The 57,671-nt window shown below is 46.1% G+C and carries 52 protein-coding genes (2 of these 52 cut by a window edge); 21 read left to right on the forward strand and 31 right to left on the reverse strand.

The features are described 5' to 3' along the window. The 3 genes from cgtA to rplU form a co-directional block, all read right to left on the reverse strand. Positions 1-322 carry the beginning of an Obg family GTPase CgtA gene (cgtA, locus tag L5M29_RS12435; RefSeq protein ID WP_105250000.1) on the reverse strand. Its footprint begins 848 nt before the window's first position, so 322 of the gene's 1,170 nt are visible here — the first part of the coding sequence; it begins with the start codon at positions 320-322; its stop codon lies beyond the left edge, outside the window. A 214-nt stretch (positions 323-536) separates the two neighbouring features. Continuing rightward, positions 537-791 (reverse strand): 50S ribosomal protein L27, encoded by a 255-nt coding sequence (rpmA, locus tag L5M29_RS12440; RefSeq protein WP_006080527.1) that lies wholly within the window; start codon positions 789-791, stop codon positions 537-539. A 14-nt stretch (positions 792-805) separates the two neighbouring features. Beyond that, complete coding sequence (rplU, locus tag L5M29_RS12445; RefSeq protein WP_006080526.1) at positions 806-1,117, reverse strand: 50S ribosomal protein L21; 312 nt, start codon at positions 1,115-1,117, stop codon at positions 806-808. Between the two features lie 272 nt (positions 1,118-1,389). On the opposite strand from rplU, the gene ispB reads away from it, so the two are divergent. Then, a complete protein-coding gene (gene ispB / locus L5M29_RS12450) occupies positions 1,390-2,361 on the forward strand; it encodes an octaprenyl diphosphate synthase (RefSeq protein ID WP_049821790.1) in 972 nt (323 codons plus the stop codon). 84 nt (positions 2,362-2,445) lie between these two features. Here the strand turns inward: ispB and ung are convergent, their stop codons facing one another. Beyond that, positions 2,446-3,111, reverse strand: a complete 666-nt coding sequence (gene ung / locus L5M29_RS12455) for a uracil-DNA glycosylase (RefSeq protein ID WP_168825006.1) — start codon at positions 3,109-3,111, stop codon at positions 2,446-2,448. Positions 3,112-3,298: 187 nt separating this feature from the next. Between ung and L5M29_RS12460 the strand changes: the two genes are divergently transcribed. Both L5M29_RS12460 and L5M29_RS12465 read left to right on the forward strand, forming a co-directional pair. Further along, positions 3,299-3,862, forward strand: a complete 564-nt coding sequence (locus L5M29_RS12460) for a Tfp pilus assembly protein FimT/FimU (protein ID WP_198572984.1) — start codon at positions 3,299-3,301, stop codon at positions 3,860-3,862. Between the two features lie 74 nt (positions 3,863-3,936). Then, on the forward strand, positions 3,937-4,257 hold the full coding sequence (locus L5M29_RS12465; RefSeq protein ID WP_105250001.1) for a DUF3144 domain-containing protein: 321 nt from the start codon (positions 3,937-3,939) through the stop codon (positions 4,255-4,257). Positions 4,258-4,349: 92 nt separating this feature from the next. Here L5M29_RS12465 and L5M29_RS12470 read toward each other — a convergent pair whose 3' ends face one another. Continuing rightward, entirely contained in the window at positions 4,350-4,964 is a 615-nt protein-coding gene (locus tag L5M29_RS12470; RefSeq protein ID WP_105250002.1) for a LysE family translocator, read from the reverse strand. Between the two features lie 276 nt (positions 4,965-5,240). Here L5M29_RS12470 and L5M29_RS12475 point away from each other — a divergent pair, with 276 nt between their 5' ends. After that, the gene (locus L5M29_RS12475; protein WP_113939891.1) at positions 5,241-5,792 is read left to right on the forward strand and encodes a thioredoxin family protein; all 552 of its coding nucleotides are present in this window, start codon (positions 5,241-5,243) and stop codon (positions 5,790-5,792) included. A 141-nt stretch (positions 5,793-5,933) separates the two neighbouring features. Here L5M29_RS12475 and L5M29_RS12480 read toward each other — a convergent pair whose 3' ends face one another. Further along, on the reverse strand, positions 5,934-8,510 hold the full coding sequence (locus L5M29_RS12480) for a TonB-dependent receptor plug domain-containing protein (RefSeq protein ID WP_263168120.1): 2,577 nt from the start codon (positions 8,508-8,510) through the stop codon (positions 5,934-5,936). Between the two features lie 369 nt (positions 8,511-8,879). Here L5M29_RS12480 and L5M29_RS12485 point away from each other — a divergent pair, with 369 nt between their 5' ends. The 3 genes from L5M29_RS12485 (at position 8,880) to L5M29_RS12495 (ending at position 14,106) form a co-directional block, all read left to right on the forward strand. Further along, entirely contained in the window at positions 8,880-10,340 is a 1,461-nt protein-coding gene (locus tag L5M29_RS12485; RefSeq protein WP_105250005.1) for a sigma-54 interaction domain-containing protein, read from the forward strand. Positions 10,341-10,512: 172 nt separating this feature from the next. Then, complete coding sequence (ccoG, locus tag L5M29_RS12490; RefSeq protein ID WP_263168060.1) at positions 10,513-11,985, forward strand: cytochrome c oxidase accessory protein CcoG; 1,473 nt, start codon at positions 10,513-10,515, stop codon at positions 11,983-11,985. 519 nt (positions 11,986-12,504) lie between these two features. Beyond that, positions 12,505-14,106 carry an AMP-binding protein gene (locus L5M29_RS12495; protein WP_263168061.1) on the forward strand — a complete coding sequence of 534 codons (1,602 nt, stop codon included), beginning with the start codon at positions 12,505-12,507 and terminating at the stop codon, positions 14,104-14,106. Positions 14,107-14,180: 74 nt separating this feature from the next. Here the strand turns inward: L5M29_RS12495 and L5M29_RS12500 are convergent, their stop codons facing one another. From L5M29_RS12500 to L5M29_RS12515, 4 genes are all read right to left on the reverse strand, one after another. After that, complete coding sequence (locus L5M29_RS12500) at positions 14,181-16,085, reverse strand: ABC transporter transmembrane domain-containing protein (RefSeq protein WP_263168063.1); 1,905 nt, start codon at positions 16,083-16,085, stop codon at positions 14,181-14,183. 218 nt (positions 16,086-16,303) lie between these two features. After that, on the reverse strand, positions 16,304-16,861 hold the full coding sequence (hutZ, locus tag L5M29_RS12505; RefSeq protein ID WP_028761546.1) for a heme utilization protein HutZ: 558 nt from the start codon (positions 16,859-16,861) through the stop codon (positions 16,304-16,306). A 37-nt stretch (positions 16,862-16,898) separates the two neighbouring features. Next, a complete protein-coding gene (hutX, locus tag L5M29_RS12510) occupies positions 16,899-17,480 on the reverse strand; it encodes a heme utilization cystosolic carrier protein HutX (RefSeq protein WP_263168064.1) in 582 nt (193 codons plus the stop codon). A 35-nt stretch (positions 17,481-17,515) separates the two neighbouring features. Then, on the reverse strand, positions 17,516-19,606 hold the full coding sequence (locus L5M29_RS12515) for a TonB-dependent hemoglobin/transferrin/lactoferrin family receptor (protein WP_263168066.1): 2,091 nt from the start codon (positions 19,604-19,606) through the stop codon (positions 17,516-17,518). Between the two features lie 349 nt (positions 19,607-19,955). On the opposite strand from L5M29_RS12515, the gene L5M29_RS12520 reads away from it, so the two are divergent. The 7 genes from L5M29_RS12520 to L5M29_RS12550 all read left to right on the forward strand — a co-directional run bounded on the left by L5M29_RS12520 (position 19,956) and on the right by L5M29_RS12550 (position 25,600). Next, positions 19,956-20,813 carry an energy transducer TonB gene (locus L5M29_RS12520; protein ID WP_263168067.1) on the forward strand — a complete coding sequence of 286 codons (858 nt, stop codon included), beginning with the start codon at positions 19,956-19,958 and terminating at the stop codon, positions 20,811-20,813. Positions 20,814-20,949: 136 nt separating this feature from the next. Next, positions 20,950-21,705 carry a MotA/TolQ/ExbB proton channel family protein gene (locus L5M29_RS12525; RefSeq protein ID WP_263168068.1) on the forward strand — a complete coding sequence of 252 codons (756 nt, stop codon included), beginning with the start codon at positions 20,950-20,952 and terminating at the stop codon, positions 21,703-21,705. After that, a complete protein-coding gene (locus tag L5M29_RS12530) occupies positions 21,702-22,139 on the forward strand; it encodes an ExbD/TolR family protein (protein ID WP_028761550.1) in 438 nt (145 codons plus the stop codon). The genes L5M29_RS12525 and L5M29_RS12530 overlap by 4 nt, the downstream gene beginning before the upstream one ends. A 97-nt stretch (positions 22,140-22,236) precedes the next feature. Next, positions 22,237-23,208, forward strand: a complete 972-nt coding sequence (locus L5M29_RS12535; protein WP_263168071.1) for a hemin ABC transporter substrate-binding protein — start codon at positions 22,237-22,239, stop codon at positions 23,206-23,208. A 65-nt stretch (positions 23,209-23,273) separates the two neighbouring features. Then, complete coding sequence (locus tag L5M29_RS12540) at positions 23,274-24,290, forward strand: FecCD family ABC transporter permease (protein ID WP_263168072.1); 1,017 nt, start codon at positions 23,274-23,276, stop codon at positions 24,288-24,290. A gap of 10 nt (positions 24,291-24,300) precedes the next feature. After that, complete coding sequence (locus tag L5M29_RS12545) at positions 24,301-25,140, forward strand: heme ABC transporter ATP-binding protein (RefSeq protein ID WP_263168073.1); 840 nt, start codon at positions 24,301-24,303, stop codon at positions 25,138-25,140. A gap of 115 nt (positions 25,141-25,255) precedes the next feature. After that, a complete protein-coding gene (locus L5M29_RS12550; RefSeq protein WP_173246420.1) occupies positions 25,256-25,600 on the forward strand; it encodes a DUF2956 domain-containing protein in 345 nt (114 codons plus the stop codon). A 47-nt stretch (positions 25,601-25,647) separates the two neighbouring features. Here L5M29_RS12550 and L5M29_RS12555 read toward each other — a convergent pair whose 3' ends face one another. After that, positions 25,648-26,067 carry a hypothetical protein gene (locus L5M29_RS12555; RefSeq protein WP_263168074.1) on the reverse strand — a complete coding sequence of 140 codons (420 nt, stop codon included), beginning with the start codon at positions 26,065-26,067 and terminating at the stop codon, positions 25,648-25,650. 977 nt (positions 26,068-27,044) lie between these two features. Further along, complete coding sequence (locus tag L5M29_RS12560) at positions 27,045-28,583, reverse strand: leucyl aminopeptidase family protein (RefSeq protein ID WP_263168075.1); 1,539 nt, start codon at positions 28,581-28,583, stop codon at positions 27,045-27,047. On the opposite strand from L5M29_RS12560, the gene L5M29_RS12565 reads away from it, so the two are divergent. The 4 genes from L5M29_RS12565 (at position 28,575) to L5M29_RS12580 (ending at position 32,804) form a co-directional block, all read left to right on the forward strand. Continuing rightward, complete coding sequence (locus L5M29_RS12565) at positions 28,575-28,751, forward strand: hypothetical protein (protein WP_219250307.1); 177 nt, start codon at positions 28,575-28,577, stop codon at positions 28,749-28,751. The two genes, L5M29_RS12560 and L5M29_RS12565, sit on opposite strands and share 9 nt — an antisense overlap. A gap of 51 nt (positions 28,752-28,802) precedes the next feature. Further along, positions 28,803-30,263 carry an aminoacyl-histidine dipeptidase gene (locus L5M29_RS12570; protein ID WP_263168076.1) on the forward strand — a complete coding sequence of 487 codons (1,461 nt, stop codon included), beginning with the start codon at positions 28,803-28,805 and terminating at the stop codon, positions 30,261-30,263. Positions 30,264-30,507: 244 nt separating this feature from the next. Then, complete coding sequence (locus L5M29_RS12575) at positions 30,508-31,062, forward strand: cache domain-containing protein (protein ID WP_263168077.1); 555 nt, start codon at positions 30,508-30,510, stop codon at positions 31,060-31,062. A 95-nt stretch (positions 31,063-31,157) separates the two neighbouring features. After that, the gene (locus tag L5M29_RS12580) at positions 31,158-32,804 is read left to right on the forward strand and encodes a methyl-accepting chemotaxis protein (RefSeq protein ID WP_263141647.1); all 1,647 of its coding nucleotides are present in this window, start codon (positions 31,158-31,160) and stop codon (positions 32,802-32,804) included. A gap of 153 nt (positions 32,805-32,957) precedes the next feature. Here the strand turns inward: L5M29_RS12580 and L5M29_RS12585 are convergent, their stop codons facing one another. Then, a complete protein-coding gene (locus tag L5M29_RS12585) occupies positions 32,958-33,890 on the reverse strand; it encodes a DMT family transporter (protein ID WP_263168078.1) in 933 nt (310 codons plus the stop codon). 92 nt (positions 33,891-33,982) lie between these two features. Between L5M29_RS12585 and L5M29_RS12590 the strand changes: the two genes are divergently transcribed. Beyond that, positions 33,983-34,882, forward strand: coding sequence for a LysR family transcriptional regulator (locus tag L5M29_RS12590; protein ID WP_263168079.1), 900 nt, complete (start codon positions 33,983-33,985; stop codon positions 34,880-34,882). A 44-nt stretch (positions 34,883-34,926) separates the two neighbouring features. Here L5M29_RS12590 and dinB read toward each other — a convergent pair whose 3' ends face one another. The 16 genes from dinB to L5M29_RS12670 form a co-directional block, all read right to left on the reverse strand. Beyond that, entirely contained in the window at positions 34,927-36,003 is a 1,077-nt protein-coding gene (dinB, locus tag L5M29_RS12595) for a DNA polymerase IV (protein ID WP_198572969.1), read from the reverse strand. Positions 36,004-36,205: 202 nt separating this feature from the next. After that, complete coding sequence (gene bfr / locus L5M29_RS12600) at positions 36,206-36,673, reverse strand: bacterioferritin (protein WP_263168080.1); 468 nt, start codon at positions 36,671-36,673, stop codon at positions 36,206-36,208. A 9-nt stretch (positions 36,674-36,682) separates the two neighbouring features. Next, positions 36,683-37,156 carry a bacterioferritin gene (bfr, locus tag L5M29_RS12605; RefSeq protein ID WP_006080475.1) on the reverse strand — a complete coding sequence of 158 codons (474 nt, stop codon included), beginning with the start codon at positions 37,154-37,156 and terminating at the stop codon, positions 36,683-36,685. Between the two features lie 253 nt (positions 37,157-37,409). Next, positions 37,410-37,634, reverse strand: coding sequence for a (Na+)-NQR maturation NqrM (gene nqrM / locus L5M29_RS12610; RefSeq protein WP_105250019.1), 225 nt, complete (start codon positions 37,632-37,634; stop codon positions 37,410-37,412). 15 nt (positions 37,635-37,649) lie between these two features. After that, the gene (locus L5M29_RS12615) at positions 37,650-38,696 is read right to left on the reverse strand and encodes an FAD:protein FMN transferase (protein WP_263168081.1); all 1,047 of its coding nucleotides are present in this window, start codon (positions 38,694-38,696) and stop codon (positions 37,650-37,652) included. Between the two features lie 98 nt (positions 38,697-38,794). Further along, positions 38,795-40,051, reverse strand: a complete 1,257-nt coding sequence (gene nqrF, locus L5M29_RS12620) for an NADH:ubiquinone reductase (Na(+)-transporting) subunit F (RefSeq protein ID WP_028761565.1) — start codon at positions 40,049-40,051, stop codon at positions 38,795-38,797. Positions 40,052-40,097: 46 nt separating this feature from the next. After that, on the reverse strand, positions 40,098-40,706 hold the full coding sequence (gene nqrE / locus L5M29_RS12625) for an NADH:ubiquinone reductase (Na(+)-transporting) subunit E (RefSeq protein ID WP_006080469.1): 609 nt from the start codon (positions 40,704-40,706) through the stop codon (positions 40,098-40,100). Positions 40,707-40,711: 5 nt separating this feature from the next. Continuing rightward, complete coding sequence (locus L5M29_RS12630; protein ID WP_006080467.1) at positions 40,712-41,344, reverse strand: NADH:ubiquinone reductase (Na(+)-transporting) subunit D; 633 nt, start codon at positions 41,342-41,344, stop codon at positions 40,712-40,714. Next, positions 41,344-42,132, reverse strand: a complete 789-nt coding sequence (locus tag L5M29_RS12635; RefSeq protein ID WP_028761566.1) for a Na(+)-translocating NADH-quinone reductase subunit C — start codon at positions 42,130-42,132, stop codon at positions 41,344-41,346. Before L5M29_RS12635 ends, L5M29_RS12630 begins: the two co-directional genes overlap by 1 nt. Continuing rightward, positions 42,125-43,324 (reverse strand): NADH:ubiquinone reductase (Na(+)-transporting) subunit B, encoded by a 1,200-nt coding sequence (locus L5M29_RS12640; RefSeq protein WP_105250021.1) that lies wholly within the window; start codon positions 43,322-43,324, stop codon positions 42,125-42,127. The genes L5M29_RS12635 and L5M29_RS12640 overlap by 8 nt, the downstream gene beginning before the upstream one ends. Then, positions 43,324-44,658 carry a Na(+)-translocating NADH-quinone reductase subunit A gene (locus L5M29_RS12645; protein ID WP_028761568.1) on the reverse strand — a complete coding sequence of 445 codons (1,335 nt, stop codon included), beginning with the start codon at positions 44,656-44,658 and terminating at the stop codon, positions 43,324-43,326. Before L5M29_RS12645 ends, L5M29_RS12640 begins: the two co-directional genes overlap by 1 nt. 401 nt (positions 44,659-45,059) lie before the next feature. Beyond that, entirely contained in the window at positions 45,060-47,114 is a 2,055-nt protein-coding gene (locus tag L5M29_RS12650; protein WP_263168082.1) for a TonB-dependent receptor domain-containing protein, read from the reverse strand. Between the two features lie 164 nt (positions 47,115-47,278). After that, entirely contained in the window at positions 47,279-47,788 is a 510-nt protein-coding gene (gene luxS / locus L5M29_RS12655; RefSeq protein ID WP_028761570.1) for an S-ribosylhomocysteine lyase, read from the reverse strand. A gap of 168 nt (positions 47,789-47,956) precedes the next feature. Continuing rightward, positions 47,957-49,075, reverse strand: coding sequence for a TRAP transporter substrate-binding protein (locus L5M29_RS12660; protein ID WP_263168083.1), 1,119 nt, complete (start codon positions 49,073-49,075; stop codon positions 47,957-47,959). A gap of 253 nt (positions 49,076-49,328) precedes the next feature. After that, on the reverse strand, positions 49,329-49,649 hold the full coding sequence (locus L5M29_RS12665) for a BolA family protein (RefSeq protein WP_028761572.1): 321 nt from the start codon (positions 49,647-49,649) through the stop codon (positions 49,329-49,331). Between the two features lie 152 nt (positions 49,650-49,801). Continuing rightward, positions 49,802-50,416 carry an alpha-ketoglutarate-dependent dioxygenase AlkB family protein gene (locus L5M29_RS12670; RefSeq protein ID WP_263168084.1) on the reverse strand — a complete coding sequence of 205 codons (615 nt, stop codon included), beginning with the start codon at positions 50,414-50,416 and terminating at the stop codon, positions 49,802-49,804. An 83-nt stretch (positions 50,417-50,499) separates the two neighbouring features. Between L5M29_RS12670 and L5M29_RS12675 the strand changes: the two genes are divergently transcribed. Together L5M29_RS12675 and L5M29_RS12680 are read left to right on the forward strand one after the other, a co-directional pair. After that, on the forward strand, positions 50,500-51,636 hold the full coding sequence (locus tag L5M29_RS12675) for a methyltransferase (RefSeq protein ID WP_263168122.1): 1,137 nt from the start codon (positions 50,500-50,502) through the stop codon (positions 51,634-51,636). A gap of 212 nt (positions 51,637-51,848) precedes the next feature. Further along, positions 51,849-55,079 (forward strand): DUF2339 domain-containing protein, encoded by a 3,231-nt coding sequence (locus L5M29_RS12680; protein WP_263168085.1) that lies wholly within the window; start codon positions 51,849-51,851, stop codon positions 55,077-55,079. 120 nt (positions 55,080-55,199) lie between these two features. Here the strand turns inward: L5M29_RS12680 and L5M29_RS12685 are convergent, their stop codons facing one another. Then, entirely contained in the window at positions 55,200-56,498 is a 1,299-nt protein-coding gene (locus L5M29_RS12685) for an O-acetylhomoserine aminocarboxypropyltransferase/cysteine synthase family protein (RefSeq protein ID WP_263168086.1), read from the reverse strand. A 123-nt stretch (positions 56,499-56,621) separates the two neighbouring features. Next, positions 56,622-57,671 carry the 3' portion of a PLP-dependent aminotransferase family protein gene (locus tag L5M29_RS12690; protein ID WP_263168087.1) on the reverse strand. It continues 390 nt past the right edge of the window, so 1,050 of the gene's 1,440 nt are visible here — the last part of the coding sequence; its start codon lies off the right edge, out of view; it ends in the stop codon at positions 56,622-56,624.

The following is a 57,671-nucleotide window of genomic DNA, read 5'->3' on the forward strand; positions in this document are numbered from 1 at the left end:
AATCCCCAAGGACTTCTTCAGTATCATGATCGACCGCGCGAGTACCAACAGGAACTTTTAAGATCAAATCTTTACCGCTATGACCAGTACAATCACGGCCACGACCATTTTCGCCACGTTCAGCCATGTGAAAACGTTCAAAACGGAACTCGATCAAAGTGTTGAAGTTTTCGTCAGCCTGCAGAAAAACACTGCCACCATCACCACCATCACCACCATCAGGACCACCATCAGGTACATACTTTTCGCGCCTAAAGCTAACGCAACCGCTACCGCCGTCGCCTGCTTCGACCCTAATTACTGCCTCATCGACAAACTTCATACTTACTCCTGGCACCACTGAATGAAGCAATTATACCGTCTAACTTCATTGGTCGCCAAAAAACTCGAGATACTTTGCTCCCAATCTTACCTGTCAATGCTCATTCTTGGTAATCATTTACCAACTCAAGCATCTACACGGCGTAAATAGAAGCACAAAAAACAGAAAGCCCCACCAATGGCGGGGCTTTAACAGTATAAGCTAGGTTCGAAAGTTAAGCTTCGATGCTAATAAACTTACGGTTATTAGCGCCTTTAACTTCGAATTTAACTTTACCGTCAGTCAGAGCAAACAGAGTATGGTCACGACCAATACCTACGTTTACACCAGCGTGGAATTTAGTACCACGTTGACGAACAATAATGTTACCAGCTAGAACTGATTCACCGCCAAAGCGCTTAACACCTAGACGTTTACTTTCTGAATCGCGGCCGTTACGAGTAGAACCGCCAGCTTTTTTATGTGCCATGAGTTAGACTCCTATTATGCGTTGATAGCAGTAATTTTAACTTCAGTGAACCACTGACGGTGGCCCATTTTCTTGTCGTGGTGCTTACGACGACGGAACTTAACGATAGTAACTTTATCGCCACGACCGTGACTTACAACTTCAGCAACGACTTTACCGCCAGCTACTAAAGGAGCACCAACATGCACTGTTTCGCCATCAGCGATCAAAAGAACTTGATCGAACTCGATAGTTTCGCCAGTTGCAACTTCTAACTTTTCTAAACGTACTGTGTGGCCTTCAGCTACACGGTGTTGTTTACCACCACTTTGAAAAACAGCGTACATAGCTATTTTACTCCAATTCCTAACACGCGGGCTCATTCTTGGATGAGGCAGGGTGCTACAAAAACTTTATTGACAATGGGCGCGGAGTTTACGCGAAGAATCTAACTCTGGCAAGCCCTAATTAGGAAAGAATAAAAAAAGACCGGATTAACTCTCACATTAGTTGAGCTAGTGCTGTCATATGTCAGAATTTTAGGTAAAATTCATTTCATTATAACACGTGAGCCTAAACAGGGGCCGGGTACGTAATGACCCCACAACCAGAGTCTATTATGGATTTAAACGCTATTCGTCAACTGGCTGACACTGATATGCAAGCAGTCAATCAGCTGATATATAAACAGCTTGAATCAGATGTCGCCCTAATTAATCAATTAGGTTTTTACATTATTAATGGTGGTGGTAAACGTCTTCGTCCTCTGCTGTCGGTTTTAGCCGCACGTGCAGTGAGCTACGAAGGCGAAGCACATCTTAAGCTAGCGGCGATTATTGAGTTTATCCATACAGCCTCATTGCTCCACGATGATGTAGTTGATGAATCGACGTTACGCCGCGGACGAGAAACCGCCAATGCACTGTTTGGCAATAGTGCCAGTGTGCTAGTCGGGGATTTCCTTTATACCCGCTCATTCCAGATGATGACCGAACTTGACAACATGAAAGTGCTCAGAGTGTTAGCTGATACGACTAACGTGTTGGCCGAGGGGGAAGTCTTACAGCTGATGAATTGCAATGACCCAGACACCACTGAAGAAAGCTATATGCGGGTCATTTATTGCAAAACAGCCAAGTTATTTGAAGCCGCTACGCTACTCGCGGGCGTGCTAGCAGGTGCAACGCCCGAGCAAGAAACCGCCTTAGGCAACTATGGTAAGTATCTCGGCACCGCCTTTCAGCTTACCGACGACTTACTCGACTATACCGCCGACAGTGACGAGCTAGGTAAGAATATCGGTGATGACCTTGCCGAAGGTAAACCGACTCTGCCACTCATCTATGCCATTGCACATGGCACAGACGAAGAGAAACAGCTCATACGTCAAGCAATTGAGCAAGGTGATGGTACTCAGGCCATAGATAAAATCGTAGCAGCACTGCACCATTGCGGCGCGTTAAACTACACCCAACAAAAAGCAATTGAAGAATCAGAGAAAGCCATCGCGGCATTATCTGCTTTACCCGATAGCGACTATAAGCAAGCCTTAGTAACGCTAGCTAAGATTTCGGTCGACAGAAACCACTGATTGCTAACTAATGTAGTTTCGCCCCAAAAAATAAAGGTCTTACTCAGTAAGACCTTTTTTATTGCTTTAACCGCAATCCTAAAATCAAACCTGCCAAAGGATCGGCGTTTCGCCCCGCTCAAGCAATAATTGATTCACTTGAGAGAAATGCCCACAACCAAAAAAACCGCGATAAGCCGATAAAGGTGAAGGATGTGGTCCTGTGAGCACTTGATGTTGCGGTGCGTTAACGACTTGACCCTTTTTAATGGCATGACTGCCCCAAAGCACGAAAATAATCGGCTGAGTCTGCCGATTTAATAATTCCAGCACCGCAGTCGTAAAGACTTCCCACCCGGCTTTGGCATGGGAATGCGCCTTGCCTTGCTCAACTGTCAGCACAGTATTGAGCATCAGTATCCCCTGCTCCGCCCATGCAGATAAATCACCATGGGATGGCACAACAAAACCTTCAATATCCGTCGCTAATTCTTTGTACATATTGGCTAAAGATGGCGGTGGTTTTATCCCGCGTTTAACCGAAAAACATAAACCATGGGCTTGATCTGGGCCGTGATAGGGATCTTGGCCAATCAAAACCACTCTGACTTGTTCAAGGGGCGTCATACTAAAAGCATTGAAAACATCAACTTCGGGGGGATAAACCACTTTCCCAGCCCTGCGTTCATTATCAACAAATGCGCTTAGTTGCTGAAAATAAGGCAAAGCTCTTTGCTCATCGATAAATGTTTGCCATGTCGCCTGAGTCACTATTTTACTTCCTCAATTCTATAGTCAGGTTAGCTTAAAAGTCCTGTAGTGGTATGGCAAGTTTGCAAACCTTACCTGCCGCTAAGTAATACCACTAAACCTGCTAGGTCTCACGTTAAGACTTTCAATTTAAAACATTCGAAATTAAGTGATATAGTGCGCCCATTCTCGCACACTCTGATACGTAATGATGATCCAACATTCTGATAAATCAATTCAAAGACATCAAACGGGTTTCACCTTAATTGAACTTGTGGTGGTCATCATAGTGCTCGGTATTTTAGCCGTTGTGGCCCTGCCAAAATTTATCAATGTGCAACAAGATGCGCAAATTGCAACAGTTAAAGCGGCAGGTGGAGGCTTTAAATCAGCCATCAATCTGGCACGTTCCGTATGGGCTGTAAAAGTGGGCTCAGGTCCAAAAGAGGATTTACCCGTATTTGGTACGGCACAATCCGAACAAATAGATTTCAACGCCTTCGGTTGGCCAGCACAACACTATATCCATGGCAATGAGGCCTCTCCGGCACTCGATAATGTCGAAGACTGTATATCGGTATGGGAAGTATTATTTCAAAATACCCAGCCGAGTGTCTCGCGCTTGAATATTGATGCGACTGAAACCGACTATAAAGCCAGTTATACCGATCCTGGCCAGTGCACTTATTTGTATCGAACAAACGATAAACTGTCGATTAATTATGACTCCCATACAGGAGTCGTCATTACCGACACAGATCCCAATAGTTAATGCCTGACGATTCCTTCTTACACCAATTAAGTTAGAATCGAACTTTAATCTGTTACTTTTTTAGAGTGAACGCCATGACCGACACGAGCAGCACCACCATTTACGAACTTGCCGATCAGTTTATTGCCTTAGCCAATCAGCTAAGCCAACAAGAAGCAGATGTAGGTAAAGTTGGCACAGCACTCCGTTTTGCCGCAGCACGTTTTAATGCCTTCGAAGCCGCGATTAAATCAGCGGATCTCGGTGCAGAAAAAGAGAGCGCATTAGAATGGTTTAGCAGTGAATTCAAAGAAATGCTGAGTGACAACTTAGACGACCACATTGCCAATCCACCCATTATCCAAGAAAGTGTGGCAGAAGAAGCTGATAATTCTGTGCAAATGTTTAAAGGCTAATCACGCCTTGATTTAAATGCATAGCCATAAACAAACACGCCATCGATTGATGGCGTGTTTGTTATTTAAAACCAATGATTTTAGATAGATCGCTAAAGCGTGTACACCACACGGATCGCCAGCAATATCAATACTACGCCGGACAACTTATCAATTAACCCCGCCTTTTCTCTCAACTTAGGCAACACACTCGAGTGGGATAGCAATAAGGCTATCAAGGTGTACCAAAGACCATCGACCACTAACGGTGTAAAAACAATTAATGCTTTAGCCGTCATGCTATCAGCGACCATCACAAATTGGCTGAATAACGCAAGAAAAAATAGCATTATCTTAGGGTTGAATAAAGAAATAGCGATACCATCACGGGCTGCAGTTAAGGTATCTGTCGCCTCCCCTGCAGCCAATTTAGCTTGCATACCGCCATTGGAACGCAGCGCTTGAACTCCCATCCAAGCAAGGTATAAGGCACCGAGAATCGCAATGCCATTAAAGACTAAGGGCGCCTTTTTAAGGACTACGGCTAAGCCCAGTAACGTCACCAGCGCATAGATCCCAATCCCTATCGAGTGTGCCCAAGCACAAACGATACCCTTTCCCCGCCCACCACCTAAAGTATGACGTACTACCATAGTCAAACTTGGGCCCGGCGACATAGCCCCCAAACAACAAATAGCCAATAAACCTAACCAAGTACTCCAACTCATTGATGACACCTTTCGCCGAATAAAAAAGCCCACTGCAGGGCCTTAAACTTGCTTGCCATTCTAGCATCGCGCCATCAAGGCGTTAACGCTAATAAATCCATTTTCAATAAATGAACAGTCATTTAAGAGAACCCCAAACGCGATAATCCCATAAATTCACACTGATTTAAGCCGTTAACCGCTAAGATTAGCGCTAACCTAGTCTTTATAGCCAAACCTTAATACCTAAGTCTTCATCGCTATTATCACAAAGGCGATTCTCAATCAGGAAATTTTATGAACACTATAACGCTGATCAGTATTTTTATTCTTTGCCTATTAATAGGTGCGATCTTATTACTGCTTTGGCAAAGACAAAAAGGTAAAACCATACCGCTGACGGTGATTTTTGTGCTGGGATTTTTCGCCTTAGGACTCAGTGCTATTATTGGATTTGTGCACAAAAGCGAGGATTACCAAGCCTATCAAAAACTACAATGGCACACCTTAGCCCCAGAGAAAATCGCGCCTCTGGTCGCCCAAGGCTATACCGTCTTTGTCGATATAACCTCTGATTGGTGCACCATCTGCCAAACGAATAAAGCGGAAGTCACCCACAGGGAGCAAATTGTAAATGCCTTGATGGCCGACAATATCATCCTGATGCAAGGTAACTGGAGTGAGGCGAATAAAACGATTGAAACCTATATGCGCCATGAAGGAGTGCCCGGCACGCCCTACAATAAAATTTATGGTCCAAGCGCCCCTAATGGGATTCTCTTGCCGTCAAAACTCAGTATGAGTGATGTGTTAAATGGTTTAGTTGCCGCGCAAACGAATCGTAACTAAGCCCTAAACCATATTTAGGACGAGTCAAATACGAATAAAAAAGGCTGCATTGCAGCCTTTTTGCTTACTTCACTTCTATTTATAAAAGCCAAATTTCTTGAAAGGTGGGTTAGAAATCGCTTCTATAAATTGGCTTACTCATTAAAAACGGTAATTCACTCGACCATAGTAGAAACCGCCGTTGTAATCGAATGGCCCACTTTCATAATAAACGCCACCGAGTTCACCCAAGGTCCCTTCTTTCAGCTTTTGCGCTTCTTGATCAAATAGATTATTAGCCCCCACCGCCAGGGTTAAGCCATCAAGTAATTGATAGCTCATTTCAAGATCGACGGTCACTGCAGCATCAGCCATTTCAGAGCCCCAGTCAGAGGTATCATCAGCGTGAGTCGCATAGTACTCACCAAAATAGTTACCACGTAGTGACAGGGTTACCTTGTCCCATGACTGTGCCCAAGTTAAGGTGGCACGGTGCGCTGGGATACCATCTTCTAATCGACGAACTTTACCCGCATCGGTCGTTTTAAGATCAAACTTATCAACGCTGGTATCGGTCCAACCATAGGCAAGACTGAATTTAGCATTACCCGATAGGATTTCCGCATCATAGGAGGCGACGATGTCGATACCTTGAGTGGTAGTATCAAAGTCGTTGGTGTAATAACTCACGCCTTGGATCAACTCAGGGAACTCAACGCCCGCAGCCCGCAGCGCATCATAGTCTTTAGCTTCAACATCAATCTTACTCGACTGCGCAATACGGCCCTCTACGCCAATGTTGTAATAATCGACCGTTAAGAAAAAGCTTTCGTATTCATATACAGCACCTAACGCATAGCTTATTGACTCTTCAGGCTTTAGCACTTCTCCGCCATAGAATGCCGCAAGCGGATCGGTTGGGGGGGCAATAAAGGTCTGGATCAGTTCACCTTCGATAATCGATGTCTGGGTATTCACCACGTTTTCTTGGCCCACGGTTGGTGCACGAAAGCCGGTGCTGTGTGAGGCGCGGAACGACAATTCATCCGTTGCAGAATACTGCAACGTCAATTTGTAATTTAACGTATCACCAAAGGTTGAAAAGTCTTCGTAGCGCAGTGCTAAACCGAGTAACCAGTCATCACTTAAATAAGCTTCTAAATCAGTATAAATACCTATGTTATGACGTGAGTTTTTACCCGCAGACTCTGGGCCAAAGCCTTTAAAACCATGCGCACCAATGTTGAAACCTTGACTAGCATAAGGGCCAGCAATCCACGAGGCTTCATCACCTTGAGAAATCTCAAACGACTCATTTCGCCATTCAAAACCAGAAGCAAAACTAATGTCTTCAATGCCTCCTAAGGTTATGAAGCGCGAGAAATCGAGGTTAACGGTAGTTTCAACTTGCTCATAAGCTCCCGTATCGAAATCCGTCGGGGTATCTAATCCCAGTGATGGATTCAACGAATTTTTAAGACCAAAACTGGCTTTGTTCGCCCCAGTACCAGCACTAAAATCATAATTCCATTCACCGATATCGCCTTTTACACCTGCGAAGAAAGACATATCTTCAATGGTGCCAGTGAACTGTGGCGTATAGCCACCTGGAAATATCTGGTTCATAGCAAAGCAATTTGGGTCGGCAATCATCGCCTTGTATGCATCAGTGTCGAGTACGTTGCCGTCACTTCCATCAGCATTTTTAGGGATAGGTACGAGTCCACATGTTGATGGATCACCATTTACAGCACCCACAAGTAAATTCTGGCCACCATCATTGGAATACACGTTGCTACGATTTTGTGGATAACGATAGTAGAAGCCCCCCACAGCATCGCGGGAAGACAGATTACCAAAGGCATAAGCATGCATGTTGGCATTAATGTCTAAGCCTGAGTTGATGAACACTGAATAGTCATCATTAATCTCAGGATTACCCCACACTTGAGCGGGGTCATTGATCGCGGTATTACCCTGCTCGGCTAAGTTAGCCGCATCAGGACGCTGCACACTACGGCTAGTGGAGTCAGCATTTTTATACTGGAAGCTTAAATTGACGAAGCCATTTTCAGTCACAGGTAAACCGACATCACCTTCAACCGTAGTCGTAGCACCATCACCCTCGTAATATTCTCCTTGGGTCACAGTGATGGAACCACCCTCGGAATTATCTTTTAAAACAAAGTTCATGACTCCGGCAATCGCATCCGACCCATACTGCGCCGCAGCGCCGTCGCGCAACACTTCAACTTGCTTTAATGCAGAACCAGGAATAACTGAGATATCAGGACCTTGAGCGCCATCGTTAATACCACCACCTTGGAACGCAATCACAGATGCACGGTGACGACGCTTACCGTTGACTAGCACTAGCGTACTGTCTGATGGCAAACCCCGTAAATTAACGGGACGAACTAAGGTTGCTGCATCACTAATGGGTTGAGCGCGTGAGTTAAACGATGGCACCGAAGTCACTAACATATCAATCATGTCAGTCGAACCATTCTTTTTAAGGTCGTCACTACTAATAATATCAATAGGAACGGGGGAATCGCCGATTGAGCGTGGCGCAGCACGGGACCCTACAACTGCAATTTTTTCAACGTTCTCATTTTTAACAGCCGTCTCATCTTCTTCTGCTATTGCCTGCGGACTGATTAAACTACCAGACAAGGCTAGAGTAATCGCCAAACTCACTGCACTTAATCCAAACTTCTGCTTCTTTGAGGTCATCATATTCATCCCAACTGCTTATTATTTTTAGAATACCTGACCTGCTTTGTGCGATTCTCTTCCCTAAACCTTGCTACCACGGTCAACGCAAAATCACATTACAAAAACATTTTTATAACATAAATTAAACAATATCCAATATTAAATCAGACTTTTGAATGAATATTAGTCATTTATCTTTTATATCAATTTCTTAGATGAAAATATTTTTTAGAGGATGGCATCAAGTAAAATGTACTCGAACGGCAAAAAGTGTGAGCAGAAAAATTACCAAAGAAAAAATGCTTAAAGGGCATAATCAAAAACACGATATATCGCGTCACAGGACTTAAGGTATACTCAGAAAATACCGCCAAAACCAGAGTAAGACAGATGACCAATAAGATTTCAGTCAATAATGAAAAATCGATAGATAAGCATTTCTTACCGGAAAACCAGTTACTGCTCAACGCTGTCGGCGAAGGTATTTATGGATTTGATTTAAGCGGTAATGCGGTGTTTATCAATCCGGCAGCCGAACGCATGACAGGTTGGAAGAATGAAGAGCTACTCGGTAAAAACATCCATAACTGCCATCATCACAGCCATGCAGATGGCAGTCATTATCCCCAAGAGGATTGTCCAATTTACAACACCTTAAAGGATGGTATCACCCGAGAAATTACCCACGATGTATTTTGGCGTAAAGATGGCAGTAGCTTCCCCGTTCATTACAGTTCCACCCCTGTTTACCGTGACAATCAACTGATTGGCGTAGTCGCGATATTTCGCGACATTAGTATTCAAAAACAAACAGAGCAGTCATTACGCCAAGCCCTAGCCCAAGTACAAGCGCTCTCGGAGCGACTCGCCTCTGAAAATCATTATCTACAGGCAGAGCTGGCAGATAAAACGGGTGATGTGGATATTTCGGGTGCTAGTACAGTGATCCGCCATATGATCCAGCAATTGCACATGGTGGCCAATACCGACAGTACTGTGCTCATTTGTGGTGAAAATGGCACAGGAAAAGAACTCGTTGCCCGTAACTTACATCAGCTCAGTCGCCGCAAAGATAAACCCATGATCAGTGTCAACTGTGCCGCGTTTTCGGCATCTTTACTAGAAAGTGAACTCTTTGGTCACGAGAAGGGGGCATTTACTGGCGCCACGAGCCGCCGTAAAGGTCGCTTCGAACTTGCTCATCAAGGCACACTGTTCCTCGACGAAGTCGCTGAACTCAGTTTAGAAGCCCAATCAAAACTACTGCGAGTCATCCAAGAACAATCCTTTGAACGTCTCGGTGGCAGCGAAACCATTCAAGTGGATATTCGCTTAGTCGCCGCCAGTCACCACGATTTACTCAAGCGAGTCGAACAGGGATTATTTAGGATGGATCTCTATTACCGTTTGAATGTATTCCCTATTCAAGTACCACCACTGCGCGCAAGAATCGAAGATATTCCCGAACTCGTCAGCCATATTCTGCACAACTTGAATCGTAAGCTAGGTAAAAAAATCCGTGGAGTGAGCCAAAAAGGGCTACAAAAACTCATGGCTTATACTTGGCCGGGCAATGTGCGCGAACTGCAAAATATCCTCGAACGCGAAGCCATTCTATCCCAAGGAGATATTCTGCAGATCCACGCTATGCCGAGCAATAATCCCTTAGCTCAAACCCAAGGGCAAACCTTAGCGGAAGCGGAAGCGCTGCATATAGAACAAACCCTTAAGCGCTTAAACTGGCGCATATCCGGCCCACTCGGCGCAGCAAATGTCCTCGGTGTGCCCGCAAGTACACTGAGATCGCGAATGAAAAAACTGGGGATCCAGCGTCAATCGAGTGAAATCTAATTCAAAACGAGTACACTAAAAACGTGATATATCGCCAATGTGTGATATATCGTGTCCTCCATCTAGTTCCAATCACAAAATAATTATAAATATCAATATGTTGAGCCAATTAAAACTTGGCCTAGCGCTTGCTATAGGGAGGCGAATCTTATTTAAGCCGTTAGGACCCTTTATGCCAAAGAGCGAAGTTACCCCAAATTCTCCAAGTGTAAATAAGAGTGTGGGCGCGAAACCTGCCTCAGTGGAGCTACACATTCCGGTTAAAAATCTCTCTACTGAAACCGCAGCAAAGAGTCGTCTCCCCTCTGGCAATATCCATTTCCGTGAGCAAAAAGGTGATTTTCAGCGCCTGCGAACCATGATGAATAGCCTATTGATCGTGATGTTTTTCGCCCTGCCGTTTATCTCTATTGATGGCCGCCAAGCAATACTGTTAGATATCAGCCAACAACAGTTTTTTTTCTTTGGTATCACGCTCTGGCCACAGGACTTTACCTTGCTGGCATGGATTTTTATCGCCGCCGCCTTCGGTCTGTTTTTCATTACCGTATTTTGGGGCCGTGTTTGGTGCGGTTACCTTTGCCCACAAACGGCGTGGACCTTTATCTATGTGTGGATAGAAACGCGCATCGAAGGCAGCAGTAATAAACGTAAGCAGCTCGATAAAGCCCCTTGGACTAGCAGTAAAATCGGTAAAAGAAGTGCAAAGCACTTACTTTGGGGTCTAACAGCTCTGCTCACTGGCTGTGGTTTTATCGGTTATTTTATTCCCGCCCGCGAACTTTATGTGGACATCTTGACGGGTAATGCCAGCTTCTGGGTGACAAGCTGGGTGTGGTTTTTCGCCATTTGTACTTATCTCAATGCGGGCTGGATGCGCGAGCAAATGTGCTTACATTGCTGCCCCTATTCACGTTTCCAAGCTGTGATGTTCGATGCCAACACTAAAACCGTGACCTATGATGCACAGCGCGGTGAAGCCCGTGGCCCTCGCAAACGTAAACAAGAGAACAATCAAGATAACCATACTTTAGGTGACTGTGTTGACTGTAATTTGTGTGTCGAAGTTTGCCCGACAGGGATAGATATTCGTAACGGCTTGCAATATGAGTGCATCAACTGCGGCGCCTGTGTCGATGCCTGTAATGAGACTATGTTGAAGTTCGATTACAAGCAGAATCTTATCGGCTATATGAGTGAAAATGATCTTAAGGGAGTGAATTACTCCTATTGGCGCTCGCCGCGTTTCTTAGGTTACGGTGCAGCGGTCATTATCATGTTTATCGTCATAGGGTTAGACTTAAATAGCCGCAGCGAGATCCAGCTTAACGTGATCCGTGATCGCCAAAGCTTGTACCGTGAAACCTCGGATAATAAAGTTGAAAATACCTATCAGCTGAAGATCCGCAACAAGACACAAGATACTAAGCAATATCAACTCGCCGTCGACAGTGAAATGCCCTTTAGCTTGATTGCCGATCCTATTATTACCTTGGCAGCGGGTGAACAAGTCGACTATCCCGTCACTGTATTAGCCGATAAGGATGCTATCCCCTCGGGGCGCAAAATTATCCAATTCTCGGTGACGGATGTTAAACAGCCAACACAACAAGTAAGCCAAGAAACCGGATTCTTCAGTCCTTAGCACTAAGCTTTTAGCGCTTAATATGAGTTACCGTAACATTGGTCATCATCAAATTAACTAGCCAATCGGCGCTTGAGGAATCAACTCAAGCGCCGGTTAAAGGCAGAAATTCATCCCCAAATGACAACCTGATCTTTAACGTCTCATACATCGGAATAAAACCTTAAAAACCTACAAAGCTGAAAATTTCCCCGTTAAACGGCGCATAGACAAAGCAAATTGAGCACATTCAATCTCAATCCTTAGAAACATAACGGTTACAAATTTTAAATTATCTTTCCTTCAACTCTTATTTAGGTTTTGTGGTTCATTAGATAACTAAGCTTCTAAGATAACTAAGCTATAGTTAAGCACTCAGCTTTAGAGTAAAAATACTATTTGTTACATAAAGATACCGTTATTGGCATAAAGATGTTTTTCGCGATAAGCATTGACCTCTAGTGCTAACACCCTCTAATCTAAACACCTGTTTAACTCCAAAATAATAACAACTAAACATCATCTTTGAGGTAGTTCAGCATGGCATACGATCAAGACTCTCAACTCAAACTAAACTACTCATCACTGGTCGATCTGATCGAGAAAACCAGCCTGCGTTACGGTGATAAACCCGCCTATGCCTGTCTCGGTAAAACCAGCAGTTTTAACGAGATAGAACGCGATTCTCGTTACTTTGCCGCCTATTTACAAAATAAGACCACACTCAAACCGGGCGATCGCATCGCCATTCAATTGCCTAATATCACCCAATTTGTCATCGCGGCCTACGGCGCAATCAGGGCTGGGCTTATCTTAGTTAACACTAATCCCCTATATACCGAGCGTGAGCTCATCCATCAGTTCAATGATTCTGGTGCCAAAGCGATCGTGGTGTTATCCGATCTATTACCGACCTTAGCCAAAGTCATCGACAGCACCAAAATAGAATACGTCATTTCAACCCACCCTTTAGATTTGATCGATCCGCACGTACAGCCTAAGACAGGCCTGAAGAATGTGGAGTTTTGCCAAATTTTAAAACAAGGGGCAGAACTCCCCTTTAGCCGATTTATCTCAAATCTCGACGACCTCTCGGCGTTGCAATATACGGGCGGCACCACTGGATTATCTAAAGGTGCCATGTTGACCCACGGCAATATGCTCGCTAATGCGGCGCAGGTAAAATCCCGCATCGCGAGCGTGATCACCGAAGGGGAAGATATCTTCGTTGCACCGCTACCGATTTACCATATTTATGCGTTTATGGTGAACTTAGTGCTGTATTTCGAGTGTGGCGGCTGCTCGGTATTAATTCCAAATCCACGGGATATTAGTGGCTTAATTAAGACACTCGCCAAATATCCCTTCACTGGATTTGCAGGACTCAATACTCTGTTTGTCGCCCTATGCCATCAACCCGAGTTTAAAGCACTCGATTTTAGCCATTTAAAAATCACCATCTCGGGCGGCACAGCACTGACGGCCGCCGCGGCGAATATTTGGCAACAAACCACAGGCAACATGATCAGCGAAGGTTATGGGCTATCTGAAACTTCGCCAGTGATTTCACTCAATGCACCCGGTTATCAAAAACTAGGCACTATTGGTAAACCTGTGATTGGCACTGAGGTTAAACTCTTAGATGAAAACGACATTGAAGTGCCCTTAGGTACGGCGGGAGAATTAGCCGCACGCGGCCCACAAGTCATGCGGGGGTATTGGAATAATCCGCAAGAAACTGCCAACGCTATGACTCCAGAAGGTTTCTTTAAAACCGGTGACATTGCCATAGCAACAGCGGAAGGTTTCCATCAAATTGTGGATCGCAAAAAGGATATGATCATAGTTTCAGGGTTTAATGTCTATCCCAACGAGGTGGAAAACGTGCTGGCGAGCCATCCAAGTGTGATCGAATGCGCCGTGGTGGGAGTAAAAGATGAACACTCGGGCGAAGCGGTTAAAGCCTTTATCGTGCTTAAGGATGATAGCCAAGATCATCAACAGGCTAAAGAGGCTATTCTAACCTATTGCCGCGAGCAGTTAACCGCCTATAAATTGCCAAAAATCATTGAATTTATGGCGCAATTACCTAAAAGTACCGTAGGTAAAATTCTGCGCCGCGAGCTAAAAGATAAAGCTTAAAAAACGCATTTAAAGACAAAGCTAACCCAGTGAGCTAGCTTAAGCGTTAAGCTAGCAACTGGGTTTTATTTTACCTACACGGTCTCATTCAAGGCGCTGGCATTGGCCTCTTCGGTTAACAATTGCAAACTGGCAAATTCACGATATAACGCATTAGATTGCATCAACTCTTGGTGGCGACCGCAGGCGACAATCTCGCCCTTATCAAACACAAAAATCCTATCGGCATTGATTACTGTCGATAGACGGTGAGCAATAATCAAAGTCGTTTTACCCGCCATCAATACTTCCAGCGCTTGCTTCACTTTCTGCTCGCTCACCGCATCTAAGGCGCTGGTCGCTTCATCGAGTAACAATATCGGTCTGTCGGCTAAAATCGCCCGCGCAATGGCAATACGTTGTTTTTGTCCACCAGAAAGCCGCACACCACGCTCACCTAAATAGGTTTGATAACCTTCAGTAAACTCGCTAATAAACTCGTGGGCACGGGCCGCAATACAGGCATCTATCACTTCTTGCTCGGTGGCATCGACTCGACCATAACGCACGTTTTCAAGTACGCTAGTCGCAAAAATCACCGAGTCCTGCGGCACTAGAGCAAACTGCGACCGCAACTCCTGCGGAAGAAGATTAGCAATATCAATACCTTCCAGTCGAATACTGCCAGCACTAGGCACGTAAAAGCGTTGCAATAACTGGAACAAGGTACTTTTACCCGCGCCACTTGGCCCCACTAAGGCGACCCGCTCACCCGCAGCAATAGCCATATTGAGCTGTTTTAGCACTAAGGCATCATGCTCTGGATAGGCAAAATTGAGTCCTTCAATCATTAACTCGCCACTGACCTTGGCGGGTAAACTCACAGGATGAGTTGCAACGGGAATATCCACTTGTGTTTCAGCCAGTTCGATTAAACGTTCTGCGGCGCCAGAAGCCCGCTGGATCTCGCCTATCACTTCGCTAATGGTCGCTACTGCGCCCGCGACCATCACAGCGTAAAACATAAAGGCAGATAACTCACCGCCCGTCATCTTACCCGCCATCACATCGTGGGCACCGACCCAAGTCACCATAGCAATTGCGGCGATACTTAAAAACATCACGGTTGAGATCAATAAGGCACGGTAACGGATCCGGCCACTGGCCGCAGACATGACATCTTCGACGCGGCGATTGAACAAGCTACGGTCTTTATCTTCATGCCCATAGGCTTGTACCGTATGAATTTCATGTAGTGTTTCATCAACATAAGCGCCGAGATCAGCAACCCTATCTTGGCTTTCCCGTGCTAACACACGTACTTTGCGACCAAAAAAGATCACCGGCCCTAACACTAAGGGCACAGCCAACAACACCAGCAATGTCATCTTAACGCTAGTGATACCCATCATGACTAAACCACCAAGCACAGTTACGCTAGAGCGCAGCGCCATGGAAAGACTCGAACCCACCACAGTTTGTAGCAAAGTAGAATCGGCGGTAAAACGGGAGATCACTTCACCAGTGCGTACCTTAGCGTAAAAGGCGGGAGAGAGTTTAAGTAGTTGATTGTAAACCGTTAGACGAATATCGGCGCTGACCCGCTCGCCAAGCCAAGTCATCAAGTAGAAGCGGCAAAACACAGCTGTGCCACTGACGGCGGTAATTCCGAGCACTAACAGTATGATTTCATTCAGCCGCTGCGCATTATCCCTTACAAAGCCTTCATCGACCATCAAGCGCACACCTTGGCCCAATGATAACCAAGCGAGCGACCCTATCATCAAGCAGATAATCGCCGCGACAACTTTCAGTTTGTAGGGTTTAAGAAAACCCATAATCCAAGGCAATACCGATCTTTGCTGCGCCGAGGTCCATTTAGCCTTTGATGTATCAGCGCTTGTTGTAGACGTGACTGGAATTAACTTTTCGGGCAATGGCTCAGCCCCCGCTTTAATGGGTTCGGAAGATTTGGCGAGTTCAGCTGTAGGCTCGGTCACGGGTGGCATCCTTGAGGTAGGTAAGGCAATTCAAATATAACATCAGCATGAATGGGATCATCTGCAGCCGTTAACCGCGCAGCATGACTTAAAGCATATAAGTGAGATGCTACCTCTTGCAGTGGAATTCAAGGGCTGTGTGGTTTTACTCAAAAGAAAAGCATAAAACAAACCCGCAGCGAGTGCGGGTTTGTTTTATTACAATAGCTTGACGCGGCTTAAGCGACTTGCTTGTTTTCCGGCGTTTTTGGCGTGCCGTGGTGGCCATCGCGCTTCCAATCCACATCTAACAACTCTGCGCCGCTCAGGCTAAACGCTTGGCCAAAACCTTTGACGTAAAGACCCTGATGGGGCGCGAGCTTATATAAGTTAAAATCGGTTAACGCCGCAAGGTTATCGGACATTTCGCCAAAACGTGCCGATAACACTCCAACACCTTTACTGAAGGCGGGCGTATCGCGAGGCACTGCCTCGGCAATCGCATCGAAGGTTAAACGCTTGCGGGCAAAAACCGATTTGGCCGCAGTTTCGTCTTCAACTAACATCACAGAGACCTTAGATGAGTGCTTTAAATTATGACCATGACGGGCTAAGTCACTCACCAAAATATAAAAACCATCATCAGCCAGAGCGAAGGGCGCATAGCTCGCATTCGGCTGGCCATCTGTACCAATGGTGGCCAGTTGCAAGGTCTCACGCTGCTGTTTAAAGGCTTCGATTTCGGGTAAGAGTTTGTCTCTTAGACGCTGTTCTTGTTCGGTAATTTCAGGCTTCATTTGCTGTTTTCCTTAATACTTTTGTTAATGCTGCAATTCAGAGGTGTGATTGCACCGAGGCAAAGGCAGTCGCGAGCGCTTTAAATTGGCGAACTTGCTCAGGAAACAGTGCTCTTTGTTTATCACGGCCTAAATACACTTTGAACACCACCTCACCCTCACTGCCGAAAAAGTTAATCGAATGGCTCTCGCTGCCTCTAAAAGGTCTGCTGATCAAAGCGATACCACTCATGGCATCTAATTTGAGATGACCATGCAAACCGTCCCCCTTGCTGTAGAGGTTGTAATAACCGTGGGCGTATTTTCCCTCGGGGAAATCTCCTTTAAATTCAAATACGCTGCCAGATAACATCACAATAGTGGTTAACTTTCCCCATTTGGGTAAGGCTTGCAGTAATGTATCGAGCTGAGTTAACGGAACAAACACCACTTGTTCGGGCGGCAGCGCTGCAACCACTTCAAGCTCGGCAATGCCTAATTCACTGGCGAGCTGGGCTGGCATTAAATCAGCTTGTTGTTCAAATCGTTGCCGCAATTGCGCCTGTTGCTCACTTAGCTGACGTTGCTCAGAGCTTAAATCTGGCGCGACATCGAGCTCGGTATCGAGTGTCATCTTCATTTTACTGTCTCCAACGGTAGTGACTATTGAGTGGCTTAGAACATATAGCGCGCCGACAACTTCATATTACGACCCGGTTGATACAAGGTTTGCCACGCCTGTTGGTACTTTTCATCGCCGATATTTTCGATTGCGAAATCCACTCTCACACCCGCCATCGCGCCCATAGTCGGCTCCCACGCTACATACACATCCCATAGGGTGTAATCGTCGTATTTCGCCACTTTAAAGCCGTCAGGCGTATTCGACTGCGTCGCCACATAAGTGACGCGAGTGCCCAGTTTCATGTCGCCTTCCATAATGCCTTGGGATAAATCGACATTGAACTTATTGGCAGGTATATTTTCTATATCATCGCCCGTTTGACGATCTTCGCCATGGGTTTGGCCGTAATTCATCGCTAAACGAGTTTGGCCAATACGGTAACGACCGCTAATTTCAAAACCTGTTAAACGTGCATCTTCAACGTTATTCCATGAGGTCGTTTGCTCGAATCCAGGAATGCCACGCCAAGGATTAGACACTTGCTGCACGATAAAATCGTCCACATCGTTACGGAAAACGTTAAACGTTAGCGCCAGTTCATCATCACCCGCTAACTCACTGAAACGTAAGTCCGCTTTGATTTCTTTATTGCGCGCAGTCTCTGCTTTTAGATCCGAATTCACCGCGAAGGTGTTACATAAACCTTGGGGTAAAAATCCGGGGATTGGCGGGATGCAATAATGGGTGCCGCTGGAGAACATTTCCTCTACCGTAGGTGCGCGGAAGGCTTGATCGTAACGGGCACTTAAGGTCAACCAAGGCTGAGTCTGCCACACCAAGCCAAGCGATGGTGATAACTCATTGTCATCTGAGGATAAGTTGAGATTATGGCTGTCATTTTTAAAGCTGTCATAACGCAGACCCGCATCAAGATTTAACGTCTGAGTCAGCTCGATATCCGCACGTGTAAAAGCGCCCCATACTGTGGTTTCGCCATCGATATTCTCTGGACGCTGGCCCACTTGGCCCGAATCATCACGCGTCGTTTCTATGGTATCGCGAAAACCATCGACCCCGTAGGTCAACAGAGTATTGCCTAAACGCGAACTGTTATTAAGGTTAATCCCCACAGTGCGGAACTCAGTACTGTCTTGCTGACCTTTCGTAATACGGTCTTCATCGTAGTCGGTACTGTTCCAATACACTTGCATCTTAGTATCCAGATACGGGTTATTAGCAGGATTGAGACTATAGTTTAGGGTGAGGTTTTGATCGTCAGTCTTGCGGCGCACCAAAGGCACTGAACTACTCACAGCAGCAGAAGGATTACTAGGTACTAATTCATTGTTTTTGCTGGCTCTTGCAGATAACTCTAACCGTGATGCCTCGTCGGCTTGCCAACCGAATTTAGCTAAACCACTGCTGCCTTGGGATGCACTGTTGTTTAGAGTTTCATCATTACCGGTTTTTATATTGTTTGAATCGTAATAGGAACCATTGAGTAACCAATCGATGCTGTCTTGTTGACCATAGATAGCACCACTGGTTTTAGTGCGGGAGCCATTGGTCTCATAACCTTGTTTGAAATAGCCACCAAAGGTCTCATCTTGCGCTAAAAAATCTTGTGCCGACTTAGTATTCTGCGCTACGACGCCACCGAGGGCACCACTGCCCCACAAGCTACTGGCAGGGCCGCGCAGCACTTCGATGGATTTGAGCAACTCAGGGTCCATAAAGTAGGACCCTCTGTGACCAGAGCTGGTATTTTGTCTTGCGCCGTCAATTGTTTGCAACACACGATCGCCACTTAAACCACGGATTTCAACCCCTTGAGATGACGCTCTTGGGCCATTGGTCAACGTAATATTCGCTTCATTTTTAAGGGCATTAGCAACTGATGATGCTTGGGCGACCGTAAGTTGCTCTTCATCCACCACTGCCACGCTACGGCTGGTTTCGGAGGCTTTTTCACTGATGCGTGTTGCACTCACCAATACTTCATCAAATTCAGTCGTGACCAGTTTTTTATTCGCATCCTGTTGAACAACGGGCTTAACACTTTCCTCTGCCGCTAACGTAAAACTTAGGGCCGTACCACTCAGTGCTATCGCCATGGCGATCACTAACGGCTTTTTTTTCATCTCTTCATCCTCAAGTGATATTCAGGTGTTTCCGTGCAATTTAATACTGAGCCTAGACTCTCTTTCCTGACGCCAATCCTTTCGAGATTGAGTCTGTTCCAGATGATCCATTCCAGATTTGGCTCTTTTGAGATTGAGCCTCTTCCAGATCGAGCCCAAGGTAATCAGTCCCCATAAAGTAGGATAAATTGTCGGTTTAGCTGCTTTTTTAAGCGCTCATTCGAGCTATTGCAGGCACTCTACCTGAGATAACAAAATAGATCAAATGCAAATCATTATCATTTGCGATCTTGTTTATATTGAGATATCTTAATTAGGAAAATGGCTTTCATTGGAAAAAGAGGTTGCTGTGACACCAAAACGATATCTTGCCTTTGGCGCGTTAACGGTTGCCATCCAGACGGGTGTTATCGCCTCACAACCCGCTATGACTATGCAGCCAAGCGCCCAAACATCGAGCGTAAATCAAGCATCACTCACTCCCAGCGCGAATACTGTCACCCTTAATTTTTCTACCGCGACTAGCGCTGCAAGCAACACGAATGCAGAGCCCATCAAGCAAATAGACACCAAAGTAGCAACTGTGAACAGTACAGTGCAAAAAAACAGTACAGTGCAAAAAGTATCAACAGCAGAATCTGTCGATAAGGCGGTTATCCCGAAAACTAAAGCTGATCAACGAATTGACAGCCAACTCGCAAAAAAATCTTCAGCAACAAAACCCACTGCTAACAATCTTCCGGATACAGCTCCTTTAGCGACGAACGATTTAGAACCAAGCGCTTTAGCACATAAGCGACTCGAACAAGTTGAACAACAAACAGAACCCAAAACTGCACAAATGGATTTAATCGCTAACGCAGCCGAAGTTGATGCAAAAGCGACCCCAAATGTAGCCAGTGTAACAACTGACAGTGCCCAAACTAACATAGTGGAATTAGCAAAACCGCTGTTCGCTGCAGCACCACCGCAACCGACTTATCCAAAGATAGCGCGTAAAAAAGGGCTAGAAGGCACTGCAACCATAGAAGTGATGTTTAACGAACTTGGTGAGCAACTGGCACTGACGTTAGTAAAAAGCTCAGGGTTCAGTCTGTTAGATCAAGCCGCGTTAGATGCAGTTGAAAACTGGCAATTTGCGGCGCCAGCGCAAAGGCTAGCGAGTCATTATAAGGTCAGAGTGCCTATTCGCTTCGCGCTCAACTAACAGGCCCAATGTTGCCACTGAAAAGTTAGCTCGTGGGAAGTTAGCTCGTCGAGTGTTAGCCACCGCACAACTAGCCTGATTTTTATTTTACTAACTTACATATAAAACTTATTTTTCAATAGATTGGAGAGGCTTAATGCCCGTAACTGATTTTTCAACCCTACAGACTCAACTCGGCGTGCTGACTTGGCCCTTGTTGTTATGTGCTTTTTTAGCTTTGATGATCTGCCTTGAACGTAGCGCCTTGTTTTTGCATCAAACTCTGCTGTCAATCTGGCCCCAAAAACAGGCCTGGGTAAAAGCATTGCGTCAATCAAGCTCAGCGGCGACCACTGAAAACGTCAGCGCCCTGCTAGTGCAAACCAGCACACAGCAAGATTTACTCGCCCGTGGCGCGACCTTGTTACTCAAACAAGTCCACCAGCCAAAAGTGCTAAGGGAAGAATTACTCAGTCTGTGGCTCAATAAGCAACAACGCGACTTGCAAGCCGGACTCAAAGTTTTACAAGTGATTGGCATCATTAGTCCACTGCTCGGTCTGCTCGGCACAGTATTAGGACTCATCGAAATGTTTGCCCAACTCGGGCAATCACAAGGCCCCGTCACTCCAGCACAACTCAGTGCTGGACTGGGCCTTGCGATGAACACCACAGCTGCCGGACTCATGATCGCCGTGCCCGCCATTACCGCCGCCCATCTTTTTGGGATCTGGGCTCAAGGCCAATGCCTGCGCGCTGGGCATGTGCTCAATCAACTCAATCTCTGGTTAGCGGGTATCGAAGATATTTCAATTGATGCCAATCATTACCATGCATTCACCCGAGTCAGTAAAACCAGCGTCGAGCAAAAATTGGCATCCAAGCCCCATTCTCAAATTGAGCCACAGACATGATAAGTGCAGATAAACCATTCTTATCGCAGGCTGGCATTGCTTCGCCTGAGCAACTTCCGAGCCTAGATTTAACCGCGTTAATCGACATTATTTTTATCGTGCTGGTGTTTTTACTGCTGACGGCAAATAGCCAATTATTAAGTTTGCCGGTAGATGTGCCACAAAGCCCAAGCTCGGCCATCACGGCAATCGACAACAAACAAACAATTGCCATCAATATCATGGCAACAGCGCCTTATTGGGCTATTGATGGCAAAGAGTTTGATGACTTAGCCACTTTTACCACTGAATTTACTGCACATTTTCAGACTATGCCGAAGGCGACGGTTGTCATTGCCGCCGACAAAGCCGCGCCAGTGGAACCTTTGATGCAACTGCTTGCACTGTTGCAGACGCAGTCCATCAGTCAGACCCAAATTTTGATGGAGCATTAGCGTATCCGAACCAGCCATTTAAACGAGAAAGCAAAAGTCTGACATCAAAAAACGGCATCTAAGCCTGTCGCGAACAAGTTGTATTAGGAGTTTAACCATGTTGTTTCAAGCAACTAAAATACCAGTAAACAAAGGTTCCATTGCTCAACGTTATCAACATAGACGCACATATAAAGCATTGAAAAAATTTATTTTTTTCACATCAGCACTTACGGCCTTACTATCCTCAAGCGTTTTTAGCGCTGAACTGAGTGCCGAGCCAGAGATAAGACTCGTGAGTGCGGGTACAGGAGTCACAGAGCTCGTGCTCGCCCTCGACGCAGGCAATGAGCTAGTTGCCATCGACTCCACCAGCTATGTGCCTGAAAGTTTGAGCCATGTGGCTAAGCTTGGTTATCACAGAATGCTCTCCGCCGAAGGCATTATTGCCCTCTCCCCTACGCTGGTTGTCGGTTCAGATGTGATGGGACCTGAAACCACACTAAAGGTATTAAAACAGGCGAATATCCAAGTCGTGCAATTACCCGCAACAAATGATGAACCACAACTGATGAACAATGTGGATACCTTAGGTCACTTACTCAATCGCCAAGAACATGCGGTTAAATTAAAACAAGATTTACATCAACAACTGCAAAGCTTAGCGGGTAAAAAACAACAAGTGCGCGATGCGGGCTCTCAGCCCAAAATTCTCTTCATGCTGTTACAAGAAGGCCGCGGTGCACGTGTTGGCGGTAAAGGCACAGCCGCAGATACTATTATCGAGCTGTCTGGGGCACAAAATATCGCCGAGTTTGATGGCTACAAAAGCATGTCTCAAGAAGGGATTCTATCCTTACAGCCCGACATTATTTTGCTGTCAAAGCGTAGCGATAAACCCACAGATCAAACCAATGCACAAATTGCCCAAGAACTGTTGAAAGAGATGCCACTACTCGCCCATACCCCAGCAGGTGAAAACGGCCATATTCAAACACTAGCACCGCAAGCCCTTCTCGGTGGTTTAGGCATCAGTGCCATAAGCGCCGCGGATACGCTCGCCAGCACATTGCTCAAGCAAAACCATTAACAGACGCAGCGATGAGCACAGTTAACACTAATTAACCCCAGATAAAAATAGAAAGGATATTTGAGATGTTCCTCAACCGCTGGCTCTGGCCGAGTCTCGTCACACTGTTAGCCCTAAGCGGCTTACTCTCGGTCAGCACTGGCCCTGTTAGCATCAGCTTTGTCGACGCCCTAAATGCAGTGTTCAATTGGGCTACCCAGCAAAATATCGGCAATATTGCGCCCCACGAGCAACTGGTAATCAACAATGTGCGCTTACCACGGACATTACTGGCGTTAGCAGTAGGCGCTACGCTCGCACAGTGCGGCGCGGTAATGCAGGGGCTTTTTCGCAATCCCTTAGCGGATCCCGGTATTATCGGAGTGTCATCCGGCGCTGCACTTGGCGCAGCCATCTGTATCGTGCTGCTACCCAACGCGAATCCGTTGATGCTCCCCATCAGTGCGTTTGCATCGGGATTAGTGACCACCCTTATCGTCTACCGACTCGCCAGCAACCCAACAGGTACATCGGTCGTATTATTACTTTTGTCGGGTGTTGCCATAGCTGCGCTGGCAGGCGCAGGAATAGGTGTTCTCACGTATCTTGCCAACGACATGGCGCTACGTGACTTAACCCTATGGCAAATGGGATCGATTGCAGGTGCGCAGTGGCTATATGTCAGTCTGTGTCTTGTGACCTTAGCGCTACTGAGTTGGCGATTTCACCAAGATGCGGCGGCACTCAATGCCTTGCTGCTTGGCGAATCCGAAGCACGCCACTTAGGGATAGATGTCGATAGGCTCAAACTTAGGCTTATTTTGCTTTGCGCCTTAGGGGTTGGCGTAAGTGTAGCTGCAACAGGAATTATCGGCTTTATCGGCCTCGTCGTACCGCATTTAGTGCGCATGATGTTAGGGCCAGATCATCGCCAACTGCTGCCCATCAGCGCACTTTTAGGTGCAGCCCTATTGGCATTGGCCGATATCGGCGCGCGCGCTTTTTTACCGCCTGCCGAGTTACCCGTTGGACTCGTCACCGCGCTCATCGGTGCGCCTTTCTTCATCTTTTTACTACTGCAACAACGCAGTAAGCTAATCTAAGCGAGTTTTTATGGCTGCAACATCCTTTGTAAATCAACCATCACAATCGACAACTTATTCAGCCAAGGCGCAATTTGATCGCACCGAGCTCAGCATTTGTCAGCTCGATGTCAGCATCGGTCCAAAAACCGTGCTCAGTGATATTAATGTACAGTTTCAATCGGGTGCAGTAACCGCCCTACTCGGCCCAAATGGTGCGGGTAAATCCACCCTGCTTAAAGCCCTTTGCCAAGAAATCAGCACACCAAGGCAAAGTATACGGCTAGGCCATAGCCAGCTGGCGGATTGGCCTAGGAGCGAGCTGGCAAAATCCTTAGCCGTACTGCCACAACACGCCAGCCTCACCTTTCCATTCACTGTGTCAGAAGTCGTAGCAATGGGTTTATATCCCTTAACCATCAGTAAGATAGAAGGTGATGCGTTAGTTGCAGAGCAACTGGCGCAAGTGGGCTTAACCCATCTGGCTAAGCGCAGCTATCCAACCCTCTCTGGCGGCGAGAAACAGCGAGTCCAACTCGCCAGAGTCTTAACTCAACTCAGGCAATCGCCGTTTCCGCCCGTACTATTACTGGATGAACCTACATCGGCGTTAGATCTTGCCCAGCAACACAGAGTACTTGAATTAGCCCAAAACTTAGCTCACCAACAAGGCTACACTGTAATAGTAGTACTGCATGACTTAAACCAAGCCGCACGCTATAGCGATCAATTAATTGTGTTAAAACAAGGGCGAATCGTCAGTGAAGGCACGCCATCCGATGCTCTGTCGGTTGATACCATTAGGGAAGTATGGGACTACGAGCCCGTATATATCCCCGCCCCACAGGGTGGACATCCACTGATTTTTTAATGGAAAGAAGATATTCATCTTACGTTTTTGAGGTCTAATGTGGGTATAATCGCTGCGTTTACACTTTTAGCTATCACCTTTTAGCCACAGCCGCATTAATTTAGGCAGAGCCCAGATGAAACCCACTATCTCGACAGAAACTCAACAAGAAGCACTGGTCGCAGCCAAAGCCACCCAAAAGCCGGGACAAACCAAAGAGCAAACTAAACTCATTGCCCAAGGGATAGAAAAAGGCATAGCTGAATATAAAAAGCTGCAAAAAGCCAAAGCTCGCGAACGGGATAAAGCACGTAAACAACAGTTGAGAGCAAAATCTCGCACAGTTAATGACACTGATGAACTAGAGGATTCAGACGCATTATTCGAATCTCAACGTCAGTTCACCACCGCGACTTGGATTGCCATAACGCTTTTACTATTAAGTTGGGTAGGGTTTGCCGCATATATCTTTGCAGATTAAAGATCTATGATTTATATATAAAAATTAAAACATCCATATATCACTTGTTAGACAATATCCTCTAATACCTTACACACATCATTAATTGAAAAAATATTACCGTTAAGGCTTGCTCGGTCTTTTGATATATTCAGAACGAGCCTAAATACGTTGTTCGCATCAGGATAACGGGCAAGCTTTAAAATGATGTCATCACCACTTTCTTCTGCAGACCGAAAATCCCAACTCTTCCCTGATAAATCAAAAAGCACTTCCGCCGTTTCAGTATTGATTAACACTGGCGCATAAACCCAATGCGACATTCGCATCTCACTGGGGTTGATATCCAGTGTTAACTTACCATTTTGAAAAAACAGCTTAGTGTCCATAAACAGTCCCTGAGTAACAAGTTTCACAAGCGATAGGCCGATAGCTTGTATATTGAACCCCATATCCATTTGTTGTCCATACCGCATCACTTCTAACACGAACCGTTTACGCTCATTACATCAGGCAAAACCGTAAAATGCTTAAGCGAAAAAAAGACAAAAAAAAAGCCTGCTCAATGAGCAGGCAAAGACATATTTCAAGCGTCCCTTTCGGGGAAGTACATTACCGCGCTAGCGGGAAAAACCTGGCATATTCATGCAAAAACATCAATATGCTACTTGAGTCTAAACACGCCAAAAAAGGCGATACAAAGGTTGATGGATGATGGAAACTCAAACTTTAAGGAGGGTTAGGCCTTAAAGCTCATGGCGAATAAACCGCCACGCAAAACATCAGTGTTAAACCAAGTGTTTTGCCAATAAATATGGTTGTTGCCTGTATAAGACATAGTCAATACTCCTAAATTAGTTGTGATTAAGTACTCTAGTGAAGCTTGGCTCGGTTCCTTGGAACTAGAGATTCTCATATCCGTTGAGACGACTTGTCACTCAGGTCCTTGGAGAAAAATATCCATCCTGGATAGACTAGAGAGGAAAGGCGTAGTGCCTAATCCACGAAAACAATTATATGGATTTGTAGTTTTATTACAACCTTTATTTGTATTTTTTTTGATTAAGGCTTTTTAATGTAATTAAATTACACAATTATAGTGAGGTTAATGGCGACCTGCTTCACAGAAAAACAGAAATAACCCTGTAAATATCTAATAAATAAGATATTACAGAATTATTTCTATTTGTTACTAGGGCGTGTTGACGTTTCGAGATTAAATTTTGTTCGCTCTGGCAAGCTCGTGATCGCAAAACGAGGAGTGACGTGTAGTTATTCTACTCAAATGACGAGTGACAAAGAGCAAGAGCTTGCCAGACGAACCCTTCGGGCAGCGTTTGGCTGGCATTTCTGCTGCGTTATCGCCCGTTTATATAGAATAACTACACCGCACGGGCTTTACCTTGCATAAAAGCCAGCCAACTCGCTGCAAAAATAACCCTGAAACGTCAACACGCCCTACCCGTTAGCGATTGATCAGATATTGATACAAGCCCACCAGCGGACTCGCTGTAGGTTTGCCGTAGAGCGGATCACCTTCTGTTGCACTGCCTGCGATATCTAAGTGCATGTAAGCCAAGGGAATAGGGGCATTAACCCCATGATCAAATAGTCCAGAGGCTTTCAGTAAAAACGCCGCGGGATATTGATGTCCACGGGCGGTAATCGATGATGGTGCATTATTGGAAGATAATATTTCAGCAGCGCCTGACACATCGCGGATCTTAGCGAAGTCTTCAGGGCGTAATGTAGACACTTCAAAGGGTTCACCCCATTGAGTCGCTTGCTGCTGTAAAGTGACAGCGCATTGCTGTGAACTCGCCACTGAGTTTTCAACCGCCGCAGGATAACTGCCATAACAACGTACGACATGACCTGTGAGTGTTGCTACCGAAAACATCTCAGGCTTCACCGCCGACACGGCTTTGATACGTAAATGGCTCAGTAAATCCGCCAGCACTAAGCGCCCTTCGGCATCCGTATTACCAATCCGCACTCGCACACCCGCATGGCTCGTAATAATTTCATCGGTCACGAAGGCTTCGCTGCCTATGCTGTTACGCACTAAACCTAACTCGGCAATCACTCGAATACCTTTAGGCTTGAGCATTGACAGAGTTTTAAATAAACCCGCCACGGCAGAAGCGCCGCCTTTATCACGGCTCATGCCCGCCATAGAACCACCGACTTTCAGATCGGCGCCGCCGGTATCGTAAATCACGCCCTTACCCGCAAACAGGAAAGTGCGAGTCACTTCACCCTCTGGCAGATATTCTAATTTCACCACCCGAGGTTGATGACGACCGACGGCAAAAGAGGAACGCGCTACTGCACTGAGCAGCGGATAGTCACGCTCTAAAATATCTCTGTCTTCTACCACTGCGGTTTTGATCACGCTGCCCGCTAAGGATTGCAGACAATAGTCCGCAAAGGCTTTAGCCGACATGCGCTCAGGTTCAGTACCACACAAATCCCGCGCTAATACGCGGCCCGCTTCTAAGGCATTGAGCAAATTGCTGTTATGGGTTGATGAAGATAATAACCCTATGGCCTCAAATGCAGGCGTTAAGCCCGTCGCTTCACGCAGCTCTAAGGTTTGCCACAGTTCTTGACCGCAAGCTAATGCTGCGACTTCAGAGGCAAAACTAAAACGTGAGTCCTTCGATGGCACTACATATAACAATGGACGTTTTGCGCCTGCGTCTTTTGCAATGGCAATCGCCGCCCTTGCAGCATTGGCATAGACTCGCACGTCCACATACTCGTCATTCACTTGGGTGACAGGGGCAATGATCAAACGCCCTCCCGCAAGGCCTGGGGCAAACAGTAATGTCGGGCTCTTACCCACGCGCTTATCCACGTGGGCACCGTGCTGAGCCAATAAACCTATCTCATCAAAACCGATAGAATCCAGATCGGGCGTCACCACCACAACCGCATCCCAGCCTTCACCATCAAAAATGGCATTTTCTGCTTTTACATCAACGAAGTTAACTTGAAACATGACCCATCCTTTTTCATTATTGTGCCTGCATTATTCCCGCTCTATCGCTTAATTACCAATCTAAAAGTGCTACCGACACTCCCAGAAAAAATCGAACTGGAAACTTTGGCTGCCAGCTCACCAAAAGCCTGTGACACTGAGATTATTTGGCTGCACAGAATGTGGTAGAATGGCCGCAAATTTGCCCTATACCCACAAGACCTTATGAGGGAAACTCAAGTGACAGCCTTAAGTCAGTTATACCCGCAGCCATTATGGCAATGGTTCGAACAAATTTGCGCGATTCCCCATCCATCTAAGCATGAGCAAGCCTTAAGCCAGCACATTCAAGCGTGGGCTAAAAGCAAACAACTTGCCGTCGTTGAGGATGCCGTTGGCAACTTGATCATCCGTAAACCTGCGACGCCGGGTATGGAAGATCGTAAAATCGTGGTTATTCAAGCCCATATCGATATGGTGCCACAAAAAAATGCCGATAAAGTGCATGATTTTACTAAAGATCCTATCGAAGCTTATGTCGATGGCGATTGGGTTAAAGCCAAGGGTACAACCTTAGGTTCAGATAACGGTATTGGCATGGCATCGGCTTTAGCCATTTTAGGCTCTGATGATATCAAGCACGGCCCATTAGAAGTGCTGCTGACGATAGATGAAGAAGCGGGCATGACAGGCGCCTTCGGTTTACAGGCTGGCATGTTAGACGCAGACATTCTGATCAATACCGACTCAGAGCAAGAAGGTGAAATCTACATGGGCTGCGCCGGTGGCGTTGATGCTCAAATCACCCTGCCTATGGTGTGGCAAGCCTCTGAGCAAAGTTACTCAGCCTTTAGCCTGCACTTATCTGGCTTAAAAGGGGGTCACTCTGGGGTGAACATTCACTTAGGTCGTGGCAATGCCAACAAGTTATTGGCGCGTTTCCTCTTTGAAAACGCAGATGATTTAGCGTTAGAGCTGACCCAATTTAGCGGCGGTTCACTACGTAATGCGATTCCACGGGAAGCCAACATCAGCTTTATGTTGCCAGAAGAAAACGTCAGCGCCTTAAACGAAAAAGTCGCTGAGTTTGAAGCGCTTATCCGCACCGAACTCGCCATTGCCGATCCCGATATGCGTTTAGTGTTAAACACTATCCCAACACCAAAACGTGTGATGAGCGAAAACAGCCAAAATACCCTGATCGATTTGCTGCATGTGTGTCCGAACGGCGTGATCCGCATGAGTGATGAAGTCGAAGGTGTGACTGAAACCTCGCTCAACGTTGGCGTTATCAGCACTAACGATGAAGAAGTCACTATCCTATGCCTTATCCGCTCGCTGATCGATTCTGGCCGTACTCAAGTCGAAGGCATGTTAACTGCGCTGACCAACTTAGCCGGAGCCGATATCGATTTAAGCGGTGCTTACCCAGGCTGGAAGCCAGATAACAGCTCACCTGTAATGGCAATAGTGCGCGAAACCTATCAAAACATTTACCACAAAGAGCCAATAATCATGGTGATCCATGCGGGTCTCGAGTGTGGTCTATTCAAGAAACCTTATCCAGAAATGGATATGGTCTCGATTGGCCCCACGATTCGGTATCCACACGGCCCAGACGAGATGGTGAACATCACCACAGTCGGCCAATATTGGACATTATTATTAGCCGTACTCGAGCGCATTCCAGTCAAGGCTTAATGTTCTAACCTTACCCTAGCTCACTCAATTCAAGGCCACATCTGCTCAAGTCAGATGTGGCCTTATTTTTTACCGCGGATTCTATTTGTGTAGAAATGCCATCGATAAAATTTTTATGAAAGAACTGAATAACTTGAATTTTCTACTATAGTTGTTCTGTCTGACCCTAACGTATTTTTGCTTATCGCGCTTTTAGAGATAACCGCTTTCCCCTTCAATACTGTGACCTTAAGGAATAGAGATCATGAAATTTGGTAAAATCTTGTCAGCCGCCGCACTACTGCTCAGCAGTAACCTCAGTTTCGCCGAAGAAGTCCCCAAAGCCGTTATAGACCTAGCCGATTCACTGATGCCATTAGGCAGAGAAGTGGTACTGGTGAATGCTGTTAAAGCGCAAAATGCCCAAGGCAAAAGCTTAGATTCAATCAAAACATTAGATGAAAAATGGATTGCCACCGCAGGTATTGATGACTTTATGTCATCCCTGATGAACAACGAAGCGGCTAAGTTTCTCACGACCTTCGAAGCCAGCAAACCTTACTACCAAGAAATTTTCCTCATGGACAATCAAGGCGCGAACGTCGCCATGATCAGTAAAACTTCAGATTATTGGCAGGGTGATGAGGATAAATGGCAAAAATCCTTCGCCAATGGCAAAGGCGATAAACACATAGGTCCGGTCAAATTTGACGAGAGCTCCCAAGCCTATCTAGTACAAATTTCTATTCCAGTGATAGATGGCGATGCTGCAATTGGTGCTATCACGATTGGGATCAACCTAGATCAATTTGGACTCTAATTACCAGAGAACGCCAGTGATGGGCTGCATCCTCTTACCACAGAGGTTATTGCGGCTCTCACCTTTTCAGTGCATCAATCAAGGAGGGCGTGACTATGGAATGGTATAAAGATCTATCCGTTAATCAGAAACTGACTTATCCAAGTCTGCTACTCGCTGGCGTAGTCATCTTCGCCTCTTCAACTGGCATTTTAGGACTCAAAGCCTTAAATCACAGCGCGAATACACTCGCGCTTGAATACTTACCTAGCCAATCTGAGCTACTACAGGCCGATAAAGAGCTTTATCAAGCTCAGGTGGCCGAGCGCAGCCTGATGTTTGTTAACGTGGGCACAGACTCTTACAACGACCTTTTAAAGCAGCACACTAATAGTATCTCTCTGGTTAAAGAACATATTGATAAGTTTGCCGATGTGACCACAAGTCCCCTCGCTAAAGATAAGCTCAATGAATTAAATCACAGTTTCGATACTTGGCGAGCGACAACCACAGAAATTAGTAATCAACGCACCCAAAATGGCCGTAACGGTAGAACGACGGCGATCGATCTTAGTTTCGGTCAAGCAGCAACGCAATTCGAGCAACTACACCAGAACATTAATCATTTAATCAATGATTTAAATAGTAATACTACCGCAGCGATAGCCCAAGTAGATGATGATGCCAATCATGGACAACAGATGCAGTTAATTGCCTTAGCTATCAGTCTCTTGATCTGCATACTCTTTATCGTTGCACTGCCTAAACTCATCAGCAAACCGCTGGCAGTTTTACTCGCAAAAATCCACGACATTACCGATGGTGATGGCGATTTGACCGAACGAGTCCACTTAACCTCTAAGGACGAGCTTGGTGATCTCGCCAAGGCATTCAATCATTTTCTCGATAACTTACACGGTATTATCTCGCAATTTAAACAGTCTACATCAGAGCTCAACACCGCTGCCGAAGGTCTAGCCAAAACCAGCGCATCAGCAAAACATACCTTGATGGATCAACAAGCTGCAACCCACAGAATCGCCGATGCTAGCGATCATATTGCCGCATCAGTGCAAGAAGTATCAGTCAGTGCCAGTCATGCCGCCGATGCCGCTAAACAAGCCGACGTATTTACCGCCGACGGTCAGGCAAGAGTGAAAAAAACCATCAATGTGATTCGTGAACTTGCGGGAGATGTAGGCACGGCAGAAATGCAGATCAATAAACTTGAACAGGAAGGCCAACATATCGGCCGCGTGCTTGAGGTGATTCAAGCCATTGCCGAACAGACGAATCTATTAGCCCTTAACGCCGCAATTGAAGCGGCGCGCGCGGGCGAACAAGGACGCGGGTTTGCAGTGGTTGCCGATGAAGTGCGCTCCCTTGCCTCTAAGACTCACCAATCCACCGAAGAAATTAAATTGATGATCGCCAATGTCCAAAATGGCACTCAAAGCGCTGTGGCGGCGATTAATATCGGTAATGAAAAGGCTATCTCAAGCGTAGAAGCCGCCAGTAATGCCGGTGAAGCCTTAGCGCATATTGCAGAAATGGTGAGCCAAATTAGTGAGATGAACAATCAAATCGCCCTCGCAGCCAAAGCGCAAACCACTATGGCCAATGAGAGCCATCAAAATATTCAACACATTGCCGAACAGTCGGAGGAGAGTCTACGAACCACTGATGAAATCTACGCAGCAAGCGTACAACTCTCGTCAATGGCGAGTAATCTCACTGCGCTGGTCAGCCGCTTTAAACTGTAATTTGTTGAGAGTGAAAGCTTTTATATAAGTTACCTTTTGTAAATCAGTGATGTTTGAAAGGTCCCCTCAAACGAATAAGGGAGCATAAACCTGTCGCAGTGATTATCTGAATTCAGGTGCTCCCTTATATTTAAACAGCAAAGCTAGCACAGATTAGCAGCGCTTAACCACTAAGCCTCTTGCCGCGCGTAAGTTGACTAACATAGGTAACATCAACGCAAGGATCACTATCAGCATCCCTACCAATTGAATTTCCGTCACAGCCTGCCCCATGGCTAACGCCGTTAATGCTGCAAAAACGGGCACGAGATTAAAAAAAATCGATGCCTTAGCGGGGCCAAGCGCCTTAACACCGTTAATCCAAAACAGATAACCGAGCACAGTGGCGAACAAACCTATGTAGAGCACGCTAGAAAAAGCCGTTGCCGACAGTTCCATCAACTCCAGCCAAGGGTGAAACTCACCTCGGCCAAGCCCAACCACGGATATAGACACACTGGCAGCTATCATACTCAGCAAGGTAAATGGCAATACAGGCAACCAATGGCCGACCCGTTGCGAACAAATGGTATAACCACTCCACGCCAACATGCCGGCGGCAATCATCACATCACCTTGGTTAAAACTAAAATTGAGCAACTGCTGCACACTGCCGTTAGTGATCACTAACAGTACGCCCGCCAAACCGCCCACTAAGCTGAACACTTGTTGTCTGCTGAGCCATTCACGCTGTAATAGCGCGTTGACGATTGAAGTCACCAGCGGACTGAGCGCCATAATCAAGGCGCCATTGGCGGCAGAGGTGTGCTGCAGGCCATTAAATAACGCCAAATTTAAGCCGCCAACACCAATCACGCCTACTAGCGCTATGACAGCGTATTGCGCCAAACTCAATTTAGGCCAAGCCTGACGAGTAAAAACGATATATAACGCTAGAGTCACAGCCGCAATGGTAAAACGCCAGAATACGAGAGATTCCCCTGACATCTCCTCCAGCACTCGCTTAGCAATCGGAAACACACTGCCCCAGCTAAAAACGCAAATCAGTAGACAAACGAATGTCATGTAAGGTGTATGGGATTTCATATCGTCCTCTAGGGAGGTAATTGGGATTGAGCTTAGTTTATAAGTTTCATATATTATTAAAACTAACAAGATTGAGAGTTTAAATTCCAAATATGAAACTTAATTATTCCTTAGACGATATGCGCTTATTTTGGGTGGTGGCACAGCAAGGGAGTTTTAAGCTCGCGGCGCAGCATTTAGGCATTCCACCTTCAACCTTAAGCCGTCGAATCAATCTGTTAGAACAATCCTTAGGTCTGCGTTTACTGCACAGAGACGCCCATAGAGTCAATCTGACCGCCACAGGTCAGCGGTATCTCGAACGCTGCGGCCCGCTATTTATCGAGTTAAACCAGGTATCTGGTGAGTTGCATGCGGATAAACATCAAGCGGTTGGCAAATTGCGGATCTCGGCGCCCATCAATACAACCTATCGCTGGCTGGGTGAATCACTCAACGCCTTCCAACGGCATTATCCCAATATTGATATCGATTTAAGTCTGTCGAACATGAATATCGATGTCAGTGAAAACGCCATCGATATCGCCTTTCGAGTGGGCGAACCTAAAGATCCCGATTGGATTGCAAGGCCACTTACCACGATTAGCTTTGTACTTTGCACCAGCACATCGGCAACCCAGTGGCATGCGCTGCAATCCATTGAAGAGCTGGAACAGCATCCGGTTATCATCGCCAAGCCCACAAAAACGTGGCGTTTACAGCACAATCGCACAGGGCAAAATGTCGAGTTTGAACCAAGGGGGAATATCAAATTAGCCGTCGATGATATGGCGATTGCCTGTCAGGCCGTGGTGGCGGGGCTTGGGATTGGACTCATACCCATCAGCATGGCGAGTGAACAGATACGAAGTGGCAAACTCATTCAAATACTGCCCGAGTGGCAAGGTATTCCGCGCACCGCCTACTTAATGTATCGCGATCGAGACAACCTGCCCTTACGGGTCAGACTGTTAATTGATTTTATGTTGGCGAATCCACCCGAGGCTTATTGAGCCAATGCAGGCATGAGTCTGCGGCTTATCGACTCAATAAACGGCTAGAGTGCTAAATCCAGCTGAGTCTGGCCGTTTAAGCTTGTGGCGACGACAAGAGTAGAATCAGTAAGGCCAACTGAAATACCCAATAGACGAATGCCGCGGCCTTCTTGCCTTTCCATAGCCTGTGCGAGTAGCTCATAGAACATTACAATCGAGACTTCATCGCTGCGGTGCTCAATTGTAGTCTGCTTGAAATCGTTAAACTTAAGTTTGACCACCTGTTTATGTATTTTGCGTTCCTTAGCACTGCGACTTAAACGCAAGGACAGTTCTTGGATCAAACTCGGCATCACCTGCTGGCACTGCTCTAAACTATAAATATCCTTCGCTAATGTGGTTTCAACACCCACTGATTTGCGCTCTCTGTCGGCAGAAATACCCCGTTCATCTATGCCTTGGGAACGCTCAATCAACACACCACCAAACTTACCGAATCGCGCTAAGAGCTCAGGTTTAGAATAAGCTTGCACATCGCCACAGGTATTGAGCCCGAGCGAAGAGAGCTTTTCGGCGGTGACTTTACCAACACCGGGAATTTTACGCAGCGATAAGGTCTTAACAAACTCAGAAAGCGTCTCTGGCGTAATGACATATTGGCCGTTTGGCTTGTTCAGATCCGAGGCGACCTTAGCTAAAAATTTTACTGGCGCGATACCCGCCGATGCGGTTAAACCCGTTTCGGTTAAGATATCGCGACGAATCGCTTGGGCAATCAAGGTCGCAGAGCCCTTATATTGTTGGCACTCACTCACATCCAAATAAGCTTCATCTAAGGAAAGCGGCTCAATTAATTGGGTATAGCGAGAAAATATTTCACGAATTTGTAGCGACACTTCTTTGTAAACCTGCATCCGGCCTGGTACTAAAATCAGCTCAGGGCACAACTTAAAGGCATAAGCCGTCGCCATTGCTGAACGTACACCGAATTTACGTGCCTCGTAACTGCAAGTACTGATAACACCGCGACGGTCGCTACTGCCCCCCACAGCTAAAGGTTTGCCTCGGTACTCAGGAAAGTCGCGCATTTCCACTGCAGCAAAATAGCAGTCCATATCGATATGAATAATTTTTCGCACGTTGAATTCCTCCAACGCCAAAATACTGTATATAAAAACAGTAATCAAGTATTCCTGATAGATTTGGGCCAATAAGATGTGGCCTAGCGCTGGAAAAGAGAACAAGACAAGTGTGAGGAACAACAGACATGCTTAATAACTGAGTTTCCTAGGCCATTACACTCAGTGGCCTAGGCATTTACTCAACCTAACAATCTAAGGCTCACATCTTAGTTTGCAGGTAGTTTTGCAATCCAACACGGTCAATAAGCCCAAGTTGTTTTTCGAGCCAATACATATGGTCAGACTCTGTATCGTCGAGTAATACTTCAAGGATTTCACGTGTCTGGTAATCTTGCTTCTGCTCACACAGTGCAATCACTTTGCGCAAATCGTCCGCGACCTTGTATTCATAGGCGAGATCATTACGTAGCATTTCTTCTACATCTTTACCTATGTTCAATGCCTCACGGGCGGCAACATTGGGTGTACCTTCGAGGAATAAAATGCGCTGCACTAATTTGGCTGCATGGGCTTTCTCATCATCTGACTCATGGGCGATACGCTCATAGAGTTCTTTCAGGCCCCAATCTTCGTACATATGGGCATGGACAAAATACTGATCCATTGCCGAGAGTTCTCCCGTTAGGAGTCGATTTAACGCATCGATAACGCCTTTATCGCCTTTCATATCTTGCTCCTATTGGTCGCTAATTTGCGATTGTAGATAATTTTGAATACCGGTTAGCGTAATGAGCTCTTGCTGCGACTCGAGCCAATCTAAGTGCTCTTCTTCGTCTTCGAGAATATCTTCCAGCAGATCGCGGCTCACATAGTCCTGTTCGGCTTCACACAAGCTGATCGCATCACGCAGCAATGTAAGCTGCTCTTGCACCATGGCCAGATCGCAGTCGAGCATCTCTTGGCTATGTTCACCAATGCGAAGTTTTTCGAGTTGTTGCAGATTAGGTAGACCTTCCAAAAACAGCACTCGCTCGATGAGCTTATCGGCGTGCTTCATATCTTGGATGGATTTTTTGTATTCGACGTGGTTTAACTTCTCTAAGCCCCAATGTTTAAACATGCGGGCATGGAGGAAATATTGATTGATTGCGGTCAACTCACAGGTAAGCACCCGATTCAGTTGCCCAACCACTTTAGGATGACCTTTCATAAGTTACTATCCTTGGTAAGCGTGAAAAGATTGATCTAAATCAAGCTTCTAGCCTAGTACAATTTATCGACCAACTCAAATTATCTTTATATTTCACTCACTTAATGATGAAAAGCATTCTCATTCCTGCTTAGATTAACTTGCTATCCCACTCTAATCCCAAGGATAAATCTCAAATGATTAACCCGTGTAAGAAAATACAAGGCAAAAAAATAGCCCCCTAAATCGGAGGCTATGATCGAATCAAGACTATTTAGATAATGCGGTCTTTCGTTAACTTCTCACGACGCGCTTCTTCAGCGGCCATACGACGTTTACGTTTGTCACAAGGGTCATCACAATCACACGCTTTTTCAATCCCTAGAACACCTAAACCGCCACAACTTCCTTCAACGGCTTTGCGCTTGATGAGATAACCAATCGACATGAGCAAAAAGAAGACTAACAAGATCACAAATGCCGCGATAAAAGAGGTCATGGTTTACTCCAAAAACTAAATAAGGAAAGGCTTGAAGGCGTCGCTGTAATAAACCTTAAATCCGTCGCCTTGCTTTTCGATTAGCATTATCGCCAAGTGTTCCTTCTTGGCAAGCTCCAATGATGCTTCTGTGCCCAAAACCATCATGGCCGTCGCAAAACCGTCGGCCGTCATACAATTTTGATGCAATACAGTCACGGATGCTAACTTATGATTTATCGGCAAACCAGTACGCGGATCGATTATATGCGTAAAACGTTGGCCGTCTTCTTCATAATAATTACGATAATCACCAGAGGTCGCCATCGCCATAGTACCAGGTGCGATAACCTGTTGTACGGCTTCAGAGCCATCATTGGTCGGTTGCTCTATAGCAACACGCCAAGAGCTTCCATCACCTTTGGCACCTTTGATACTCAGTTCGCCACCGATTTCAACTAAATACCCTGTCGCGTGGTATTTATCAAGAATGGAAGCGATCTTATCAACCCCAAATCCCTTCGCGATTGATGATAAATCTACATATAAATGGGTATTGTGCTTACTTAGACGGTTGCCTTCAATGGAAAGTTCACTAATCCCTGTTTTGGCTTTAGCCGCATCAATATCAGCCTGTGTCGGAACTTTCGTCGGACGCTTATCAGGTCCAAAACCCCACAGATTAACTAAAGGACCTAAGGTAATATCAAGTGCCTTATCCGTCACTTGATATAAACGTATTCCCTCTTGCACCACTTTTATGGTATCCGGTGAGACTTCAACACTTTGCTCCAATGGCAATTGGTTGAAACGGGATAATTCTGAATTAGGCCGATACGTCGACATCTGGTCATTGACTAGCTCAAGGGCTAAATCAATCTCCGCTTGAAGTAACTGCGCCGTCGGCATCTGCTCATTCGGGACGACTTTAATGTGATAAGTCGTGCCCATAGTGCTGCCGGCCAACGAAATGACTTCGTTTTGCTTAGAACAGGCTGAAACAAAAAAGGCCAGTCCCACGAGGACTAGCCAGTTAAATGAATACTTTAACGCTGAGTTATTGATCTTTAAGGTCTGAAACATAGTGACCTACTACTCTTATTTGGGCCCTTAAATGCAAAAGTTGCAGATGAAAGGTTAACCTCAACATCTGCAACTTTTCTATCTAGGACTAATGAACATTAGCCGCCGAAGTCATCCAACAGGATGTTTTCGTCTTCGACACCAAGATTTTTCAACATACCAATGACGGCAGCGTTCATCATTGGAGGTCCACACATGTAGAACTCACAATCTTCTGGGGCATCATGGTTTTTCAGATAGTTTTCATACAATACGTTATGAATAAAACCTGTATAACCATCCCAGTTGTCCTCTGGTTGAGGATCTGAAAGTGCCACATGCCATACGAAGTTATCATTCTCAGCCGCTAGGCCGTCGAAGTCTTCTACGTAGAACATTTCACGCTTAGAACGTGCACCGTACCAGAAGCTCATCTTACGTTTAGACTGAAGACGCTTCAGTTGGTCGAAGATATGTGAACGCATTGGCGCCATACCCGCACCACCGCCAATAAACACCATTTCTGCATCGGTATCTTTCGCGAAGAATTCACCGAATGGGCCAGAAATTGTCACTTTATCACCCGCTTTTAAGCTCCAAATGTAAGATGACATCTTACCGCAAGGCAGTGTCAAGTTACGTGGTGGAGGCGTCGCAATACGCACGTTCAGCATAATAATACCGAACTCTTCTGGGTAGTTAGCCATTGAGTATGCACGGATAGTTTCTTCATCAACCTTAGATTCAAGATTGAAGAAACCGAAGTGTTCCCAGTCGCCACGGTATTGTGCAGGTACATCAAAATCTGCATATTTAATATGATGAGCTGGTGCTTCGATTTGAATATAACCTCCAGCACGGAATGGTACAGACTCGCCATCAGGAATTTGCAGCTTCAGTTCTTTAATGAAAGTGGCTTTGTTATCGTTAGAGATAACTTCACATTCCCATTTCTTGATACCGAAGATTTCTTCGTCAAGCTCGATTTCCATATCGTTCTTAACGTTAACCTGACAAGAAAGACGACAACCTTTACGGGCATCACCTTTGCTGATGTGGTCAAGTTCCGTTGGCAGAATATCGCCGCCGCCAGACTTAATCACCACGCGGCATTGGCCACATGAGCCACCGCCACCACACGCACTCGATACGAAGATACCGCTGTTAGCCAAAACGCCTAACAACTTACCGCCCGCACCGGTTGTAATCGCTTTTTCAGGATCGTCATTAATGCCGATCGTGATGTCACCACTAGCCACTAACTTAGACTTAGCGAATAAAATCACTAATACCAAGATGAGGACGATAGCAGTAAACATACTCACACCGAGGTAAACCTCGAGCGGAGTAGATTTAAAAATACCAAGAATATCCATTAACTTATCCTTAGAAGGTCCAATTCAAGAAGCCGTTATGTGTCTCTTACAGAGACACACCTGAAAACGACATGAAACCTAAGGCCATCAAACCAGCGGTGATAAAGGTAATCCCTAAACCACGTAGGCCGTTAGGCACGTCGGCATACTTCAGCTTCTCACGGATACCGGCCATCAATACGATAGCTAATGCCCAACCCACTCCTGAGCCGAAACCAAACACCACACTCTCGCCTAGCTTGTAGTCACGCTCAACCATGAATGATACCGCACCGAAAATCGCGCAGTTCACTGTGATCAAAGGTAAGAAAATACCTAATGCGTTGTACAAAGGTGGAAAGTACTTGTCCAGTGCCATTTCCAGAATTTGAACCAAAGCCGCAATCACACCGATAAAGGTAATGAATTTCAAGAAGCTTAAGTCAGCTTCAGGTGCGCCAGCCCAAGCAAGTGCACCAGGAGCTAGCAGCCCTTGATAGATAACTTGGTTTGCTGGGACAGAGATAGTTAACACTACAACTACCGCAATCCCTAGGCCCATGGCTGTAGTAACTTTCTTAGACACAGCCAAGAAAGTACACATACCTAGGAAGAAGGCCAGTGCCATGTTTTCAATGAAAACAGAGCGAATTAACAGGCTAATATAATGTTCCATCGCACTTACCCTTTTGCTTCAACTTGCTCTGGCTTATAGGTACGAATAATCCAAATCAAAACACCGATCAGGAAGAACGCACTCGGAGGCAGTAGTAGCAGACCGTTTGGTTGGTACCAGCCGCCATCAGAGATCTTGTGCAGGATTTCAACACCGAACAGAGAACCGTTACCAAACAGTTCACGTACGAAGCCAACAGCTAACAGAATCGCACCGTAACCTAAACCGTTACCGATACCATCCATAAAGCTCATCATTGGCGGTGTTTTCATCGCGTAGGCTTCGGCACGACCCATTACGATACAGTTCGTAATAATCAGACCGACGAATACCGACAGCTGCTTAGAGATCTGATAAGCATAAGCCTGCAACAATTGGTCAACCACGATTACCAAAGAGGCAATAATGGTCATCTGTACGATAATACGCACACTGCTTGGAATATGATTACGGATCATTGAGATAAACAGGTTCGAAAACGCAGTTACCGCAGTTAACGCCAACGCCATTACCAATGCAGTTTCGAGCTTGCTCGTTACCGCTAATGCACTACATACACCAAGTACTTGTAAAGCAATCGGGTTGTTGTTGACTATAGGTCCGGTCAGAACCTGTTTCAGTTCTTTAGCGTCAGACATTAGTTGAGACCTCCATTGCGTGCTTTTTCAATGAAACTCGCAAAACCTTCTTTACCCAACCAGAATGTCAGTGAATGTTGTACACCGTTACTCGTTAAGGTTGCGCCAGATAATGCATCTACACCGTACTCAGTGCTAGCAACAGTTGGGTTTTTCGTTACGCTGATAGCGAGTTTACCTTGCTCATCAAATAACTTTTTGCCATGCCATTTCGCTTTCCACTGAGCATTTTGCACTTCGCCACCTAAGCCCGGCGTTTCGCCGTGCTCGTAGTAGACTAAGCTTTGCACTGTGTTTAGGTCAGCATCCATAGCAAGGAAGGCATACATAGTAGACCATAGGCCATAACCATGGATTGGCAGAATGACACTGGTTAATTTACCTTGGCCGTCACGAACAAGATAAACTACAGCCTTATCAGCAACACGTTTCACTGAAGCGATGTCATTCTCAGGTACAAATGAGGTTTTCACATCACGAGACGCTTTACGTTGATCATAAGTGTCAGCATCAACACCCTCAACCCAAGCACCCGTTTTCAAATCGACCAGTTTAGCTTCGATGTGTTTGCCGTATGTATCCAGAATTTGCGCTTTGGTCACTTTGCCAGCTTTAGTATCGATAAGACCAGCGGCTTCCAGAATGTACTTTTGCTTATCAAGCAGTTTATTTTCTGCTTGAGTCGGTCTCAGTAACACTGCTGCAGTAGACACAAATATCGCACAAATTAGACACAGGCCAACGACGATAAATAAGGTTCTGCCGAACGAATCTTTATTACTAGCCACGGGCAATCCTCCGCTTGATATTTGCCTGAACCACGAAGTGGTCGAACAATGGCGCGAACAAGTTAGCAAACAAAATTGCCAACATCATGCCTTCAGGGAATGCAGGGTTAATCACGCGGATAAACACAGCCATTGCACCGATCAAGATACCGTATGCCCATTTAGCTTGGTTAGTAAATGACGCTGACACTGGGTCTGTCGCCATGAACATCATGCCAAACGCAAAACCACCTAACACTAAGTGCCAGTACCAAGGCATTGCAAACATTGGATTAGTGTCACTACCGACAACGTTAAGCAGCGTAGAAATGGCAATCATGCCCACCATTACACCGCCAACGATACGCCATGAAGCGATACGCGTGTAGATGATGACCAAACCACCTAACAGAATCGCTAATGTAGACACTTCACCCACTGAACCTGGAATGAAACCGAAGAACGCATCCCACCAGTTTTGGTTAATTGCGTAATCTAAAGTGCCAGACGCCGCTTGGCTCAGTGCAGTTGCACCTGAGTAACCGTCAGCCACAACCCATGAGGTATCACCTGACATATTCAACGGATAAGCGAAGAACAAGAAGGCACGACCCGCTAGTGCTGGGTTTAAGAAGTTACGCCCTGTACCACCGAACACTTCTTTCGCCACGACCACACCGAAGGTGATACCCAGCGCCACCATCCATAATGGGATAGTTGCTGGCAGCGTTAAAGCAAACAGGATAGAGGTAACGAAGAAACCTTCGTTGACTTCATGACCACGGATAGAGGCAAACAGCACTTCCCAGATACCACCGACGGCAAAGGTCACCGCGTAGATAGGTAGGAAGAAACAGGCGCCATACCACATCAGCGCAGGCCAGCCAGAGTTTGCCGTCAGTTCGGTACCGAACATGCTGAACAAGCTCACTTGCCATACGTCAGGAGTAGCAAAACCAGCCACTAAAGCTAATTGAGCTTGTAAACCTACGTTGTACATACCCACGAACATCGCGGGGAAAGCACAAGCCCAAACCGTAATCATCATACGTTTTAGGTCGAGGTTATCGCGAACATGGGTTTTGCCCTTGTTCACTTTACCTGGGGTATAAAAAATCGTGTATGCCGCTTCGAATAGGGCATAAAACTTTTCGTATTTACCGCCTTTTTCAAAGTCGGGTTCAATACGTTCGAAAAAATCTTTCAAGCTCATTAGCCTTCCCTCTCGATCGTATCTAGACAGTCACGCAGATATGAACCGTAGTCATACTTGCCTGGACATACGAACGTACACAGTGCGAGATCTTCTTCATCTAACTCTAACGCGCCTAAAGTAGCAGCACCGTCAAAGTCACCTGAAATCAAGTCACGCAACAACATAGTAGGAAGAATGTCCAATGGCATTACACGCTCATAGTTACCAATTGGCACCATAGCGCGGTCTGAACCACCTGTACTGGTCGTCATGCTGAACAGACGAGAAGGAGCAAGATGTCCTAAGAATGCACGAGTGATAGAATATTTGTCTGAGCCTGGTAATACCCAGCCTAAAAATTCTTTCTCTGTACCTTCTTCTAACAGACTTACTTGAACATGGTAACGACCTAAATACCCTTGTGGGCCAACGGCTGTACGACCATTCAGAACAGAGCCTGAAATCAGACGAACATTGCCATCTAAGGCTTCACCTGCGGTTAATTCAGTCATGCTCGCGCCCACAACAGTGCGTACGAGTCTTGGCTTAGCCGCTTTAGGGCCTGCGATCGCAATAACACGTTCGGTATTGAGTTCACCCGTCGTAAATAGCTGACCAATTGCTATTACATCTTGGTAACCAATATGCCAAACGGTACGTTTTGCAGAGGCAGACAATAAGAAGTGAATGTGAGTACCGACTAATCCTGCAGGGTGCACACCAGCAAATTCTTCAACTTGGGCGTTTGCGGCAGGAATATCAGCGCCAGGCGCTTTACAAAGGTAAACTTTACCGTCAGTAAGTCTTGCTAAGACCTTAAGACCATTAGCAAAATCTTCTTTATGCTCACGGATCACCACAACGGGATCAGCGGCAAGAGGTTGAGTATCTATTGCGGTTACAAAAATACCAGCAGCAGAAGAGTCTACAGCAGGAACTTTGCTAAAAGGACGAGTACGCAAAGCAGTCCATAAACCTGATTCAATCAGATTGTCACGGACTAACTGCGAGTCGAGCGTATCAAGTGCAGTGGCATCATATTTAGCAAAGGCAACGCTGTCGTTTCCTTCCACTTCAATGACAACAGACTGCAGAACACGCTGGGCGCCCCGGTTAATGTCTAATATAGTACCACTGGCTAAAGCCGTATATTTAACGCCTAAATTCTTCTTATCTTCAAAAAGAACTTGGCCTTTTTGTACTTTATCGCCCACTTTGATCTTCATCGTTGGACGTAAGCCAATATACTCTTCACCCAAAGTAGCTACATGTTTAATGGCTGGGCCATTATGGATAACTTGCTCTGGTCCACCTGCTATAGGCAGTTCCAATCCTTTCTTAATTGTAATCATATCCACAAGCACTACGTTTGAAGGAAAGACAATGCGCCGCGTTCCTGCTAAATACTTAGGTTTTAAACAAAACCTACTGCATTGAGCTAGCGCAGATTTATCACAGAAATGCGATCGCAATCACGCTGGTCGCGCGCATTTTACCCCAATTGACTTGGCATCGCCACGAAAATTATAGGTGATTTCAAACCTAAAATACGGATTGAAAAGAATCATGCGCTACGGCGTTCGCCTTCCGACCTAGTGACTGATCAGAAAGAGAGAATATTACGGCCACTGGATACTATAGCATTAATAATTAAAGATTTAATTTAGCAAAAAGTCGAAACGTCCACTAAACGCAGCCGAAATCGATCTTATTTGTTTCAATTGATTTAAATTCAAACAAAATAAAACTCAATTTAAAAGCGCCATTGATAACCTAAATAGCTAATACGTCCATTTTCCGATCGAATTCCGCTATTTGATGCTGTTGTGACTAATGTCTCATCTAAGAGGTTTTCTACCCTAAAATAAATCTCATGGTGGCGATCAAAATGATAATTCGCCGCTAAATCTACCCGCCATTGTACTGCGATAGGCTGTAATTCAGCGCCAAATTGGCCCATTTTCCGCTCGGATTGATAAAAGACATTTGCATTCAATTCATATTCGGCATATTTCATTCCAGCACTAAAATGCAATTGCTGCTCAGGTAACCAAGCCACTCTATCACCAGCCACAACGCAACCTTGGATTTCGTTACAGCTATTGGTTTGATACTCCGAATTCGAATATTGATAATTTAAGACTAATGGTAACTGTACACTACCGATATCCCACTGGTAGCCAAGATTCAGCTCAACTCCTTTGGTCAGTACATCCACAACATTGCCTTGAACCCACAAACGACTGTCGGCGCATTGGGTATACGCATCACAATTCACATGAAGATTATCAAAATCTTGGACGTAGGTTTTGATATCAGCACTAAAATGCTCGCTGGCATATTGGGCGCTGACTTGATATTGCAGCGACACTTGCGCCTCTTGCTCAAGATTACCTGCACTCGCGGCGGTCCATGAGCGGCGAATATCCGTACTAAAGCGCCAATCTCCAGCATGATATAAAACACCGAGTTGTGGCATCCAATCGCTGTCGGAGAAATCAGCCGCATCCAGTCCTACATAAGCTAAATCGACCTTGCGATTGACGCTCACTTGTTCATAGGCAAGCGCGAGCTTTATCTGTAATTCGTCCCAATTAAACAAAGAATCGATTGCCGAAGTAAATGCTGTTGCATCGTCGGTATAGGCCAATAACGCATTTTGTGCATCACTCACTAAACTCAAGTCCTGCTGCCATAGACTCTGTTGATCGCCAAGGCGCATCTCGGCTTTATCCGTATGATAACGGGCGCTATAGATAATTTGATGGGCACCATACTGATTCACTGATTCAGTTTGTGCCCCAAAGGAGCTGAAATCATTGTCTTGCTGTAAAGAAGCCAGTTCGACGCCATCGACTGTCGGCTGACGTTCAAATGCGGCCAACGCAGCAAGCCTCTGGGCATCGAGCATTTGCCCATCAAATTGATTGAGTTGGTTTAATTGCTGCGAATAAGACTGGTAGTAAAAGTCTGTGGTGACCTTATGCCCACCATTGAGCGTAACTTGGTGAGACAGTTGGTACTTATGATGTCGCCCCTGATGTTTATCCGCCGCAGTGGCCGAATACAAACTCATAGGATCTTGTTGCCAATCGGCCTGTGTTAACCCAAGCTTAGAGCGATAACTATCATCATCGAGAAACTGGTAAGTAAACTCAGTCACCTGTGGACTTCTGGCGCCGAGTAAACTCGCGGCGTTAATTTTAAATAAGATGTCTGTCGTTTGGTGGTCTGTGTCTTGACCATTGAGCAAGTGATCGGCGCCGCTATTATCTGCATAATTAACCGCGAGTATCATGCCATACTCTTTTTGCTTCACTCCCCAATTCATATCGACACTGTAGTCTGAATCGGTATTGCCCTCGAGAGTCGCCTTACTATTCTCGGTCTGCTCAGCAACAGGTAAGGTTTGATAACTCACCACCCCAAACGCACCTTGCCCACCGACAGCCATATTTGCCATCGGGGCGGCAGTAACACTCTGTTGTTGCAGCAGATTAGGTAAGAGTTGTAATTGCGGTGCAGAATAAGGCGCAGGTGAGAAATACACTCTATCTTGTAATACCGCAATACCTTGAGTCGCACTGCGCATGCTGATGCTCGCGGGATTTCCACTCAGATCCGCAGGCAAAACCGTCAAAGCCGTCAATTGACCTAACGCTAAACGATTAGACGTTGAATGAAATGTGTCATTGAGCTTGTTCAATTCAAGCATTTGACTGTGAAGATCATCGGCGAACGTTGTGCTAGAACAGGCAAGAGATACAGAAATTGCACAAAGTGATACAGTGAAGTAACGACTAGGCATACCAAGCTCCCAAAAACTTTGTTAGCGTACGGTGTTTTTGTTATTAACTTGTAAAATAGCTGAGTTTACTTGAAAAAAAAAGCGACTCTCGTCGCTTTCTCTTATTTACTTCAGGAAACTGAATTTACTAAAGAAGCACTCTCATACTATAAGAGTGCGAACAATTACAGGTTACCTAGAATTTCGTCGCTTAATTTCAAATCATCATTGCGATTAACACTTACGCCTGCCGCAATAATATTACGGGCGATATCTTGTGCTTGCTCTAATGAATGCATCTCATACGTACCACATTGGTATTCGTTCAGCTCAGGGATTTCAGACTGCTCAACCACTTTAAGCACATCTTCCATCGCGGCTAACCACGCATCGGCCACTTGTCGCTCTGTGGGTTCACCAATCAAACTCATATAAAAACCGGTACGACATCCCATTGGCGAAATATCAATGATCTCGACATCGCTGCCATTTAAATGGTCACGCATAAAACCCGCGAACAAATGCTCTAGAGTATGAATACCACGCTCACTGAGGATCTCTTTATTCGGTGCGCAAAAACGTAAATCAAATACCGTAATGGCATCGCCCTTTGGCGTGCTCATATGCTTAGCGATACGAACCGCAGGGGCATTCATCCGAGTATGGTCGACGGTAAAGCTATCAAGTAATGGCATAGGGATCTCCAAATTCTCAGGGCGACATCAACGCCACTGTAACTGTCTATTTATGGCTTGCAAGCATAACATCAAATGAATTACGCCGATAACAAGATAATTTAAGATGAAATCATCTCATATAAATCAGCTGTTAATGTGACAGTGAGTGCTAAAAACGGCACGCATTTAGTGTTGACGCTGTTGGCTGTAAGCATCCTCAGATATTTTATGATACTGGCGTACACCTTGCTCGTAGGCGTGATAGGCGGCGTACACTTTTCGCATTAAGGGATCTTGATTGGCTTGCTCTTCAATCACTTGTTTAGAGATTTTCTCAAGTTCCAACAAGACGTTCGGTGGAAACGCTTTGAGCACTACCCCTTCATCATTCACTAAAGTTTCAAGGGCGGCAACATTACGGGTCGTGTATTCATCGAGCATATCTTGGTTAATGGCTCTCGCCGCGACTTTAACTATGGCTTGTAAATCTTGAGGTAAACTCTCGAAGGCGGCTTTATTAATCAAGAATTCCATATTAGAACCCGGCTCATGCCAACCAGGGTAATAGTAGTACTTCGCCACTTTATGTAGACCAAAGGCAAGGTCGTTCAATGGCCCTACCCACTCAGCCGCATCAATCGAGCCTGTTTGCAATGCACCATAAAGTTCACGCCCCGCCATGTTTACAGGTACAGCACCAACGCGTTTCAACACTTCACCACCTAAGCCCGGCATGCGGACCTTCAATCCCTTAAAATCCGCAATAGTATTGATGGGTTTATTAAACCAGCCGCCCATCTGCATCCCAGTATTGCCTCCCGCGAGGGGAATAATACCAAAGGGTTGATACACTTCATCCCACAACGCCATGCCACCGCCGTAGTGTAGCCAGCCATTTATTTCCTGTGCGGTCATACCAAAGGGGATCGATGAAAAAAACTGCGCTGCGGGCGCTTTTCCTCTCCAGTAGAAAGAAGCGGAGTGGGCCATTTGAATTTTACCCTGACTCACACCATCAAATACGGCAAAAGCAGGCATCAACTCACCCGCACCATAAACGTTAATCTTTAACCGACCGTTAGACATTTCATCGACTAAATGCGCAAAACGCTCAGGAGCCATGCCTAAACCGGGGAAGTTTTTCGGCCAAGAGGTCGCAAGACGCCATTCAATGGCAGGTAAAGCATGGGGAACATCAGTTGCGGCGTGGGAAGCGGCTACGCTTTGCGCATCACTGGAGACGGGGTTACAACCGCTCAGTCCCATCAGCAGCACTGAGATAAACAAACTCCCTAACTTACGCATTTTTAATAGTCTCCCTGATGTCAAACGAGCGCATGGATCCAACTGACATGGAAATACACTCAGGATGGGTATCGACAATCACATCGCCCAACCTCTTAAAATAAAACATATTGTTAACACAGAAACTAAGGTAGGGAAACTAGAAACTAAGGTCGGCAAATCCAAAAACGGTCTTAAGTTGGCCTAAAACAAAAAGCCACTCTATGAAGAGTGGCCTTGAAATCTAAGCTAAACAGTATTATTGAGCGATTAATTAACCGCGACAATTTGGCGTATTAGGTACTTGTGCATTCGCATCCCACTCATTTTGAGTGAAAGTGTGAATAGACAAAGCATGCACGCCATTGGCTAACTCATGGGCTAAGTGAGTGTTGACCAATCGATGACGGGCTAATAAACGTAAGCCATCAAACTGCTCGCTCACCAGCACAACTTTAAAGTGGGTTTCTGAATTCGGTGGTACATGGTGACGATTACTTTCGTTAATCACTTCTAAATGGGTCGGCGAAAAGCATTCGGTTAATTTCTGCGAAATAGTGTTAGCCACAGTGCCCTGCACATGAGTATTGGACATATTCGAGTCTCAGAATGGGGAAATCCAGTTGCCGCAGAGTACTGCTTCAAATTGAAAAGATCAAATTCACGCTTTCAATTTGTTGATGCCCTACCACTTTATATCCAGTCATATTTCGCAGTGCTTCACCATAGGCAGTTAGCGGGAGGCAATTAACCATGGAAATTAACGATAAGTTGTCTAAAGGTATAGTTCCAACGCGGCTCTTTTACTTTCAACCGTTTAGGGAGGCTATGCAGCCAATCACTTTGCATAGGCCAGTGCATGATCAGTAGATCGCCACTGTGCAAACTTATGCTGTACTTGGTTTGACTGTGCTTATGCTTAAGCACAAAATCCCGCGTGGCGCCTAAGGTAATAGAAGCAATATGACTCCCCTGAGCAATTTCAGGTTCATCATCACTGTGGGCGCCCATACAATCCTTACCATCGGCGTAGCGATTCACTAATACCCCATTGCTCTCCAAGCCATAATCCCGCGCTAACTTATCCCTCAACTTGTGAGCATATTTAGGCCAAGGTAAGGCGCGGATAAACAGTCCTGAATATAAATAGTCGCAGCCCAAATCGCCAAACCACACTTGCTGGCGGGGAATTGCGTGAAACTGACCGAAGACTTGGATTTCGGGGCGACTTAAGGGATAGGTCTGCGCTTCTTTCATTAGCGCCGCTTGCTGCTCAGTATTAAGATAACCCCGCACTAAGGTGATGGGCGGTTTAATTTGAGCCTCACCCTCTGTATCAAACCCTAACTTACCTTGCTGCATTGACGTCCTCCATGCGAGCCGTCGCACTGCGCCATGAAATCTGCGATAATCTGCGCCTTAAATTTATTGGCGCAGTGTGGCACATGACAACACAATTTTCAGTAGCGGGTGTTGAACTCGAACTCTTACGGTATCCGGCTCAGCAGGAATCTAATCTTCAAGCTTGGGATGCCGCCGATGAACACTTACTCAAAAGCCTTATTGAGTCAGAGCAAGCCGCATTGCCAACCGCCATTATCAACGACAGTTTCGGCGCCTTAAGCTGCGGTTTATCTAAATTGAATCCATGTTGGCCACTGTGCGTTGAAACAGATGCCAGAACCAGCTTTTTAGGCACAGAACAAAACCATGGCCGCAATCGGTTGCCTATGGATAATCTGCAATGGTTTACCAGCCGCGATACCTTGCCAGAAAACTTAGCCTTAGTATTGATAAAGTTGCCTAAGAACTTAAGCTACTTTGCCCACCAGCTAACGCGCTTGTCGCAAGTGTTACCCGCAGGCACTCGTGTATTAGTGGCCGCCAAATCCAAATCGATTAATAGCGCCTTACTCGACATCTTTGCTAAGCATTTAGGCCACGCAAGCGCCAGTTTAGCGTGGAAAAACACGCGAGTGATCACCTGTGTCAGTGATGGTAAACCAAGACCATTAGCCAAAGAAGTGACTTGGGCCGTACCCGAATATCAACTTGAGATCAGCAATTTAAGTAATGTGTTTGCCGCCAACAAACTCGATATTGGCGCACGCATCATGCTAGAGAATCTGCCCAAAGGGGATTTTAAGTCGATTGTCGATCTCGGCTGTGGCAATGGCGTGCTGGGGTTACGCACCGCCCAGTTATTCCCAGAGGCTGACATTCACTTTATCGACGATTCTGAAATGGCAGTCGCATCAGCCAAGGCAAACTGGGCACGCAACCAATTGCCCGCAGACAAAGGCCACTTTTATTGGGACGATTGCATGACGCATCTGCCAGAAGAAGTCCAACCGGATCTGGTACTGTGTAATCCGCCGTTCCATCAAGGTGAAGCCATTACCGATCATATCGCCTGGCAGATGTTTTTAGATGCCCGCCGCCGCTTAAAAGAGGGGGGGATCTTACATATCGTCGGCAACCGTCATCTGGCTTACCATGTAAAATTACAGCGCTTATTTAAGAACTGCACCACAGTCGCCTCCAACGGTAAATTTGTGATCCTGCAGGCACAGAAAAAATAACCTCATCGAAATTGACACGTTAAATGAGAGCCAGCAATGTTTGGCTCTTTTTTATACAGGGCTCTTTTTATGCTGAGCAATGACATGTTGGAAAAGTCGCAGTCGGAGATTTCCTAAAAATCAACAACAACTAGCCGAAAAATACACATACAAGTACACTTCTTGCCGACAAAGGTTTATGAGTTAAGCACTTAAACACTTAGGAATGAGATATGCCGTTAAAGGATGACGTTGCCCAACTAAAAGCTGAGCTGGCACAGTTACAATCGCTGCATTTATCGCAGCAATCTTCGCTCGGTCGTCAATTAGCAGAATTCTCCACTAAGCTCGAGACCTTAAGTCAGCAAATTGCGACTGAAGACGCAGCTGAAACCACTCTGAATATGGCAGCGAATGCTTCATCAATTGCATCTGTGCTCACCGCCGCCGATAACGCGCCTACATTAACCTATGCGGCACAAACACCAACCCTTGAGCCAGCTTCCGTAGAACCAGCCCCAGCAGAACCCAACCCATGGCAGCAAGGTCCTATACCAGGAGAACCTTGGCAAGAAGACCCTTGGCAAAGAAAAACGAAAAATACCTCGACAGAACAAACCGCTAAAACCGAACACCTTTCTCAAGCGCAAAATCAACAGCTGAGTGATGAAGTCAAATTGCAGGCAAGTGTGCAAGCGGCGAGTCAATTTGATGAGTTGTTATCCCAAGGACTCGCGGCCGTCATGGCACCCTTTGCGGCAGTCAACGAGCAAGTCAAATCTTTCTACCATCATTATCAGGCCAAGGGATTAGGACCTGTCTTTTTAATGACTGTCGCAGGCATTATCACCCTGACCTTAGGCTTTGGTTATTTACTGCAATATTCAATCAACCATTGGTTTTCAGAACTTGGCAAAGCGCTACTCGGGTTTGCCAGCGCGAACGCTATCATAGCCGGCGGGATTTTTATTCGCCAAAAACGCGCGGGTATGGCGGATTTTGGCTCAGGTATTGTCGGACTCGGACTCATACTTAATTATCTCTGCGCGTACTTTATTGGGCCGTATTTTGAGTTAATTCCCAATAGCGCGAGTTTTATCTTACTGTTATTGATCACTTTGGCGGGTTATGGCCTGTCGATGCGCTTAGATGCCAAAGTGATCGCCGTGATCGCCTTAGTCGGTGGCTCGACCGCACCTATGATGCTGTTATCCCAAAGCTATGCGCCGCTATTGTATCTGCCTTATTTACTGCTTATTGGTGCCGGCGCCCTTGCCCAGAGTCGCAAACTTAAGTGGCCGCTGCTACTGGAAATCACCGCCCTGTTGCACATAGGCTGCATCGAAACTTTTAGCCATTTCATTGAATTGCCACTCAGTGACATTGGCGGCGTCAGTCTGCTCGCGCTTATCAGTATTAATGCGTTCTTTTATCTCTACGGCATCACAGGCCTACTATTTACCAAACCGTTTACCCATCAGGATGAAAAACATAATGCACTGAGCCATCGCATACTCGCCCTACCGATAGCATTGCTCGCCTTTGTGTTATTAGAGTTGACACAATTTACTGAGTTCGCAGGAGAAATTTTGGCAATCAACGCTCTGATTTGCGCGGCCCTCTATTGGAAGCGCACAGGCAACCTAGAAAAAGCCCGCAACGGCTTATTGTTAGTCTTTGCAGGGAGTTTTGCGGGATTTGCCGCACTGTATTTACTCAGCCACGATTTCCTTGGATTAGTATTACTGCTCGAAGCCTTATTACTCTTGTGGATAGGCACCAAAGAAGAACTGATTTCCGTTCGCGCCGAAGGCTATGTATTGCTGCTGATGGGATTAGGGCTCAATGCGTCTAGTGTACTGACAGGCATGAGCCTTTTAGAATCAAGCTTTATCGATGGGGTGCCAATTTCTCCCTTGTCAGCTTTTGGCTTTCCACTGTTAGCACAGGCTTTAAGTTGCGCCGCCTTAGTCTTAGTGATTCGGCTATTAACACTCCATCATACGTTACTTTCGACCCTAGAAAGTCAGCTAAACAGAGTGTTAAAAGAGCTATTAAGCGGTTTTTATGTAGCGACAATTATCCTCGCGGCTTACCTTTTGAGCAGCGATTACTACCTCGCAATCTTGCCACTGGTCAGCCTATTACTGCTGTATTTAAGCGCAAAGGACAGACTCGTTATCAGCGAGTTTGCTGCTTGGCTCTTACTATTGCCGCTGCTGTTTAAGGTTGTTGAAGGCATAACGCTCACAGGCAGTTTTAGCTTTAGTGCCCAACCGCTTATGGCAAAACTGGCACGGTTTGAGTTATTTACCGCCCTACTCTTGGCCCATTATTGGTATCGTCGCCACTATAAAGATGCCTTATTTGCCAAAGCCGCTTATACGATGCAAATCTTCTGCTATTTGCTGCTGCCGCTTATTCTGCTGCCCAAAGTCATCCGCAACCATTGGGAATATACCGCTATTGCACTCTGGCTGAGCACCTTTATGAGCCTAGGTTTAGCCTACTTTGTTAAACATAAGAGTTTGAATATAGAAGCCAAAATCCTCACTTGGCTAGCGGTTCTGATGACAGCCTCGCTATGCCTTATTCACGCTTGGCAAGGACTCGCGGCGCTAACCGTTGGCGCCCTCTTTATGGGCTTCACACTGCTTCGTTATCGCCAATTACCCGAGCATTGGCGCCCCTTACTGCAACTACAATGGCAATTGAGCCCTTATTACTTTGCACTGGTATTGGCCGTGATCGTTTATGGCTTTAATCATTATGAGCTAGTAGGAATAGCCATGACAGCATTAGCCTTAAGTGGTTATTTTGCATTGCTAATCCAAAGAGGTTTAAACCTGAGAGGTGTAAGTCAGGCATCTGTAGGCCAAACCTCATATAGCGCAAAATTCCCCCTCGCAGCCGAAATCCAAGCCGCAATAAAGGAAAGCTACCATCTCGCCTATGGTCTCACTTTAGGCTTAGCCCTGTTGCCCATCATGTTCCATTTTGAGCTAACACTCGGGCTTAATCGTGATAATGCCTCGTTTGTGTTAATCGAGTTTTTATCACTGGCACTCCTAGCAAGGCTTATCTTGCAGCACGGCGCAGCAATACGCTTACATAGACGTATCTTACCTTTACAAGGGCTTAAGTGGGGTTGGCATCTGTTACTCGCCTTGAGTTACTTTGTGTGGAGTTATAGTTTCGATAACATTATTGCCGCACCGCTCAGCGCGATTTTATTGGTTATCCATGGCAGTGTGTTGATGTTTATCAGCTTAAAACCACAAAATGCCGATATGATCCGCCTCGCTGCTGGGCTATTTACCTTATCGACGCTTAAAGTGCTATTACTGGATATGGCTTCATTCGAGCTAGTGCAAAAGGTGATTGCCTTTATGCTGATCGGGGTCATTTTGCTGACTGTTTCTTACTTCTATCAGAAGGCGAGAAATCGACTGCAGCAAGATTAACATCGTTTTTAAAGCACTAAAAAAGCCGCCATCAAATTGAATCGATGGCGGCTTTTTACTGTTAACGATTTAATAAAGCGATGAGGTATCGGCTATTTAATATGGACTATTCGATACGAGCTATTTGCTCGCCAGTGCCTTATCGAGCGCCTGCGCCACATCGTTAATGATGTCGTCGATATGCTCAATCCCAACCGAGATACGGATAAGATCCTCAGACACGCCCGCCCTTGCCAGTTCATCGGCATCGAGCTGTCTATGTGTGGTACTCGCAGGGTGACAGGCCAAGGATTTCGCATCGCCAATATTCACTAAACGCAGGATCATCTGCAGTGCATCGATAAAACGTCCGCCAGCAAGCTTACCCTCTTCAGCTGTGGCCGCTTTAATCCCAAAGCTGATGATCCCAGAAGCTTTTCCGCCAGTGATCTTGTGGCAATTATCCTGATAAGGGCTGCTCGGCAAGGCGCCGTAGTTCACCCAACTGACCGCCGGATGCAACACTAAATACTCGGCTAATGCTAGCGCATTCGAGCAATGGCGCTCCATTCGAAGGCTTAAGGTTTCAAGGCCTTGCAACAGTAAAAATGCACTGTGCGGTGACAGTGCGGCGCCGGTATTACGCAGCGGTACCACACGGCAACGGCCAATAAATGCCGCAGGGCCAAAGGCTTCGGTGTAGACCACGCCGTGATAAGAAGGATCAGCTTGGTTAAGTAAGGCAAATCTTTCCTTATTCGTCACCCAATCGAACTTGCCTGAATCGATAATCACCCCGCCAATCGTCGTGCCGTGGCCACCAATGTATTTAGTTAAAGAGTGAATAACGATATCGGCGCCATGCTCAAAGGGGCGACATAATACTGGCGTCGCGACCGTATTATCGACAATTAAAGGCACGCCATGTTTATGGGCAATCTCGGCTAAACGTTGTAAATCGACAATATTGCCGGCTGGATTACCAATCGATTCGCAGAACAAGGCTTTAGTTTTGTCATCGATCAGCTCATCGAGGCCTTCAAAATCATCGAAGGCCGCCATGCGCACTTCAACGCCTTGGCGCGGCAGCGTATGGGCAAACAGATTATAGGTGCCGCCATAGAGCTGACTGGTACTGACGATGTTATCGCCAACTTGAGTCAAGGCTTGAATCGCATAGGTAATCGCCGCCATACCCGATGCTACGGCCAGCGCACCTATGCCGCCTTCAATGGCCGCCAGACGTTGCTCTAGCACGCTAGTCGTAGGATTCATTATCCGTGTATAAATATTACCAGCGACTTTTAAGTCAAATAAATCAGCACCATGCTGGGTATCATCGAAGGTATAAGAGGTCGTTTGATAGATAGGTACTGCGGCCGCCTTCGTGGTCGCTTCTGACTCATAACCGTGGTGTAATGCCAGTGACTCTAATTTCATTTTCCCTTCCTTATCCGTAGCAGCCCAGTATTCAATCGACATTGAGAATTGCACAAGATTTGTGCATGTTCAACAAGCTAACAGATAGACATCTAGAAGTCTAAAAGTTTTTAGCCACAGCCTTTAACTTCGGCGCGAAGAGTTACGGATAAGTTCGGCCAGCACCACGACCGCAGAGACTATCTCTGGCGAGCACTCGTATGAGGCATTCAAACGCATAAAATGGCGGAATTCGATCTGATTACTAAAGAGATTTCCGGGTGCAATACTGATCCCACGCTCAATCGCCTGATCATAAATTTGTGTAGCGTCCATGTGTAATGGCAGCGCTAACCAGAGAAAATAGCCGCCCTGCGCAAAGTTGACCCCCACAGATTCGGGCAGATGCGCGCACAATAATTGATACATGGCCAATTTACGGCTGGCTAACTTTTTACGTAACTGCTTCAAATGGCGTTCATATTGCGCCGACTGAATAAAATCGGCGATGGCGAGCTGCATCGGCGCACTGGTCGATAACGTCGACATGACTTGTAAGCGTTGTAACTGCGGTGCATGGCATCCCGCCGCCACCCAGCCGACACGATAACCAGCAATCAAAGACTTAGAAAATGAGCCGCAGTGCAACACCCGTCCTTCGGTATCGAAGGCTTTTACTGGCCTTGGCGCGCTGGAATCGACATAGAGTTCTTGATAAACATCATCCTCAATCAGACTGACCTTATGCTCGTTTAGTAGCTGATAAAGCGCTTGTTTTTTAGCATCCGATAAACTGCAACCTAAGGGATTTTGATGTTGGCTCATCAACCAGCAGGCTTTCACTGGATAGGTTTTCAACACTTCTGCCAGCGCCTCGAGATCAATCCCCTGTTGTGGATCGGTCGCGACCGCAATGGCCTTAAGCTTAAGCCGCTCAATCGCTTGCATCGCACCATAAAAGGTCGGTGATTCAATGACAACCCAATCCCCCGCTTGAGTCAGCGTCGCTAAACTCAAGTTGAGCGCCTCCATGGCACCCGAGGTAATGATGATTTCGTCGGGCGAAATGCTCATGCCTAATTTGGCATAACGTTGGGAAATCGCCTTACGCAGTCCCGCATTGCCTGGCGGTAAATTATCGGCGGCAAAAGAAGGTGACATGTGCCGAGTGACCTTAACCAAAGATCGCGCCAG

This window comes from Shewanella sp. SM95, from assembly GCF_025653595.1.
GTDB classification, from domain to species: Bacteria; Pseudomonadota; Gammaproteobacteria; order Enterobacterales; family Shewanellaceae; genus Shewanella; species Shewanella oncorhynchi.

Bases quoted from the DNA above. Each gene is read 5' to 3' on its own strand.
- rpmA (WP_006080527.1), bottom strand. From the start codon at position 791: ATGGCACATAAAAAAGCTGGCGGTTCTACTCGTAACGGCCGCGATTCA.
- rplU (WP_006080526.1), bottom strand. From the start codon at position 1,117: ATGTACGCTGTTTTTCAAAGTGGTGGTAAACAACACCGTGTAGCTGAA.
- ispB (WP_049821790.1), top strand. From the start codon at position 1,390: ATGGATTTAAACGCTATTCGTCAACTGGCTGACACTGATATGCAAGCA.
- L5M29_RS12460 (WP_198572984.1), top strand. From the start codon at position 3,299: ATGATGATCCAACATTCTGATAAATCAATTCAAAGACATCAAACGGGT.
- L5M29_RS12465 (WP_105250001.1), top strand. From the start codon at position 3,937: ATGACCGACACGAGCAGCACCACCATTTACGAACTTGCCGATCAGTTT.
- L5M29_RS12470 (WP_105250002.1), bottom strand. From the start codon at position 4,964: ATGAGTTGGAGTACTTGGTTAGGTTTATTGGCTATTTGTTGTTTGGGG.
- L5M29_RS12475 (WP_113939891.1), top strand. From the start codon at position 5,241: ATGAACACTATAACGCTGATCAGTATTTTTATTCTTTGCCTATTAATA.
- L5M29_RS12480 (WP_263168120.1), bottom strand. From the start codon at position 8,510: ATGATGACCTCAAAGAAGCAGAAGTTTGGATTAAGTGCAGTGAGTTTG.
- L5M29_RS12485 (WP_105250005.1), top strand. From the start codon at position 8,880: ATGACCAATAAGATTTCAGTCAATAATGAAAAATCGATAGATAAGCAT.
- ccoG (WP_263168060.1), top strand. From the start codon at position 10,513: ATGCCAAAGAGCGAAGTTACCCCAAATTCTCCAAGTGTAAATAAGAGT.
- L5M29_RS12495 (WP_263168061.1), top strand. From the start codon at position 12,505: ATGGCATACGATCAAGACTCTCAACTCAAACTAAACTACTCATCACTG.
- hutZ (WP_028761546.1), bottom strand. From the start codon at position 16,861: ATGAAGCCTGAAATTACCGAACAAGAACAGCGTCTAAGAGACAAACTC.
- hutX (WP_263168064.1), bottom strand. From the start codon at position 17,480: ATGAAGATGACACTCGATACCGAGCTCGATGTCGCGCCAGATTTAAGC.
- L5M29_RS12515 (WP_263168066.1), bottom strand. From the start codon at position 19,606: ATGAAAAAAAAGCCGTTAGTGATCGCCATGGCGATAGCACTGAGTGGT.
- L5M29_RS12525 (WP_263168068.1), top strand. From the start codon at position 20,950: ATGCCCGTAACTGATTTTTCAACCCTACAGACTCAACTCGGCGTGCTG.
- L5M29_RS12530 (WP_028761550.1), top strand. From the start codon at position 21,702: ATGATAAGTGCAGATAAACCATTCTTATCGCAGGCTGGCATTGCTTCG.
- L5M29_RS12535 (WP_263168071.1), top strand. From the start codon at position 22,237: ATGTTGTTTCAAGCAACTAAAATACCAGTAAACAAAGGTTCCATTGCT.
- L5M29_RS12540 (WP_263168072.1), top strand. From the start codon at position 23,274: ATGTTCCTCAACCGCTGGCTCTGGCCGAGTCTCGTCACACTGTTAGCC.
- L5M29_RS12545 (WP_263168073.1), top strand. From the start codon at position 24,301: ATGGCTGCAACATCCTTTGTAAATCAACCATCACAATCGACAACTTAT.
- L5M29_RS12550 (WP_173246420.1), top strand. From the start codon at position 25,256: ATGAAACCCACTATCTCGACAGAAACTCAACAAGAAGCACTGGTCGCA.
- L5M29_RS12560 (WP_263168075.1), bottom strand. From the start codon at position 28,583: ATGTTTCAAGTTAACTTCGTTGATGTAAAAGCAGAAAATGCCATTTTT.
- L5M29_RS12575 (WP_263168077.1), top strand. From the start codon at position 30,508: ATGAAATTTGGTAAAATCTTGTCAGCCGCCGCACTACTGCTCAGCAGT.
- L5M29_RS12580 (WP_263141647.1), top strand. From the start codon at position 31,158: ATGGAATGGTATAAAGATCTATCCGTTAATCAGAAACTGACTTATCCA.
- L5M29_RS12585 (WP_263168078.1), bottom strand. From the start codon at position 33,890: ATGAAATCCCATACACCTTACATGACATTCGTTTGTCTACTGATTTGC.
- L5M29_RS12590 (WP_263168079.1), top strand. From the start codon at position 33,983: ATGAAACTTAATTATTCCTTAGACGATATGCGCTTATTTTGGGTGGTG.
- bfr (WP_263168080.1), bottom strand. From the start codon at position 36,673: ATGAAAGGCGATAAAGGCGTTATCGATGCGTTAAATCGACTCCTAACG.
- bfr (WP_006080475.1), bottom strand. From the start codon at position 37,156: ATGAAAGGTCATCCTAAAGTGGTTGGGCAACTGAATCGGGTGCTTACC.
- nqrM (WP_105250019.1), bottom strand. From the start codon at position 37,634: ATGACCTCTTTTATCGCGGCATTTGTGATCTTGTTAGTCTTCTTTTTG.
- L5M29_RS12615 (WP_263168081.1), bottom strand. From the start codon at position 38,696: ATGTTTCAGACCTTAAAGATCAATAACTCAGCGTTAAAGTATTCATTT.
- nqrF (WP_028761565.1), bottom strand. From the start codon at position 40,051: ATGGATATTCTTGGTATTTTTAAATCTACTCCGCTCGAGGTTTACCTC.
- nqrE (WP_006080469.1), bottom strand. From the start codon at position 40,706: ATGGAACATTATATTAGCCTGTTAATTCGCTCTGTTTTCATTGAAAAC.
- L5M29_RS12630 (WP_006080467.1), bottom strand. From the start codon at position 41,344: ATGTCTGACGCTAAAGAACTGAAACAGGTTCTGACCGGACCTATAGTC.
- L5M29_RS12640 (WP_105250021.1), bottom strand. From the start codon at position 43,324: ATGAGCTTGAAAGATTTTTTCGAACGTATTGAACCCGACTTTGAAAAA.
- L5M29_RS12645 (WP_028761568.1), bottom strand. From the start codon at position 44,658: ATGATTACAATTAAGAAAGGATTGGAACTGCCTATAGCAGGTGGACCA.
- L5M29_RS12650 (WP_263168082.1), bottom strand. From the start codon at position 47,114: ATGCCTAGTCGTTACTTCACTGTATCACTTTGTGCAATTTCTGTATCT.
- luxS (WP_028761570.1), bottom strand. From the start codon at position 47,788: ATGCCATTACTTGATAGCTTTACCGTCGACCATACTCGGATGAATGCC.
- L5M29_RS12660 (WP_263168083.1), bottom strand. From the start codon at position 49,075: ATGCGTAAGTTAGGGAGTTTGTTTATCTCAGTGCTGCTGATGGGACTG.
- L5M29_RS12665 (WP_028761572.1), bottom strand. From the start codon at position 49,649: ATGTCCAATACTCATGTGCAGGGCACTGTGGCTAACACTATTTCGCAG.
- L5M29_RS12670 (WP_263168084.1), bottom strand. From the start codon at position 50,416: ATGCAGCAAGGTAAGTTAGGGTTTGATACAGAGGGTGAGGCTCAAATT.
- L5M29_RS12675 (WP_263168122.1), top strand. From the start codon at position 50,500: ATGACAACACAATTTTCAGTAGCGGGTGTTGAACTCGAACTCTTACGG.
- L5M29_RS12680 (WP_263168085.1), top strand. From the start codon at position 51,849: ATGCCGTTAAAGGATGACGTTGCCCAACTAAAAGCTGAGCTGGCACAG.
- L5M29_RS12685 (WP_263168086.1), bottom strand. From the start codon at position 56,498: ATGAAATTAGAGTCACTGGCATTACACCACGGTTATGAGTCAGAAGCG.